Genomic DNA, 56,292 nt, shown 5'->3' on the forward strand with positions numbered 1-56,292 from the left:
AAAAGGCCGCGCTCAACCGCTTGCCTCTGCCTGACCTGCGGTTGCTCAGCGAACTCCAGTCCACGGAAGTCTCTTCGCTGTTCGACGCCCTCGTTGTAGGCGACGCTTCTTGGTCAGATGTGGATCAATGGGCGGCAAACCTCTATGGCTTGGGCGCGTCCGATCTTCAGGTCATCGCCGATACGCTCACCTATAATGCGCCATTCAGTTCTGCAAAAAAAGCAGCGCAAGCGCCCCCACAGGATTTGGAAGGCTTTTGCACACAGGTCGAGCGCGAACTTGCGCCATGGGCAAAGCGGTTTGACATAGTCGTCAAAGCAACACCCATGCAGACCCGCCCGCTTTCACCTTGGCGTGGCATAATCGTCGAGCGAAACGGCGGCGCTTCCGATGTCGACCTTCCAAAGCATTGGGACGGATTGATCCTTCTGGCCGATGCGAGCGCAGCTACCGAGATGGTGGTGCACACCGCTCCGGACACGCTGTTCGTCGCCCGGCTTGCCCAACAACGCTATTGGACTGCGACCCAGGCTCGACTTCTGGCCCAGCATATCGTCTGGAACGAACTTGAATTCATCACGGGAAAAGGCGCCGAATGAGCGGCCCGGCCTTAACGCGACGACCTGACCAAGTCGCCGAATTGACGCGCGGTCTGGACTTGCCGTTGCCGGCCATAGGCGGGCCCATAATGATAGTGCTCGCCGAAGCCATCGCTGCCGCATTTTCAGCGATCCGTATTGAATGGCCTCAAACGCTGGCTACCGGCACCGAGCCCGAGGTCACCGCACTCCTCGTCAGCCGGCTCAATGCGATGGCCGACGACAATGCCGAGGAGGCTGGACTTTGGCGCAGCTTGGTTCGGTGCGTCGGACGCAGCGACGAATGCATCAGTTACGACGGTGCGCATCTCGAAAAGCAGCCAGATCTTTCGATCTGGCTCACGGACCGATCGGCACGATTTCCCCTGATGGCGGAAGCCAAGCTGCTGGATACGTCGAGCGGCAAAACCGAGGCCTTATATTGTTCGCAAGGCGTACGCCGATTCCTGGTGGGTGAATATGGCTGGGGAGGACGCGAAGCGTTCATGCTGGGATATGTTCGCGATGGTTCAACCATCCCCACCAAGCTCGCACCGTATTTCGGACAGGCGAGCCATGCTGCGACCTACAGTGTCGAGGTCGGCCCGATCACCGTCGGCATAGGAGGCGATTCCAGCCGTTCGCAACATGGACGCAATTTCGCCTTTAGCCATTTGTCACCGCCGGATAACGCTCCTGGACCAATCGACCTCTGGCATGTCTGGCTCCAGGCAAATTGAACGCCGCAGAGATAGACGTCCGTCCGTCAGCGTATGCGGCGGGGCCATTTCAGAGTGCGGTCCAAAGCGAGCGATAAATCCGCTCCGCCATCGCAAGGTCCAGCACATGTTTGCCATGCGGCTGCGACGTGACGAACTGCCCAATTTCCGCGGGCGTGAACGAGAAATTCTCGGGTAATTTCAGGCGGCGCTTGGCGACGCCATCGGCTGAGTTGCATTGATCGCAAAGGACCGTCGGGTAGAAGCGCGCGGTGCCGACGCCGTCCCAGCTGCGCGCATGGTCATGATGCTCGTGCAGCGCAGCCATCCAGTCAAGGAACGGAGCGTCCGAACTGGGAAAACGCTTCGTCCAGCGCAGAATCTGGAATTTCGATCGACGGCAGCTCGGGCATATCCAGTCGGGGCCGACACGCGCCCAGAGCTGGTGGCAATGCGCGCCCTTGAAGGCCGCGAACTCCTCCGCGGTCGGGACCTTGGGCGTCTTTGCCTTCCTCACGCCCGCTCCCATCATTCGCTGCGTGAGTACGTCATGAGCGAAGATATAAACCCGTCGAGCGGACTCTCCTCCGCCGGATTCTCGCTACCCGGATCGAAATACGCCTTCAGAGCATAGCTGCTGATCTCGAACGCCAGCGACTCATCACCGAGCGTGTCGAAATATTTGAATGCCTCGCCCAACCGCTGATGCGCCGGCGGATGCGTGTCTTTCGACCGGCGCACCTCGTCGATCAGGCCGATCCAGACAAAGGCTACGCAGATCGCCGCCGCCCGGAAATCGCGATGCTTATCGCTGGGCGGGCTTTTCATTATCCAGGCAATCGCCCACTCGTCTGCCTCCCGCTCCTGATCGTGCGAACGGCCGCTATAGGCTTGATGATCCTTAACGAGATGGCCAATCTCATGCAGGACCACAAAGCTTACCGCCGCCAGGAACAGATTGTTTATCACACCGTCGAACGACGATCTCGAGGCACCGGGGTCCGGATCAGGAAGTGTTTCGTGCCACGGCGCGTCGGGATTCCGAATAATCTCAAGCGCCGCTTGTTTAAGATCCATTGCCATCCGCCCTGCTGGCAATGTCATCAGGTCGATCTGTTCGTAACCAGCATCCCTTGCCATCCGGGCAGTCGAGAACATCCACCATACCGATGCCGCAACCGCCCACAAGCTCAGGAGCGCCGCGTAGGTTCCTTCGATGGTCTTGGCGTTCGGCAGCGCCTCAAAATTCGCCGATCCACTCCCGAAATCGAGGGGCCAAGTTTCACCGCCCATCTCGTTGACAAGTTCGATGGCGCGTTCAGGCGCGATAAGGAAGGGGCTCTCACGGATTTGCGAGAGAAAGCCGGTCGTCAGCCTTTCGGAATCACTCTGGGTCACCGATCACCAATTCACAAAAGTGGGGGTCAGGAATCTTCAGTCAGGCGACATTCGGCGACCGCCTTCACCTCGAACTGCAGCAGTTCAATGCGCTCGACAAGCCATTCGAGTTACCGGGGCGAATGATCGCCACCGCCGCCTTGCCCTGACCTTCGAGATCGAGGCGCGAGAGGCCAAGTGCAAAAGCACCTGCCTCAGCCGCGGGCAGCCTCGGCCGCGATGTGGCCAGCGAAGGCGGAAACGAAGGACCTTATGCCAGTCAGTTCCGAGAGGTCCGCATAATCCCCGGTGTCGACAGCTTCGCGCGGCGACGAGAGCGCGCAGGTGGCGCCATAGAGGTTCTCGCGCACGAGCTTCTGACAGAGAATATCGTACCGCTCAAGATAGGATGCCCCCACAAATTCGGGGAACATCGGAAAATGAGCCTTAGCCTTACGACCCTTAGGAGGCCTGCGCGATCGATGGGCATCTTCGACCATGACGAGCCAGCCGATGAAAGGGCGCGGCGTATCCATGCCGAAAGCGCCTTCACGATAGGCGGTCCAGAAATCATGCGCCGTCCCGATCGCTTCCTCGGCGCGGTTGTTGGCATTGTTGCTGAATGACGGACCGACGTGGCTCTTCATTTCGATGGCGGCCACCAGACGCCCCTTGTTGATAACAAGGATATCCCACAATTTGGTCGGCCTAAAAAAGCCGGGAAGTGTCAGGACGCCTTTGGTGCGATGGATCTCAGCGTGAGCGAGGCCGTTGGCCTCGACGATATCGATCATCAACGCGACGAAGCCGTCCATGTTGGTGCCCGAGGTGACTGCCCCGCGTTCCCCGATGTCGGCCTTGCCGCTTTCGAGCTTCGCCTCCAGCGCCTTCTGCCGATTGCCCCAGAAGGCCATCGTCGCGTCGCGCGTCTTCTTTTCATAGTCGGCTAGATCAAGCGCCATTCCCGGATTTTCCCCCCAAGGCGGCCCGCTCTTCCGGGGTCAGCCGATATAATTCGAACGCGGCCTCGTTGCAGGCTTCCAGGTCCCTTGCCTCGGCTGCCTCGCTGAGCCTAGCTCTGAGATGGACAGGTACATCGGCCCATTTCGGAAGACGGATGCGACGCAAGTATTGCGCCTGGAAACGCAAAAAGCCGCCGCGCATTTTGGTCGAATAGGTTGCCACGAACAGTCGCGCAATGCCGGAGAGCAGTACGGCTTGCAGCGCGTGCATGTCCCAGCTTTCGGAGGTCATGTAGTAGAGGTTATGGTGCGGATAGAGCTTCCCGCCCTCGTAAACGATATTCGCCTCACCCTTGATATCGGGGATCAGCAGCTTCGGCCGCGTCGCAAGCTCCGGGTATATGCGATCGATGGTCCGGTACCAGTTGGCGGGCGCCTTCTGCGCAACGTGGCGCCGGTCGATCTGATCCCGTCGTTCTTCGAGATAGCTGCGGAGCATGGGAAAATCGGCAAGGTCGACGAGACGGCCATCGTCGCCGAACGGATTGACGACGCCAAGCCCGCGCCACTCGACGACGCCCGAATTGATATCGCGCGTCGTCGCGATCGGCAGTTTGCGGCTCGGTTCGACATCGAGCGCCTCATAGGGACCCATGAAGGCCTTGTCGGCACCTGTGGCGACGCCAATCCCGACCTTGCAGCCTGCCTCTTCGATCGCGGGAAAATCAGACTCGAGTCTACGGACAAGGGCGAGCTGATCGGAGGATTCGAGAAGCCAGGGATTGGAGCTGTCGGTGACCGCATGGATTTCGCGAACGCCGCTAGCGATGTCCGGCGTTTCGCTCGCTAAAAGTGCCTGTGCGAGCTTCCGCAGTTCATCGCCGTCGACCCCCGGACGATGCGCGATGCGGGTTGCGCTCGCCTTCTCGCGGGCGATGACGGTAATCGCGGGATAGGCGATGACGTCGGAATGAAAGGCCGGCGTATTGACCATGTCGACATATATTCTGAGATTGAAATCGCGCGCAACAAAGGCCCTTAGCGGACCGCCGTAACGATTCTTCATCCAGCGGTCGGAGCAGATAAAGCCGAGCCGTCCGCCGGGACCGAGCAGTTGCGCTGAGCGCTCTATGAAAGGCACATAGATATCGGCACGGTCGTAGATGGTGCGGTATCGACTGCGATATTCCGCCATCAGCACATCGGGGATCATTTCCTGGCGGATGTAGGGCGGATTGCCGATCACGACATCGAAATGCCCATCGAGGGGCGCCAACAGGAAATCGCCATCGATAAGCCAACGGGACGCAAGCGCGTCCGCGTCGACCCGATCTATTCCTTCCGCGATCAGGCGATCGATGACCTTGATGCGCGTTTCGGCATACGAGCCTTGGTGCAATTCGACCGCTCGAATAGCGCCCTCGAGCGAAGAAATGCTCCCATCCTCATTCGCCGCGCTCCAGGCGGAAAGCAGGCGATCGATGGCGGGCAGCAGGAAATCTCCGCCTCCGAACGACGGTTCGAGGAGGCGCCATTTATGAAGCGGACGATCGCCGGTGTATCCGACAAGGTCGAGTATGAAGTCGACCACCTCGCGCCGCGTGAAGATCGCGCCCCTTTCGTCGATGCCCGCCGCCGCCATTCCCTTAATCGCGTCGGTGACCAAACACATTTCCGCCCATAAGGAAGGCTGGCGCATTTCAGGTCCGCGGGCGGGCCGTTCATGCTCGGACACGGCAGCGCCGGTTTCAATAATCGGGAGGGAGGACATTAGAACAAAAGCAGACCACATCTGCCCGGCTCTTGTCAATGGCGACACGGCTCCATTTCAAAAGAAGTCCGCCCGCCTACCGGCCTTTTCCCTCATATTGCAGCGAGTGCTATCTCCGGGGCATAACCGCCCTTGAGAGCACTGAATGTCGCCGCAGCGACATCGGGCGCCGCGACCATGATCGCTTCGGGATTGCCAAGATGCACATATCGAATTGCGTCCGAACTCGCGATCAAATCGGCCAGTTGCCGATCCCATGCGGCCCGCTCCATCGCGCAAGCTGCGAACACGCGGTCTTGGAAGCGCTCGTACCAATCTGACCTCAATGGATTGATATCCTTGTTGGCCTCAATCTGCATCGCGTCGCCAACAGCATTGTCGAACTGACCGCTGGCTTCGAACCCGCGAATGATATCGGCGGTAATATCCATCCGCAGCACGCCCCCGACGATATGCGACCAGGGCACCGGCACCCCAGCTTTGCTCATGATACCGCCAAAATGAACCGCCCGATTGATGAGCCGCATGACGAAGCGTGCGGCTTGCGCACCTCGGATCGGGAGCGAGGTTCCTACCACTGCGAGTGCGCCGCAAGCGAGAAATCCATTGGCGACCGTCGCGTGCGATCGGTCGAAAGCATGGGTGTCACAGGCACTGAGGACGACAATCGGCGGCATCCGAACCTTGCCGCGAAGGCTCCAGACATCGAACCTCTTACCGCCAATGACCAGAGCACCGGGCGCGTCGCCATCGGGATGGTCGCCGTGGCTGTCGACGATCAGCATCGGCCCCCGAAAGCGATTGATTGCGCCCGCAAATTCCTCGGGATTTTTTGGAGACGCGAACTTGCCGATGATCGGCTTTTGCTGGCCGTCCATCGCGTTTAAGGCACCGAGGCGCAGGTGCGGGGCGATTGGATCGCCATCATCGAACATCGAAAGAACGAGATAATCGCGAAAGGAATCGGGTGAAATCGCAAGTGGGACAGGCGCGCGTATCTGGTCGAGGAACAGATTGCCGGGTGTCGTGTCGATCCGCGATACGTCGAAGCGTATGCCGAGCGGCAATCCGCCAATTGGTAGCCATTCGAGCGGCGCGTCAGCAACGATCTTAATGCCGCTGCGCGAACGGCCGATCAGTTCCAGGTGCTCGGGGAGTATGGCGTCGCGCAGCGCGTCCTGGACGATGTGAAACACACGCGATGATTTGACGGGGGGCGGGTTTTCATGGGCGCGCACAAAACGTGCGAGCTGGCCGACCACGCCAGCTGTGCGGTTCACGGCCGGAGGAAGCCGGATCGTCGCAGCAAGCGTTCCGGCCGCGCGGAGGCCGACAGCGAGAGTCGTCAGTTTCATTTCTGACCCGCGCAGACCGAAAATCGAAGCTATTGTGCTCCGCTGGCGCGCGACGGTTTTTTCATCTCCTTCCGGATCGAAGGGGATTTCCATTGTGTAGCCGCTCTGCCGATCAAGCGTTCGAAAGGCTCGCTTCAAAGGGGACGCGTCGGCGAAGCGCTCCATCTTCTTGGCCATCCCGCGATACATAGCGGGCGCAAGCAGGACGATATCGGGGCGGTTGCCGAGCGCTGCCAGGCCCGGCTCGCCCGGATCCTTGCCGTCTTCCGATTCGCCGGGCCAAAGCGCCATTACTGCCTCGGTCGATTGCGTTATCGCGTCGATATAATCCTGCGCAGGCGAAGCGATCAGCCGCCCCGCCTCCTCCTCGTTGGGGAGCTCTCCTGCGCCGATCAGCGTCATCTCGTTCGGCGCGGTGACATTGTGCCAATGAAAATGCAGGCTGGAAGGACGGCGATCGATTGGGCGCCACGCATTCAAGGCTGCGAGATGGGCGCTAAAGTTGAGCGATTTGTCCATCCGGCCGGCCTTTTGCGCGAGTTGGATGAGATGATGGCGCAAGACATCCTCTGTCAGGTCGGCAGGATGAAGCGCCCCGCCTTTCCTGTGCAGGCTGACGTGGATGGGCTTGAGCCTCAGATCTCGGCGCCAGGCGGACACGCGCTTTGCGGTGTCTTCGGTTGCCGAGAACAGGACCACGAACGGGAAGCTCGGACGGGGCTTGCGCTTGCCGAACAAGGTCGAGAGATTGATGGGCGTCCAGTTCCAGGCCCCCGCCCCGGCGCGGCGGCGAACGAGGCGTTCTTCCAGCTCAAGCGTCGGCTCGATGAGATCGCTGGGAAGCGCAGGAATGTATTGGAAATAGGGCAGATATTCGAGGAGCCCGGGCGCAAAGCCTTGGAAAGGCGTCACCTGCGTGGGCTTCCAATCGGGCAGCGCAAAAACATAGGAGATTTCGAAAGGTGCAAGCGTGGTGGGGTTTGTCATAATCGGCTCCTGCGCCGCGATAGGCGAATAGGCCATTATCGTCCAAGTCCGGCTTCCCCCGTATGATCAAAGCGCTACGCTCGCCTCATGACCGGACATGATTCGCGAACGGTGCCGCTTCCCGACGACGTCGCGCTGCGCCTGCCCAATACCGTCAATGGAAAGGCTTGGCTGTCGCAATTCAAGAACGAGGACCTTGAGCTTGCCACCCGCTTGCTCGGTGCGCTGACGCTGGTCTCGCATTCAGCCTTCGAGCGCGCCTTGTCCCGCCTTCTCCAGGACGAGGCGGCAAAGATCGAAGGTCCGGTCGCACTTTACGCCACGCGCGAGACCGAGCCGAGCGACGACTATTTTCAAATCCATGCGAACGCCAAGGATCCGTTTGCACCGCTCGATGCAGCGCCGCGGGGCGCGGACCTCGGCAGCGAGGTCCGGATCGGCAACATGATCCGCAATCTCGTCAAGGAACAGCCAGGAAAGTTCCTCAATCATCCGTCGCTCGAGACCTTGCGCAAAGAGCGCGCGAAAGCCATTTTCCTCGTCGACGATTTCATCGGGTCCGGAAAACGGACTAGCGAATTCATCACGTCGATGTGGCATTCGCCGAGCGTCATGTCGTGGCACAGTCGCCACCAGATACGGTTTTTTGCCATCGCCTACTCGGGAACGCGATCGGGTATCGAAAAGTTACGCCGTCTTAAATGCGCGCCGCGGATCCGGGTACACCGCGATTGCCCCACTTTCGACGACATGCCGTGGCGCCCGGAAACCCACGAAGCGGTTGTCGCACTTTGCCAGTATTATGGAGGACGCACCTCCCGGCCACGGACACGTCTCGGCTTCGGGGACACCATGGCTGCGCTCATATTCGAGCACGGCTGCCCCAATAATGCGCCGGCCATTCTGTGGGCGCCCCTTTCACGTAAACATGTCTGGCAGCCTCTTTTCCCGGATAGGGCGGTCCGAAACGAACAGGCATCCGCCTTCCCACCCGACATCCTGGCGCGCGATCCGGTGACATTGCTAGCAGATCTGGTCGACGAACCCGAAGAGGTGACGGCCGCAGTGTCGGGAGCGCCGCCGCTCGGAATGGCGACGACAGCCGTCCTCGCCCTTGTCGCTTCGGGCATTCGCAGCCGGGCCGCGCTGGGCTATGCGACGGGTTACGACCGGCGCGCTTGCACCGATCTAATCGATGGCTGCATCGCGCGCGGTTATCTGACGCCAACGCTCCGTATCACGGCAAAGGGACGCGCCGAACTTCGGGCTGCACCAGATCCGGGGCGTAGGAAATTATGGGTTCCCCCCATCGGAGAAGACACATATTATCCCCGTCAGTTGAGGAGGCCACCTTGAGGCTAGTGCGCGTCCGAAAGGACGTATAGACGCTGCTCAAACGGTATGCGTTGGGGCGCGGATTTCCGCTGCTCTCAGACAAAGCCCACGCGTGACAGGAGGTTGCATACGGCTTCCCTTCACGAGCGCGGGTCTCCTGGAAAGCCGCATGCATCCGCCTGCGGCGGATCTCGAAGTAGTCCTTTATGTGGTCTCCTCAACGCTATCGTAACAATGGATACGACCAGGGTTTCGACGCCGAGACCGTCGATCGCGCTGCAGCCGCAATCGACACCTTTCTCATCACGAATCCAAAACTTCCAGCACTCCTGACACTCGGGCATCTGGCCCGCCGCGTCGACATATCTTACCTCAGCCTCCGCCGAATGGTCATGGGGCCTCGCTGGGACAGATATACCTACTTTCGAATTCGCAAGCGTTCGGGTGGCCGCCGGCTGATCAGCGTTCCGGAGCATCGATTGATGGCGGTCCAGCGCTGGATCGCATCGCACATTCTCTCTCAGTTGCCGGTGCATCCAGCCAGTTTTGCCTTTGCCCCTAACTCCTCGATCTTCCGCTGTGCGGAGATGCATTGCGGTGCTCGTTGGCTGATCAAACTCGATATCTCCGGCTTTTTCGGTTCGATCAGCGAGATTCAGGTTTATCGGGTGTTCCTGAACGCCGGATATGCGCCCCTCGTCGCATTCGAGTTGGCCAGACTCTGCACGCACGCGCCGAGCCAAAGCGCACGTTACCAGCGAGTTGAGTGGCGCGCACACCGCTGCTGGAAATATACGATCGGCTTCTATCGCCAACAGGATTTGGGCTTTCTTCCGCAGGGAGCGCCAACCAGTCCGATGCTCTCCAATCTCGTGATGACCGGAATGGACAGGCTGCTCGCGGCGCTCGCCGTGAAGGAAGGCTTGACCTATACGCGATACAGCGACGACATCACCTTCTCGACGACCGGGAATTACGACCGCCAGCGTGCCGTCGAGGTGATCCAAATGACAACCAGGCTGCTTGGCCAGATCGGGCTTAAGGTGAACGATCGAAAGACGCGGATCGTGCCTCCGGGCGCGCGCAAAGTTGTACTCGGCCTTCTCGTTGACGGCCCCGAGCCCAACCTCAGTCGCGATTTCCGCGATCGGCTGCGCCAACATCTCCACTATATCGAGAAACTTGGACCCGAGGCCCATCAAGCCGCACGCGGGTTCGACACTATTTCAGGGCTCTATAGACATGTTCGCGGACTGATCGATTTCGCCAAGTCAGTGGACGCCGAATACGCGGCGGCGATGCGCGATCGATTTGATGCGATCAATTGGTCGCTCGATATGCCGAAAAACCAATGACGGGCACCGACCAGACAGCTGCCCATGCGGTGGCCTTGGAGCAGGCTCCTCTAAAACCGCGCATCGATGCATCGGCACGGCGGCTGCTGGAGTTCCTCGAACGCAACAAGGTAGTGCGGCATTTCGACTACCCGCACGGTTTTTCAGATCCGCACAATTGCTGCGAAAACGTCTCTCTGATCTTCACCTAATCTGATCAAGGAGGAATATAACTTACGCTGAGCAGCCGACCTGCGCGCAAAAGATAGGTACGAAGATAACGTCTCGCAAAAGGCACCAATTAATGGCCGGTTTCAGGCAGAACTCCAGCAAGTGCAGAACGCCCAGGATCAGGCGCGGAGCTGTCGCTATCCGCGTTGCAATCGAACGACCGCTTTCGGGCACCGCGCAATCAGGACCAGAACGGCCGACATCAGGCGCAAAGTTGCCGTGCCCGAACATTAGCAATTCCGGGCAATCCGCGAGCATGTTTGGCAACAGTCGGCGCGTTTGAAGGCATTTCCAACGAAGGCAGGGGCCGGTCTTCGAAGACCTTCAGAATGCTTCTAAAGCATTGAAATCATGGACCAGCGCTTCCTTGGATTCGGGCCGCGGCCCTTCAATTTCAGCGCGTAACAGCATTGTTTCACGAACGAGGTGCTTACGCGGCAAAATACCGGCGCGCGAACCCACCTCCGGAACCCAGCCAAGCAACTGAAATATAAGAAGAAATGGCGCACCCGAAGGGATTCGAACCCCTGGCCTCTGCCTTCGGAGGGCAGCGCTCTATCCAGCTGAGCTACGGGTGCCGGTAGAACAGGGCCTCTAGCAAGAGCTTGGCGCCCCAGCAATGGCCTATCGACCGCCGGCGGGGGATATGCAAAGCCCGCAGCGTGAAGGGGAGCGGTTGATGGCGTCCGAGCAAGGCTGGCCGATGGCCGCCGACCTGTATGGCGAGATGCAGCTGGAGGCTGCGCCGCCCGCGAAGCGGCGGCTGCGCGACTATCTGCCCGGCGTGCTCGTCACCATGACGGCAGCGCTCGCCGCCGCCTGGCTCGCCGACCATTATGCCGCGCCGCTGGTTCTGATGGGTCTGCTGATCGGTCTGTCGATGAGCTTTCTGTCGCAGGACAGGCGCACCCACGCCGGGCTCGACCTGATGTCGCAGACCGCGCTGCGTGTCGGCATCGTCCTGGTCGGCGTGCGGATCACCGCAGGACAGCTCGCCGAGCTGGGGCCGCTACCCTTCGCGCTGCTGATCGGTATAATGCTCGCGGTGATCGTCGTGACGGTCGCAAGCGCGCCGCTGTTCCGGCAGGAGCGTCACGCCGCGCTGCTCGCGGGCGGCGCGACCGCGATCTGTGGCGCGTCGGCGGCGCTCGCGCTCTATTCGCTGATCGGCGACAAGCGCGTCGATCAGGCGCGCTTCACGCTGACGCTGGTCGGAATCACCGTCGCGAGTGCGCTGGCGATGACGCTTTATCCCGTGCTCGCGACCGAACTCGCGCTCAACGACACGCAAGCGGGCTTTCTGATCGGCGCGTCGATTCATGACGTCGCGCAGGCGATCGGCGGCGGCTTTTCCTTTTCACCGCAGGCGGGCGAGGTGGCGACGATCGTCAAGCTGACGCGTGTCGCGCTGCTCGCGCCGATGTTGATGCTCGCCGGCCTGTGGCTGGCGCGCGCGGACGGCGAGACCGCCGGCAAACGGCGCATCCCGCTGCGGCTGCCATGGTTCATTCTCGGCTTTCTGGGCCTCGCCGCGATCAACTCGCTCGTCGCACTGCCCAAGCCCGCGGTCGATGCAGCAAATATGGGCGCGCAGGCGCTGTTGCTGCTTGCAATCGTCGCGACCGCGATGAAGGCGCGGCTGCACCTGCTGCTCGATCAGGGCTGGCGCAGCTTCGCGCCGATCATCGTCGCCACGCTGACCAGTTTCCTGCTGGCTCTCGCGGCCGCGAAGCTTTTGTGACGTCACGCCGCCACGGCGTCGATACAGCCGCTTGATTTATCAGTTTTTAGGGAGCGCCCAGCTGACGGTCAGCTGCGTCGCGCGACGCGGAATGTCGAGCTTCGCCTCGCTGAAATTGACCTTCTCGTTCGGCGGCAGCATCCGCACCGGCGGCTTGATCGTCCAGCTGTAGACGATCGTCCCCTGCGCATCGCGCAGCTCGGCAAGGATCGGCGGGACGCGCTGTTCGCGGTCGGTCGGATTGATGATGACGCCCGACGCCGCGAAATAGATCGTGCCGTCGGGCAGTTCGCGATGATCCTGGTTCGGCGGCAGTTCGATGACGAGGTCGGGTTCGTCGGCCATGCCCGGAATGCCGAGCCCCTGTGCCCAGCCCGGCAGGCCGAACCAGTAGAGCGCACCTGTCGCGCCGAGCATCAGCGCTGCGGCGGCGCCCGCAATCCATGTCCAGCGCTTCGCCGGATTGCGGCGCGGGCGGCGGAAGGGCAGCGGAGCGTCGGCTGCGGGTGGCAGCACCGGCTGCGGCTCGGGAACCGCGAAGGCCTCGGGCGGAGGCGGCGCGGCAGCGGCAACGGGCTCCTCGACCACGGGGGTCGCCGAAACGGGATCCGGCACAACCGGCGTTTCCTCTGGCGTTTCGGGAACAGGCGGCGGCGTTACCGTTACCGGTGCGACGGACGCGGGTTCCTGAAACCAGCTATGGCGACAACTGGCGCAGCGCACGGTGCGCCCGGTGGGTCCGATCGCCGTATCGGGCACGACATAACGCGTATGGCAGGACGGGCAGGCGAGGATCATGGCGCCCCTCTAAACACGCCGATTCGCGCGTTGCAAGCACCGTGTCACGCTTCGCGCTTTACGTCGGTGGACAGCCGTGTAACAGGCAGGGCCATGAGCGCCCTTGCTACCCTGCCCGGCGAACCGGAAATGGCGCGTGGCCGCGCCCGGATGACGGCATGACGTCGCCCGCTCGCCCCGGCGGCGCGATGGTCGAATTCAACGGCGTGGGTTTGCGCTATGGCCCCGATGCCGAGGTTTTGAGCGACATCAGCTTGAACCTTCAGCCCGGCAGCTTCTATTTTCTGACCGGCGCGTCGGGTGCGGGGAAAACCTCGCTGCTCAAGATGCTCTATCTCGCCCAGCGGCCGAGCCGCGGTCTCATTCGCCTGTTCGGTGAGGATCTGGTGAACATGCCGCGCCACCGCCTGCCGGGCTTTCGCCGCCGCATCGGCGTCGTCTTTCAGGATTTCCGCCTGATCCCTCACCTGTCGACGCGCGACAATATCGCGCTGCCGCTGCGCATCGCGGGGGTGAGCGAGGAAGATCTGGCGGGACCGGTCGGCGAAATGCTGAGCTGGATCGGGCTGGGCGAACGCGCCGACGCCTTTCCGCCGACGCTTTCGGGCGGCGAGCAGCAGCGCGTCGCGATCGCGCGCGCGGTGATCGCGCGGCCGCAGCTGCTGATCGCCGACGAACCTACGGGTAACGTCGATCCCGAGATGGCGATGCGCCTGCTCGGCCTGTTCGAGGCGCTGAACCGGCTTGGCACCACAGTCGTCGTTGCGACCCACGACATTCATCTGATCAGCCGGATCGAAAATGCACAGATGATGCGGCTCGAACGCGGACGGCTGTCCGATCCGACCGGCGCGCTGCGCTATCCGCCGAACCGGGCGTGAGGTCGGCATGATCATCCCGCGCGTCCCCGTCCAGCATCGCCGCCTGCTCCCCGACCGCCGCCTGTCGGGCCCGACCCCGTGGGTGATCGCGATCCTGATGCTGCTGACCCTGCTCGCCGCTGCTGCCGGCGTCGGCCTGGCGCGGTCGGCCAATGCGATCGGCGACGCGATCGCGGGGCGCGTCACGGTACAGATCGTCACCGCGAACCCCGTCACCCGTGCCGAACAGGCCGCCGCGTTGCGCCGCACCGCCGCCGCCCAGCCCTTCGTCCGGTCGGCGCGCGCGGTCGAACCCGCCGAGCTTCAGGCGATGCTCGGCCAATGGTTCGGCGGCGAAGATGGCAAGGGCGGGGGCGACGATCCGGTGCTGAAATCGCTGCCGCTGCCCGCGCTCGTCGATGTCGATTTCGTCGGCGGCGACCGTAGCGGTCACATGGCGCAGCTCCGCGCGATCGTCGCACGCGAGGCGCCGGGGGCGCGGATCATCCCGCACGCCGAATGGCTGGGACCGGTCGCGCGGCTGATCCGCTCGCTCGCATGGGTGGCGGGCGCACTCGTCGTCCTGATGACCGCGGCCAGCGCCGCCATCGTGATCATGACCGCACGCGCGGCGCTCGGAACCCATTATGCGACGATCGAGATGCTCCATATGATCGGCGCGACCGACCAGCAGATCGCGCGCCTGTTCCAGCGGCGGATCGCAATCGATACCGCCTACGGCATCACACTCGGCACCATCGTCGCGGGGGCCATCCTGCTGCTGATCGGCTGGCAATGGTCGGGGGTTACGGCGGGACTCGCTGCGACCGCCTCGCTCGGCGCGTGGGGATGGGTGCTCTTGCTGGCGCTTCCGCTATTGGCTATCGCGCTCGCAGCACTGACGGCGCGCCAGACCCTGCTCGCCGCGCTTCAGAAGATATTATGATCAAGCGGCTGATTTCCCTTCTTTTCCTTGCATGGATTCTGGGCTTTGCCTGGTTCGCGCTGCTGCTGCCGCTGCCCGCTGCGCCGCAGAAGACCGACGCAATCGTCGTGCTGACCGGTGGCCCGGGGCGGATCGACCGCGGGCTGGAGATGCTCGAAAAGGGCGAAGCGAAGCGCCTGCTGATCAGCGGCGTCGCGCGCGAGGTGAAGCCGAAGGAACTCGCCGCCGAATATAAGCGGCCGCAAAAGCTGTTCGACTGCTGCATCGCGCTGGGCTTCGAGGCCGAGGATACGCGCTCGAACGCGACCGAGGTCGCATCGTGGGTTGCGCGGCGCAACTACAAGAGCATCCGGCTGATCACCACCGACTGGCACATGCGCCGCGCCGAGTACGAACTTGGCCGCGCGCTCGGCGACAAGGTAACGATCCTGCCCGATGCGGTGCGCAGCCATCCGAGCTTCGCGACCCTGTTCCGCGAATATCATAAATATCTCGCGGGGCTGGCGGGCGGGCTGCTCGGTCTGTAAAGGCCGCTGCGTGCGCTACACCATCGCCCTCTTCCGCTCGATCCTGTTCTGGATCCTGTTCTTCATCATGAGCAGCATCAGCTCGATCGGCGCGGTAGTCTCGTTGCCGGTATCGCACCACGCAACGCGCTGGTTCGTACGGCTCTGGTCCATATTTCACCGCCTGATCTGCCGCTTCGTGCTGGGCCACCGGATCGTCGTCGAGGGCGAGATGCCCGATATTCCCGTCCTCTACGTCTTCAAGCATGAGGGCGCGTTCGAGACGATCGAACAGCCGATGCTGTTCAAATGGCCCGCGGTCTTTGCAAAAGAGCAGCTGTTTTCGATCCCCGTCTGGGGGCAGGCGGCGCGATTCTACGGGCTGATCCCGGTCGATCGCGACGGCGGCGGCAAGGCGATGCGTGCGATGCTGGGCGCCGCAAAGGGCGCGCTCGCGATCGGGCGACCGCTGGTGCTGTTCGCCGAGGGCACGCGCATCCCGCATGGCGAAGCGCCCCCGCTGCGCTCGGGCTTTGCCGGCATCTATCGGCTGCTCGGCGTGCCGGTGATTCCGGTCGCTGTGAACAGCGGTATCGCCTATCCGCCGCGCCGCTGGGTCAAATGGTCGGGTACCATCACCTACAAGATCGGCGAGACGATCCCCGCCGGTCTACCGCGCGAGGAAGCCGAAGAGCGCGTCTGGCGCGCGATCAATGCGCTGAACCCGCCCGAAGCGCTGCTGGCAGGCAAGGCTTCGGCCTAGGGCCTGACCCTAGTGCTTGCGCCCGAAGTCGGGCGCCGCATCATCCTGGCCCTGTTCGATGATCGAACGGCGGATCGCCCGCGTCCGCGTGAACCAGTCTTCCAGCTTGTCGCCGTCGCCGCGGCGGATCGCTTGCTGCAGCGACGTCAGATCCTCGTTAAAGCGCTGGAGCGTCGCGAGCACCGCATCCTTGTTGGCGAGGAAAACGTCGCGCCACATCACCGGATCGCTCGCGGCGATGCGGGTGAAGTCGCGGAAGCCGCCCGCCGAATATTTGATGACCTCGCTCTCGGTCACTTCCTCGAGCTCGCTCGCGGTGCCGACGATCGTATAGGCGATGAGGTGCGGCAGATGGCTTGTAACCGCCAGCACCATGTCATGGTGCGCCGCTTCCATCAGATCGACCTTCGCGCCGAGCGCCTGCCAGAAGCCGGCTACCGCCGCGACAGCGTCTTCAGGCGCGTCCGTCGGCGGGGTGATGATGCACCAACGCCCCTCGAACAGCGTCGCAAAGCCGGCCGCCGGGCCGCTGTTCTCGGTCCCTGCAACGGGATGCGCGGGGATGACGAGATGGTCGGGAAGCGCCCTGCCGAGCGCATCGGCAACGCCGCTCTTCGACGAGCCGACATCCGAAATGATCGCATCGGCGCGTAGGCCGGGCGCGATCGCAGCGGCGGCATTGGCCATCCGGCCGACGGGAACCGCCAGAATCACCAGATCGGCGTCGGCAACCGCATCGGCGGGCTGGTCGGCGACATGGTCGCAAAAGCCGAGCGCGCGTGCCTCTGCGCGGACATCGGCGCTGGCGTCATGGCCGGTCACCGCGACGCCCGGCAGCCTTGCCTTCACCGCCCGCGCGACCGACGAGCCGATCAGGCCGAGGCCGACGATCGTGACATGCCCGATCGCCATCAGCCGGCCAGCGCGGCGCGGATCGCCGCCGCCAGCCCGCGCGTCTCCTCTTCGGTGCCGATCGTCATGCGCAGCGCCTGCGGAATGCCCTGCCCCGGCAGCCAGCGGACGATATAGCCCGCATCCATCAGCCGGTTGTAGACGGTCTCGGCGCTTGTCTCGCCCTCGAACAGCACGAGCAGGAAGTTGCACGCCGACGGAATGACGCGGAGGCCATGGTTGCCGAGCCCTTCAAGCTCTTGCACCAGCCAGCCGCGCCACTTCGCATTATGCTCGCGGCTGCGGTTCACGAATTCTTCGTCGCCGAGCGCCGCGACCGCGGCCGCCTGTCCGGCGCGCGTGACGTTGAACGGCAGGCGAATGCGGTGCAGCGCCGCGATTACCTCGGCAGCGGCATAGCCCCAGCCGATACGCTCGGCGGCAAGGCCGTGGATCTTCGAGAAAGTGCGCGTGACGAATACATTGGGCTGGGCCTTCGCGAGTTCGAGCCCGCCGTCGTCCTCGGCCTCCGACAGATACTCGCTATACGCCTGATCAATCACGAACAGGACGTTCTTCGGCAACCCCGCATAGAGCCGCTGCACTTCGTCGCGCGTCGCGAGCGTGCCGGTCGGGTTGTTCGGATTGGCGAGATAGACGACGCGCGTCTTCTCCGTCACCGCCGCGAGCAATGCATCGACGTCGGTCGCATAATCGCGGTCGTCAGCCTCGACCGGTACCGCACCGACGCGGCGCGCCGCGATCTCGTAGACCGCGAAGCCATAGCGCACATAGAGAATCTCGTCGCCCGCGCCCGCGTACGTGCCCGCCGCGAGATGGAGCAGCTCGTCCGATCCGTTGCCGCAGATCACCCGCGCCGGATCGAGCCCGAATTTCGCCGCGATCGTCTCGCGAAGCTCGTTCGAGCCCGGATCGGGATAGCGCGACAGCGCGTCGGGCACCGCCTGCACCGCGGCAAAGGCGGCGCGCGCCTTTTCGCCTGTGCCAAGCGGATTTTCGTTCGCGCTCAATTTGATCAGCGGACGGCCGTCGGCGCCCGCCGACTTGCCGGGAACATAGGGAGCGATGCCGCTGATCCACGGCTTGGGCGTAAGGGTCGGGGTCGCGTCGGTCATGCCGCGCCGTTTAACGGCTGTACGCCCCGAGTCCAGCATCTAGTCCCGCACGTTGACACTGGTCCCGCACCCGCTTAGCCCCGCGCGAACCATGGCAAGCCTTCTCCACCAGATCCGGCATCACGGCGTGACGATCGGCACCGCGCTGCCGCTCGACAGCGGCCAGTCGCTGCCGTCGGTGACGATCGCCTATCAAAGCTATGGCGCGCTGAACGCCGACAAGTCGAACGCGGTACTGATCTGCCACGCGCTGACCGGCGACCAATATGTCGCCAGCGATCATCCCGCCACGGGAAAGCCCGGCTGGTGGGCCCGGATGGTCGGGTCCGGCAAGCCCGTCGACACCGACCGTTATTTCGTGATCTGCGCCAATGTGCTGGGAAGCTGCATGGGGACGAGCGGCCCCGCGACGCCCGATGCGGTGTCGGGCGCGCCGCTTGGCATGCAATTCCCCGTCATCACTGTCGCCGACATGGTGCGCGCACAGGCGATGCTGCTCGATCATCTCGGCATCGGCCGGCTTCATGCCGTCATCGGCGGATCGATGGGCGGGATGCAGACGCTTGCGTGGGCCTCCGCCTATCCCGAACGGCTTGCCTCGGCGATCGTCATTGCCAGCGCCGCGCGCCATTCGGCGCAGAATATCGCGTTTCACGAGGTCGGGCGGCAGGCGATCATGGCCGACCCCGACTGGCAGGACGGCCAATATTATGGCGGCGCCCGCGCCCCGACCAAGGGTCTCGCGGTCGCGCGCATGGCGGCACACATCACCTATTTGTCCGAGGCAGGGCTAACCGAGAAGTTCGGTCGCCGGCTGCAGGCGCGCGATATCAAGAGTTTTGGCTTCGATGCCGATTTTCAGGTCGAATCCTACCTCAGGCACCAGGGACTCGCCTTTACCGACCGGTTCGACGCCAACGCCTATCTCTATATCACCCGCGCGATGGACTATTTCGACCTCGCCGAACCGTATGAGGGCCGCCTCGCGGGGGCCTTCGCCAAGGCGAAGGATGTCCGCTTCACGCTCGTCAGCTTTGACACCGACTGGCTCTATCCGACCGCCGAATCGCGCCGCATCGTTCAGGCGCTGCAGAGCGTCGGCGCGGCAGCGAGCTTCGTCGAACTGTCGGCGCCCTTCGGCCACGACAGCTTTCTGCTCGACGTGCCCGCGCTCGACCGCCTCGTCGCGGGCGCGCTGAACACGGGGAGCTGACCAATGGCGCTACGCCCCGACCTCGCGATTATCGCCGGCGCGATCCCGCCGCGGGCGCGCGTCCTTGACGTCGGCTGCGGCGACGGCACGCTGATCGCGGCGCTGCGCGACCGGCATGTCGATGCGCGCGGGCTGGAAATCGACCCCGCCAACGTCACCGCCGCGATCGCGCGCGGCCAGTCGGTGGTGCAGGGCGACGCGAACCACGACCTCGCCGACTATCCCGATGACGCGTTCGACTATGCGATCCTGTCGCAGACATTGCAGACGACCGAGCGTCCCGACCGCATCGTCGACGAATTGCTTCGCATCGCACCTCGCGCGTTCGTCAGCTTCCCCAATTTCGCGCACTGGCGCATCCGCCTCGCGCTGCTGTGGGGCGGGCGCATGCCGGTCACGCGGCTGCTGCCGGTCGCGTGGTACGAAACCCCGAACATCCACCATGTCACGGTCAGCGATTTTCGCGATCTGGTGCGCGAGCGGACGATCAGGGTCGAGCAGGCCTGGTATCTGTCGGGCGACAAGCCGACGAGCGACGCCGCCGCGAGCTGGCGCGCCGAACACGCCATCTTCCTGATTTCACGCAATTAATCCTGCTTCTTAAGCCCGTTGGCGAGCAGGTCGTTCGCGATCCGCGCGATTTCGCCGATGTCGGCGTCGTCGTCCCACAGACCATAGCGCATCCCCAGAAAGACGTTCATCCCGCCGATCGCCCAGGCATGGATCTCGCCCACGTCGGCGCGGATCTCGCCGCGCGCCGCGCCCTTTTCGAGCCGCTGGCGCACGCGCGCAACGGTCGTTTCATAGTGGCGGCGATAGCTGGCGTAATCGACAAACTCGGCCTCGTCGATGATCCGGTAGATTTCCTTATGCTCGCGCACGAAGCCCAGATAGGATTCGAGTCCGATCCGTTCGGCGCTGATCTCGTCGGGTGCGGCCTGGACGAGCGGGGTGACATGGTCGCGTAGCTGCTCGCTCATATAGCGAACGAGCGCCTGGAAGATTTCGTCCTTCGAATCGAAATAGGTGTAGAAACTGCCGAGCGCGGTGCCGGCGCGGCGGGTGATCGCACTGATCGAGGCTTCGTGAAAACCGCGCTCGCCAAATTCGATCGCCGCCGCATCAAGCAACTTGCGGAGCGTCCGCCGCCCGCGCTCGGTGCGCGGGGTCTTGTCGGGATTGCCCGCTTCACCGGTTTCGATCGGCGTCGCGACGTGCGGCTGATCCATTTCGTCCGTCTCCCCGCTCCGGCCCCCGCTCATCATGGCATATCCGCGCCACTGGCAAGCAAAAAACGGCCGATGCATATTCCAAGTTGAAACTTGGTTCATGTTTCACTATTGGATGTCGCACGGCTTGGCAAGACCGGGCCCAATGATTTCATAAAAAGGGCGGCAAAGCGTCGCCCGCACATGGGAGATGATCATGCGTCCGTTCGCTCGCCGATTCCGTCATATTGCCTGCGCCACCAGCGCATTCGGCCTGCTGGCCGTCACTCCCGCCGCCTTTGCGCAGGACGCGGGCGCCAGCAGCGACGATGACGGCGAAGCCATCGTCGTCACCGCCCGCCGCACCGAGGAACGGCTGGAAACCGTCCCCGTCTCGGTTTCGGCCTTCTCCGAACGTTCGCTCGAACGGATCCAGGCGACCGACACCACCGGCCTGCAGGGCGCGGTTCCGAACCTCAACATCGTGCAGGGCCGCGGATCGTCGAACGCAACGAACATCTATATCCGCGGCATCGGCCAGCCCGACGCGCTGCAGACCTTCGACCCCGCGGTCGGCGTCTATGTCGACGATGTCTATTACAGCCGCATCCGCGGAACCCAGCTCGACCTTCTCGACCTGGAGCGCGTCGAGGTGCTGCGTGGGCCGCAGGGCACGCTCTATGGCAAGAACACGATCGGCGGCGCGCTCAAGGTTGTGACCCGCAAGCCCGGGCAGACCTTCCGCGGCGGCCTGTCGGCCGCCTATGGCAGCTACGATCAGTTCGAACTCAAGGCCTCGGCCTCGGGCCCCGTGTCCGATACGCTTGCGGCGGGTTTCGCGGCGATGTACGCGCGCCGCGACGGCTATATCGAGGATGCGGTGCTCGACCGCGATTACAACGACAAGAATACCGTCGCGGTGCGCGGCGCGGTGGCCTACACGCCCAGCACCGACTTCCGCCTCGACCTGTCGATCGACTATTCGCGCGACGATGCGTCGCTGACCGTCGGCCAGCCGCTCAACTCGCTTACCTATCTGATCGGCGGCGGCACCGCGCTGGCGCTGCCCGCCAACCCCAATCCGAATGATTATGACTTCAAGGGCCGCACGACGCCAAGTCTGCCCAATTCGACCAAATTGCGTCACTGGGGCACCAGCGCGATCGCGGCATGGAATGTCGCCGACGACCTCGAGTTGAAGTCGATCACCGCCTATCGCCGCCTCGTCACCAAGGATTATGTCGATATCGACGCGACTCAGCTCGAGATCGGCGACGTCTTCGTCGGCGTCTGGCAGAAGCAGTTCAGCCAGGAATTGCAGCTCAACTACACTGGCGAACGCTTCCAGGCGGTCGGCGGCCTCTATTATCTCAAGGAAAATATCGAATCGCATCAGGAGGCCTATGCCGACGACCTGATCGGGCCGCTGCTCGGCAATCCGACCTTCCTGCGCACGATCGACGACGATCTGACGACGAAGAGCTATGCCGCCTATGCCAATGCGAGCTTCTCGCTGACTGATGCGCTGCGCATCTCGGCAGGCATCCGCTACACCGACGAGAAGAAGGATTATTTCCGCACGACCTCGACCTTCTCGTCCAGCCCGCTGCTCACCAGCCTCGCGCCCTATGTGTTCGCGCGCAAGCAGAGCTGGGACGACTGGTCGCCGATGGCGTCGATCGACTATCGCTTCACCGACAATCTGATGTTCTATGCCCGCGCGGCGAAGGGCTTCAAGTCTGGCGGCTTCAACGGCCGTGCCAACAGCGTCGCCGAATCGACCGCCTATGCGCCTGAAAAGGTCTGGTCGTACGAGGCGGGCTTCAAGGGATCGGTCGACGATATCGCGCGCTTCAGCGTCGCGGTGTTCCACAATGACTACAAGGATTTCCAGGCGCGCGTCTCGGGCATCGACACCGACCCCGTCACCGGCCTGCCCGTCCCCGTGCTCAGCGTGCTCAACGCCGGCAAGCTGCAGATTCGCGGCGCCGAGCTGGAGCTGGCGCTGACCCCGGTCACCGGCCTGCTGCTCGATACGCAGATCGGCTATCTCGACGCCGAGTACAAGGAGTTCAGGGACGCGCGCTTCACCGCAACCGGCGGCAGCCGCGCCTTCCAGCGTCCGGCCTTCGCGCCCAAATGGACGATGCGTTTCGGCGCGCAGTACGAAGCCGATCTGGGCGGTTCGGGCTATCTGACGATCGGCGGACAGACGCGCTATCGCTCGACTACCGCGCTCGCGGTCGACAACACCTTCATCAATTCGCAGACCGAAATCGCGGGGCTGTTCCAGCCCGGATACTGGCTGCACGATGCCCGCATCGTCTGGGAAGATGCCGACCGCAAGTTCAGCGTCGGCCTCTATGGCCAGAATCTGTCGGACAAAAGCTACAAGACCGATGGCCAGGATTTCTCGAGCATCGGCAGCATCCGCACCGCTTATTATGGCGCGCCGCGCACCTTCACCGTACGCGCCGGCGTCAAATTCTGATCATCGGAAAATAAGGGGGGAAAGGGGCGTCCGTCGTGGCGCCCCTTTTTCTTTGAGTCTGGCGTTATGATGCGAGAGGCGGCGCGCCGGTGGCCGCGACCATGCGTTCGCCATCGATGACGATCGGGCTCGCGACGCCGTCGATCGACGCACCCTCGGGGCGAAAGCGCATGCCCCGCGCCTGAACCTGCGGATCGGCAAACACTTGTGCAAGGTCGTTGATCGGCCCCGCCGGCACGCCTTCGGCCTCCAGCGCGAGCGACAAAGGCTGCGCGTCCCACGCCGCGATCTTTGCTGCGAGCAACGGGATCAGTTCGGTCCGGTTCGCGAGCCGCGCCGCATTGTTCACGAAGCGCCGATCGTCGGCCCATTCGGGCACGCCCAATATGCCGCAAAGCTTGCGATACTGCCCGTCGTTGCCGACCGCGATCACCAGCTGGCCATCGGCAGTCGCGAACACCTGATAGGGCACGACGTTTACATGGGCATTGCCCATCCGCTTCGGCACGACCCCGCTCGCTAGATAATTGGCCGCCTGATTCGCGAGCACTGCGACCTGGCTGTCGAGCAGCGCCATATCGATATGCGCGCCCGCCCCTGTGACGTCACGACGTCGCAGCGCGGCGAGGATCGCCACGGTCGAATACATGCCGGTGAAGATATCGGCATAAGCGATTCCCGCCTTTTGCGGCGCGCCGTCGGGTTCGCCGGTCAGCGACATGAAGCCGCTCATCGCCTGGACGATATAGTCGTAGCCCGCGCGGTGGGCATAAGGTCCGGTCTGGCCGAAGCCGGTGATCGAACAGACGATAAGCTGCGGGAAATCGGCGCACAGCCGCGCCGGATCGAGCCCATATTTGACGAGGCCGCCGACCTTGTAATTCTCGATCACCACATCGGCGTCGGCGAGCAGCGCGCGCACCTCGGCCTGTCCCGCGTCGCTGGAGATATCGATCGCGACGCTGCGCTTGCCGCGGTTGCAGCTGTGATAATAGGCCGCGCCCAGATCCTCGCCATCCGGCCCGGTGACGAAAGGCGGCCCCCATTCGCGCGTGTCGTCGCCCGGCCCCGGCCGCTCGACCTTCACCACCTCGGCGCCGAGGTCGGCAAGCAATTGTCCGCACCACGGCCCCGCGAGGACACGAGCCAGTTCGACGACGCGCAGGCCTTCGAGGGGTTTCGGGTCCAGTGCCTTCACCTCAGAAAAAGGCAGGAATGCCGGTGATTGCGCGGCCGAGGATCAGCGCATGGACGTCGTGCGTGCCCTCATAGGTGTTCACAGTCTCGAGGTTCACCGCATGACGGATGACATGATAATCGGCCGAGATGCCGTTGCCGCCGTGCATGTCGCGGGCGACGCGCGCGATATCGAGCGCCTTGCCGCAATTGTTGCGCTTCAGCAGGCTGATCGCGTCGGGAATCAGGCGGCCGTCGTCGATCAGACGGCCGACGCGCAGCGCGGTCTGCAACCCCATCGAAATCTCGGTGAGCATGTTCGCAAGCTTCAATTGCACGATCTGATTCGCCGCGAGCGGGCGGCCGAACTGCTTGCGCTCGAGCGTGTAGTTGCGCGCCGCCTCGTAACAGAATTCGGCCGCGCCCATCGCGCCCCAGCCGATGCCGTAGCGCGCGCGATTGAGGCAGCCGAACGGACCCTTTAGACCCGACACATGCGGAAGCAGCGCATCCTCGCCGACCTCCACGCCGTCCATCACGATCTCGCCGGTGATCGACGCGCGCAAGGACACTTTGCCTTCGATCTTCGGCGCCGACAGGCCCTTCATGCCCTTTTCGAGGACGAAGCCGCGGATCGCGCCGTCGTGCGCGTCGGACTTCGCCCACACGACGAAGACGTCGGCGATCGGCGAATTGGTGATCCACATTTTCGCGCCCTTGAGGCGATAGCCGCCCTCGATCTTCTCGGCGCGCGTGCGCATGCTGCCGGGGTCGCTGCCCGCGTCGGGTTCGGTCAGACCGAAGCAGCCGACAAGTTCGCCCGACGTCAGCCCGGGCAGAAATTTCCGCTTCTGCTCCTCGCTGCCATAGGCATTGATCGGATGGATCACGAGCGAGCTCTGCACCGAACAGGCCGAACGATAGCCCGAATCGATGCGTTCGACTTCGCGCGCGATCAGCCCGTAGCTCACATAGTTTAGGCCCGCGCCGCCATATTCGGGATCGATCGTCGCACCGAGCAGACCAAGCTGGCCCATCTCGCGCATGATCTCCCGGTCGAACCGCTCGTCGAGAAAGGCCGAGGTCACCCGCGGCAGCAGTTCACCCTCGGCATAGGCGCGCGCGGCGCCCTGAATCATCCGTTCCTCTTCGCTGAGTTGGTCGGCGAGCTGGAGCGGATCGAACGGGTCCAGCGCTTCAACGCGCTGCGGATCGGCGAGGGCCATGGGTCGGGCTTTCTCTTGAATGCGCGTCGGTAAGGACGCGGGTCAGGGGTTGGTCGGGGCCGGGTTGCGGGCCATCGCGACGGCGGTGCTGTCGCGCGGTTCCAATATCGCCGCCGTCTCGATCAGGTCAAGCGCGCGGCGCGCGTCATTATAGCGGCGCGCGTCGATCAGCCATTCGTTCGCCGATGCCGCGCCGGGCATCGCCTGGACCTCGAGTATCGCCTTGTCGGCCATCCCGCCGGCCAGATAGCGACGCGCGCGCTCCAGACGTTCGGTCGCGCGCGGCGACTGCGTTCCTGCCGGTCGCACCACGAACAATTCGCCCAGTTCGCGGCGGATGCCGGTCCAGACGCTGCCCTTATCGCCGCTGCGTCCGACGAGTTCGGGCGCGATCGCGTCGAGTTCGGCGCGGAGCTGTTCGAGCGTCACAGGTTCACGCGAGGTTTCGATAATCGTCTTGACCGCATTGGGCTGGTCGTCGCCGAAGCGCAGGCGGAGCTGCGCCTCAAGATAGCCGAGCGACAGGCCGCGATCGAGTGCGCGGCGCACCGCGAAGGCAACGAGCAGGCCCTCGGCGCGCGAAGCGTTTCCCGATGCCGATTCGGCCTGCAACGTGATGCGCGACAGACGCTGTTCGAGTTCGGCGACCCGCGCGCCAAGCGCATCGGCGCTGTCGGCCGGCGCCGCAGCCAGGGACTGGCCAGCTCCCGGGACCGCGGGCGCTTCTCCGACGGCGGTGAGCGCACCGCCGGGTGCATCGGCCGCCACCGTGACTGTCGGCGGTGTATCCGAAGCCAGCCAACGGCTCATCGCCCAGCCGCCGCCAAGCACACCCAGAATCAGAAAGATCATCGCGGCGATGAAAAGCGCGCGTAGCGAAAGCCGTTTCACCGGGGCCGCACCCTCTTCGGGCGCGGGCCTGTCGATGTTGTCGATTGTCATGTGTCTCTTTCGAACGACCCTATTGGGCGCCCTTGTGGCACAAAGCATGCGCCTCTGCCAACATCGCGCCGTCGTCGGGGTGTTCCGAAACGGCCTTTTTCGACCAGCCTTCGCCCGCCGCCGCCGCGACCGCCGCGCTGATCGCGAGCAAGGTCAAATGCTTACGCCGGTCGCCCGCAAGCTCGGCGATTCGCTCCGCTCCGCGCGCCGAGTGCCCCATCACCACCGCCGGCGCCGCAATCAGCCCATCCCAGCCGGGCGGCGGCGGCACGACGTCGACGGCATAGACGGGTAATGCGGTGACCGCGATTCCCGCCGCCTCAAACACTGTCCGCTCGCGGCCGCAGAGCCAGAGGAGCCGCCCGATCGATGATGACGCCATGGCGCCGACCAGCGTCCGGGCATCGCTGTCGCCGACGGTCGCGACCGTCAGCCCGGCTTGCCGCGCGGCATCGGCGGTCGCTTCGCCGACCGCGTGTACATGCAGGTCCGCTAGTGCCGCGAGACCCGGCCCGCCGAGCCCCGCCGCCTGCGCGCTCGTCATCAGCAACGCATCGAACGCCGCGGGGTCGGGGACGTCCCAATCGAGTGGCCGCGCCGCGAACAGCGGCAGATGACGCGCGTCGAGTCCGGCCTGCCGCGCCCGCTCGACCGTCGTCGCCCCGCCGGGGTCGGCGCGCGTGACGAGGAGCGGCAGGCCCGCGCTCATACAGCGAAAAGTCGCCGTACCGCGTCGGGCGCGTCGCCGAGCAGGCGGTGCGCCAGCGCCTCGGCATCGCCCCCGCCGGCGATGATCGCGTGGCCGGCGACATGCTCGGCACCGTCGTCCGAATAGATTTCGGCATCGAGCCGCAAGCTGCCGTCATCGCGCCACGCCGCATGAGCCGCCACCGGCGAGCGGCAATCGCCGCCAAGCGCGGCCAGCAGTGCGCGCTCAGCCGCGACCGCGTGATGCGTCGGTCCATGATCGACCGCTTTCAGAAGGCCGAAGGTCGCCGCATCGTCGGCGCGGCATTCGATCCCGATCGCCCCCTGCGACGCCGCAGGGAGCAGCAGATCGGCCGCCTGCACGCTTCCGATGTCGTGCATGCCGAGCCGGTCGAGCCCGGCCGCCGCGAGCAAAGTCGCGTCGACCTCGCCGGCTGCGAGTTTCGCCAGCCGCGTCTGGACGTTGCCGCGCAGGAGCGTGGTGACCAGGTCGGGGCGGAGCCGGCGCACCTGCGCGGCGCGGCGCGGGCTACTCGTCCCCAGCCGCGCGCCGTGCGGCAGGTCCGCAATCGCGCCCGCATCGATTCCTTCGCGCGCCACCAGCCGGTCGCGCGGGTCGGCGCGTTCAAGCATCGCCCCCAGCACGAAGCGCGCATCGCGCAGCGTCTCGACATCCTTCAACGAATGGACCGCGATATCGATGTCGCCGGCGTCGAGCGCGGCGTCGAGTTCGCGCGTCCACAGCGCCTTGCCGCCAACCTCGGCGAGCGCGCGGTCCTGAATCTTGTCGCCGGTCGCCGTCATCGGCACGATTTCGAGCGCGGCGGGGTCGAGCGCATGCGCCTTCGTCAGCGCCACCGCCGCCATATGCGCCTGTGCGAGCGCGAGCGGGGAGGCGCGGGTACCGATGCGGAGCGGGGTCGCGGGCGTAGGAAGCGGGATCGAAGCCATATCTTCCGCTAGCGTCACTTGCTCTCCGGATAAAGGGGCGGGTAAAGGGCGCGCAACAATATGACTCTGATCCTTGGCCTCGAATCGAGCTGCGACGAAACCGCGGCAGCGCTCGTCGACAGCGACCGGCGCATATTGGCGCACCGCGTCGCGGGGCAGGAGGCCGAGCACAGGCCCTATGGCGGCGTCGTTCCCGAAATCGCCGCGCGCGCGCATGTCGACCGGCTTTCGCCGCTCGTCGAGGGTGTACTGGCCGATGCTGGCGTATCGCTGGCCGAGGTCGACGCGATCGCCGCGACGGCCGGACCGGGGCTGATCGGCGGGGTGATGGTCGGGCTCGTCACCGGCAAGGCGCTCGCGCATGCGGCGGGCAAGCCGCTGATCGCGGTCAATCACCTCGAGGGTCATGCGTTGAGCCCGCGGCTCACCGATCCCGATCTCCGCTTTCCCTATCTGCTGCTGCTCGTCTCGGGCGGCCATTGCCAGCTGCTGCTGGTGCGCGGCGTCGGCGATTATCGCCGCCTTGCCACCACGATCGACGACGCGGCGGGCGAGGCGTTCGACAAGACCGCGAAACTGCTCGGGCTCGGCTATCCCGGCGGCCCCGCAGTCGAAGCGACGGCAAGGGATGGCGACCCGCGGGCGGTGCCCTTCCCTCGCCCGCTGCTTGGCAGCGCCGAGCCGCATTTCTCCTTCGCGGGACTCAAGAGCGCCGTCGCCCGCGCGGTCGCGAGCGGCGCGCACAGCACCCCCGACCTCGCCGCCTCATTCCAGCAGGCGGTGGTCGACTGCCTCGTCGACCGCAGCCGCATCGCGCTCGCCGCCTGTCCCGAAGCGACCGCCTTTGTCGTCGCGGGCGGCGTTGCCGCGAACGGTGCGATCCGCACCGCGCTCACCGATCTGGCCACGCGGTTCGACAAGCCTTTCGTCGCGCCGCCGCTATGGCTCTGCACCGACAATGGCGCGATGATCGCCTGGGCCGGCGCCGAGCGCTTCGCGGCGGGCCTTACCGATCCACTCGACACCGCCGCGCGCCCGCGCTGGCCACTCGATCCCGATGCCGAAGCCGTTCGCGGAGCCGGAGTGAAAGCATGACGTCATATGCAAATTTCGGCGTGGTCGGCGGCGGCGCATGGGGCACGGCGCTCGCGCAGATGCTCGCTGCCGAAGGCGCACCGGTGCGCCTGTGGGCGCGCGAGAACGAGGTGGTTGCGGCGATCAATGCCGATCACCGCAACCCGCTCTTCCTGCCCGACGCCACATTGTCGCCGTCGCTGACCGCGACCGGCGCCCTGTCCGATCTGGCACCATGCGACGCGCTACTCGTCGTCGTTCCCGTCCCCTTCCTGCGCGCGGTCCTGACCGATCTGCCCGCGGGCAACGCCCCGCTCATCTTCTGCAGCAAGGGAATGGAAGCCGGGAGCTTCGCCTTCCCGATCGATATCGCAAAGGAAGTCGCGCCCGCGCGGCCGCTCGCGGTGCTTTCGGGCCCGACCTTCGCGCATGAAGTCGCTGCGGGCCTGCCCACCGCGATCACCCTCGCCGCCGCCGACACAGAAACCGCCGAAGCGATCGCCCGGTCGCTCGCGCGCCCGCATTTCCGTCCCTATGTCTCCACCGACATGATCGGCGCCGAGATCGGAGGCGCGGTGAAGAATATCCTCGCGATCGCGTGCGGCATCGTCGACGGCGCCGGGCTGGGGTTCAATGCCCGCGCGGCGCTCATCAGCCGCGGCTTCGCGGAAATGACGCGCTTCGGTCTGGCGCGCGGCGCGCAGGCAGAAACGCTCGCCGGGCTCGCAGGGCTCGGCGACCTCGTGCTGACCTGCACCTCGTCCAACTCGCGCAACTTCGCGCTCGGGCGGGGGCTGGGCCGCGGCGGCGATGCGGCGGCGCTGATGGCCGACCGCCGCACCGTCGCCGAAGGAGCTTTCAGCGCACCGGTGATCGCCGCCGCGGCGCGCGCCGACGGCATCGACATGCCGATCACCGACGCGGTGGCACGGCTCGTCTCGGGCGAGATTCGCGCGGGCGAGGCGATTCAGGCCCTGCTCAGCCGGCCGCTGCGATCCGAAGGTCTTTGAAGACCAATTCGGCCCCGACATGATGACCCATCTATCGCAATTGCCTGCCCCCTCGCTCCGCGCTAAATTGCGCGCCGGGGACATCAAGAAGGGGCGCAGGGCTTGAGCCAGACGGACAGCGCGGTCGCGCCCACCGCCCAGCCTGCAATGGCTGATGCGGATACCGCCGCGCTCGCCAAGGGCGGCCGCACCAATTTCTTCGGCTTCATCATGCGCCTCGTCGCGCGCCTGCCCTTCCTCTATTTCGCCGGCCGCTGGTACGGACCCGAGGCAGTCGGGCGCTTCGCTTTCGCGGTGCTCGTCATCGAACTGGTCGCACAGCTCGCGACATTGGGTCTGAAGCGTGGCCTCGCCGAACAGCTTAGCGCCGAAGGCGCCGACCATCGCCACGTCGTCTGGGACGGCATGTTCGTGGCCTTTCTCGCCTCGGCGCTCGGATCGGCAATCCTGTTGCTGTTGCCGCAGATCATGTTCCCTGCCGGCGATATCGACGGGACCGACCGCTGGATGGCGCTGCTGATCTTCGCGATCGCCGGTACCGATGTCGCGCTTGCCGCCTGCGCCTACCGCTTCGATATCGGCGCGACGGTGCGTGCGCGTGCCATTGTCGAACCGTGGGTGATCAGCGTCGCCGCCGCGGGCTTCTGGTTCGTGTCGCCGCGCGACGGGCTGATGCTCTCCTATGCCGCCGCGATGGTCGGCGCGTTCCTCACCGCGCTGATCCCGATGATCCGGCATTATGGCGGCCCCGGCGTCTGGCGGCCGGAGCCCGCGCATCTGATCATGGTCGCGAAGCGTAACGCCCCGCTCGCCGCAGCCGACGCAATCGAATGGGGCACGCGCCGGCTCGACCTGTTCATCCTCGGCCAGTTTACCTCGCCGGCGATCTACGGAATTTACTATATGGCGCAGCAGGTCGCCTCGCTACCGCAGAAGCTCAAGACTAGCTTCGAACCGATCCTTGGCCCGGTCATCACGCGCAACCTGGCCGAGAACAGGCTCGCCGCCGTCGCAGCCCAGGTGAGTCAGGTCGGATTCTGGATCATAGCGGCGCAGGCTGGCATCGCGCTAGCGCTCGGCATTCCCGGTGAAGCCGTCATGGGCCTTGTCGGCCCGCAGTTCGTGAGCGGGTCGGGCGCGCTTGCCTTTCTGCTCGCCGCCGAAGTCGTCGCCGCGACCGCCGTCGTGAGCGAGGCGGCGCTCGTCTATGTCGCGCGCCATCGCAACCTGCTCATCAGCCTCGCGACGCTCGCGTTGCAGGCGGTGCTCAGCGTCGCATTGATCCTGTTCGCAAAATCAATGGGGCTCGACCCCATCTATTATGCCGTCGCGGTCGCTCTCGCGCTGATGATCGCGCTCGGTTTCGCTTCGGTGGTAAAGGCGCGGCTGCTCGCGCATGTGCTCGGCGCGCCGGTAAACAGCCTGCGCTGGGCACTCGTCTGGGCGACGGCCGGCGCGGCGGTGCTGGGTTGGGGGGCGACGCAACTCCCCGAATGGGCCGAACTGTTGATCGGCGTCCCCGTCATCCTCGGCATCTACGCCTGGCTGATCTGGACGCGCGGTTTCGGCCCCGCCGACCGCGCCCTGTTCAGAAAAAATCCCGACGCGGCAGCGCCGGGAGCCTAACCTCTCAACCCAACCGCGCGGCGACTTTCGCCTTCAGATCGGTCTGCGCACGCGGTCCGACCTGCGCGATGATTTCGCACGCGCACACGGCGCCCATCGTCAGGCAGTCGGCGATCGCGCGGCCCTCTGCGAGGCCCGAAAGGAAGCCGGCGGCGAAGAGGTCGCCGGCGCCGGTGGTGTCGACGACGGTGTCGATCGGTTCGGCGCCCACTTCGGTGCGCACACCGTCGGCCACTGCGACCGCGCCATGCTCACTGCGCGTCGCAACGAGCAGCGGCACTTCGGCCGCGACCTTGGCGAGCGCGGCTTCGAAATCGCTTTCCTGCGCCAGTTCGAGCAGTTCGGCCTCGTTGGCGAACAGGATGTCGATCTCGCGCGCCGCCATCATGCGGCGGAAATCCTCGCCATGCCCGGCGACGACGAAGGTGTCGGACAGGGTGAAAGCAACGCGGCGGCCGGCAGCGCGGGCAAGGCCGATCGCCTCGGCCATTGCCGCCCGCGAAGCATCGGCATTCCAGAGATAGCCTTCGAGATAAAGGATATCGGCATCGGCGATCAGCGCCGCGTCGAGCGAGTCGTGGCCAAGGCTCTGCGACGCGCCGAGGAAGGTGTTCATTGTCCGCTGGCCATCGGGGGTAACAAGGATCAGGCAGCGTGCGGTCGGCGCGCCGCCATCCTGCGCCGGCGTATCGAACGCGACGCCGAGCGAGGTCAGGTCATGGGTAAAGACCTGGCCAAGCTGGTCCTTCGCGACCTGACCGATGAAGCCGCAGTTCCGGCCGAGCGCCGCCATGCCCGCGAGCGTGTTCGCCGCGCTGCCGCCCGACATTTCGACGGCCGGACCCATCGCCGCATAGAGGCGCGTCGCTTCCTCGGCGTCGATCAGCCGCATCGATCCCTTGACCAGCTTCTCGCTCTCGATGAGCGCGTCATCGGCGCGGGCCAGAACGTCGACGATGGCATTGCCGATCGCGACAACATCGAAACGGGCGGTGGAGGCCATGAAAATTCCTGTGCTGTATGGGAAAAGCTGCGCGCGCCTTTAGGGGGGACACGCCCGCAAGGCAAGCACGACGCTTGACGGACGGTGCATGACCGCGCCATCCCCGTGCCATGGCCCGCGCCGTTCACGCCCTGCTGCTCGCGCTCAAGGATCTACCGCATCCGCGCGTGCTGCGCGTGCTCGCCGCCAGCCTTGCGCTGACCCTGCTGATCTTTGCCGCCGCGGGTGCCGCGATCTTCTTCGCAGCGCGCTGGGGGCTGGACCATTGGCAGTGGCTCGGCGGCACCGAACGCGACATGGCGGGCGTGCTCGTCGCGCTGCTCCTCGTTGCGGGGAGCTGGCTGCTGTTCCGCGCCGTCGCGATCCTCGTCGTCGGGCTCTTCGCCGACGGCATCGTCGCCGATGTCGAGGGCCGCCATTATCCCGCGGCAGCGGCGCGCGCAGTGTCGGTGAGCTTTGCCAAAAGCCTGCGCCTCGGTCTTGCCTCGGTCGGCCGGCTCGTCGCGGTCAATCTGATCGCACTGCCCATCTATATTCCCCTGTTGTTCACCGCGATCGGCGCACCCCTGCTGGCCTTCGCGATCAACGCCGCGCTGCTCGGCCGCGATCTCGAGGCGATGGTGCTCGCGCGCCATCCAGACCGGCCACGGCTGACGCGCGGGGCGCGCTGGTCGCTCGGCGCGCTGTCTGCCGCAAGCTTCCTGGTTCCCGTCGCCAATCTGTTGGCCCCGATTGCCAGCGCAGCTATGGCCGTCCACCTGTTGCACCTGAGGGACGGGGACGAATGACGAATATTTCGAGGCTGATCGCCGTTGCGGCGCTTGCTGCGACGCTGGGCGGATGCGGCGCGGCGGCGGTGCCCCGTCCCGCTCCGCCCAGTGGCGTGCGTCCCGCACCGCCGCCTACCCCGCCGCGCATCACCCAGTCGAACAGCCTGGTCGGCCACAACGCAAACGCCGCGCTGCAGATGTTCGGCAAACCGCGGCTCGACGTACAGGAAGGCATGGGGCGCAAGCTGCAATTCGCCGGCACGCCGTGCATTCTCGACGTCTATTATTATGCGCCGAAGCAGGGCTCCGAACCCGTCGCCACGCATGTCGACGCGCGCACCCCCGAAGGGCGCGATGCCAATGTCGAAAGCTGCATCAACGCACTTGGCCGTCGCTGAGTCGCGACGACATCATGACGCCAGCTCGGCGAGCGCCCATGCCGCCGCGTCGGCGACCATCGGCGATTCATCCGCCGCCAGCTCGGTCAGGCGCGCGGTAAAGCGTGGATCGCCACTGTTTCCGGCCGCGATCGCGGCATTGCGGACCATACGGCCCCGCCCGATGCGCTTGATCGGCGAGCCCGCGAAGACCTGACGGAATCCGGCATCGTCGAGCGCCAGCAGGTCGGCGAGCGACGGCGCGACCAGCTCGGCGCGCGGCAGGAAAGCGCGGTGGCGCGCGGCGGTATCGGCAAACTTGTTCCACGGGCAAACCGCAAGGCAATCGTCGCAGCCATAGATGCGGTTGCCCATCGCACGCCGGAACTCGACCGGGATCGGGCCGTCATGCTCGATCGTGAGGTAGGATATGCAGCGCCGCGCGTCGAGGCGGTAGGGCTCGGGAAAGGCCGCGGTCGGACATGCATCCTGACATGCGGTGCAGCTGCCGCACCGGTCTCGCACCGGCACCGACGGCGCCAGATCGAGCGTCGTGTAGATCGCGCCGAGAAACAGCCAGCTGCCATGCTCGCGGCTGACCATGTTCGTATGCTTGCCCTGCCAGCCGAGCCCCGCGGCGGCGGCGAGCGGCTTTTCCATCACCGGCGCGGTGTCGACGAACACCTTGACCTCGGCGCCCGGCACCTCGGCCACCAGCCAGCGAGCCACCGCCTTCAGCGCCTTTTTGACGACGTCATGATAGTCGGCGCCCTGCGCATAGACCGAGATCCGCCCGCGCTCGGGCACCTCTGCCAGCGCCAGCGGATCCTGCTCGGGCGCATAGCTCATGCCGAGCGCGATCACCGATTTCACCTCGGGCCACAGACCCTGCGGTGAGCCACGCTGCTCCGCGCGGCTTTCCATCCAGATCATGTCGCCGTGACAGCCTTCGGCAAGCCACTGGTTCAGCCGCGCTGCGGTCTGGGGCGCGGCGTCGGCGCGCGCGATTCCGAACGCTGCAAAGCCGTGCTCGCGCGCGACCGCTTCCAGCATCTGCTCCAGGGCGGGCAAGGCTTCGGCAACCATTGGCGCTCTATACGGGAACAATATCTTCGTGCCATAGTCCGGCGACAGCATATTCAGGGACCAGAGCTTGACCGATTTCAGCGTCGAGGCGACCGGCCTCACCAAATATTTCGACGCGTTCAAGGCGGTCGACCATGTCAGCCTGCAGGTGCCCGCCGGAAGCATCTATGGCGTGCTTGGCCCCAATGGTGCGGGCAAGACGACCAGCCTGCGCATGACGTTGGGCATCATCGATCCCGACGAGGGGACGAGCCGGCTTCTCGGCGGACACAAGCCGCAGTCGGTGCGCCACCGCATCGGCTATCTCCCCGAAGAACGTGGGCTTTATCCGGGCATGAAGGCGCGCGAGGCGATCGCGTTCATGGGCGCGCTGCGCGGACTCGACTGGAGCGAGGGCCGCCGCCGCGCTGCGACCTTCATGACCGAACTCGGGCTCGAGCGCGTGATCGACGAAAGGATCCGCAAGATGTCGAAGGGCATGGCGCAGATGGTCCAGCTGATCGGATCGATCGTCCATGCCCCCGACCTGATCGTGCTCGACGAACCTTTCTCGGGCCTCGATCCGGTCAATCAGGAGCGGCTCGAGATGCTGGTGCGGCGCGAGCGCGACCGCGGCGCGACGATCCTTTTTTCGACGCATGTCATGGCGCATGCCGAACGGCTCTGCGACCGGCTCGCGATCATCGCGCGTTCGCAGCGGCGCTTCGAGGGCACGGTCGACGAGGCGCGCGCACTGCTGCCGATGCAGGTGCGCTATACGCCGCGCGGCGGCGGCGAGACCGTGGCGGCGTTGCTCCCACCCGGTGCGAAACGCAATGGCGACGCCTGGCATTTCGCGATCGAGGAAGCCGACGTCGAACCTTTGCTCGCGCGCATCACCGCAAGCGGGCATGGCGTCGCGGGCCTGTCGATCGCACGCCCGGCACTCCACGACGCTTTCGTCCATATCGTGCGTCAGGTCGACGCCGGCTTCGACGCCACGCCCGAAAGTGACGCAGTCGAGGAGGCCGCAGCATGAACGCCTTCATCAAGAATATGTTCGTCATCGCGCGCCGTGATTTCCTGGCGATCGTCGCAACCCCGACCTTTCTGCTGTTCCTGCTCGCCCCCCTATTCATGGTCGGCATGGGGCTGGTCGGCGGGGTTGGCGCGTCTCAGCTCGCCGATAGCGCGCGCGGTGCGGGTCGCATCGTCGCGATCGCCGCGCCGGCCGATATCGAGGCGCTGCGTGCGGCCGACGGGCGACTGCGAGAAGCGCTGCCGCGCGGCGAACGCCCCCCGATGCTCGAATTCCGCAGCGCCGACGGCCAAGCGCCTGATCCGCTGGCGATCACGCGCGAGAAGGGTGCCGACACTTATGCGGTGATGAGCGGCGACCTGACCGCGCCGCGCATCGTCGAGCGCGAAGCGGGCAGCCGGCCGGGGCGCTACCTCGCGCTGCTGGCCAGCGATGTCGTCCTGCACCGCGCAGCGGGTACGGTGCCGCCGGTCGCCGTGACCTATGAGGCGATCACCCATGGCGGAACGAGCATCGCGGCGCAGCAGTCGCTCGGCTTCGGTGCGGTCTTCCTGATCTTCCTGATGACGCTGCTCCTCGCGGGCCAGACGGTGAGTTCGCTCGCCGAGGAAAAGGGCAACAAGGTCATCGAGATTCTCGCCGCCGCGGTGCCGCTCGAAAGCGTCTTCCTCGGCAAGCTGCTCGGCATGCTTGGCGTCGCCGTGCTGTTCATCGCCTTCTGGAGTGTGGTCGCAGTTGCCGGCGGATTCGTCGCGCTGACCCAGATGGACCCGGCCGCGATCGCCGCTGCAGGCAAACCCGCCGCCGCGCTCACGGTCGCTCCCGCCAGCGGCTGGCCCTTCTTCTTCGCCATCTCGCTCTGCTATTTCGTCATGGCCTTCCTGTTGCTCGGCGCGGTCTTCCTCGGCGTCGGCGCGCAGGCCGGAACGGTGCGCGAAATCCAGATGCTCAGCCTGCCGATCACCATTTTCCAGGTCGGGATGTTCAGCCTGTCGGCCGCCGCCGCAAGCGCGCCCGGGTCGGGACTCGCGCAGTTCGCGCAGATCTTTCCTTTCTCGTCGCCCTTCGCGATGGCGGCGCGCGCCGCAACCGACGGCGCGCATGGCATCCACCTGCTCACGCTCGGCTGGCAGGCGATCTGGGTCGCGCTCACCGTCTATCTGTCGGTCCGCCTGTTTCGCGCCGGGGTGCTCAGCAGCGGCAGCGGCTGGAAATTCTGGAAAAAGGCTCGGACGGTTGCGGCTGCGGAGTCCGCTTCCCCTCATTGACAAAGCTGTAAATAGTGGCATTCTGCAACTGAATCGGCCGCGCCAGACGGCCGCGTAGAGGAGCAGCCCATGGCCACCCAGATTCTCGTCGAACCCGAAACTCCCAATCCGCTGGACGTCAGCCGCGCCGAGCTGTGGCGCGAGGATCGCTGGCAGGAACCGATGCGCCAGCTGCGCGCCGAATCGCCGATTCATTATGTCGAGGATTCGAAATTCGGCCCCTATTGGTCGGTGACGACCTACAAGCCGATCCAGCATATCGAGGCGCTGCCCAAGATTTTCTCCTCCAGCTGGGAATATGGCGGGATCACCGTCGCCGGCGACGGAATCGAGCATCTGCAGGAAGGCGATGTGCCGATGCCGATGTTCATCGCAATGGACCCGCCCCAGCACACGGCGCAGCGCCGCACCGTTGCCCCCGCCTTCGGCCCGTCGGAAATCGAGCGCATGCGCGCCGACACTGTCGCGCGCACCGCGGCGCTGATCGACACGCTGCCGATCGGCGAATCCTTTGACTGGGTCGAAAAACTGTCGATCGAGCTGACGACCGACATGCTCGCAATCCTGTTCGATTTCCCATGGGAAGATCGCCACAATCTGACGCGCTGGTCGGACGCACTCGGCGACATCGAAAGCTTCAGCACCGTCGAACAGCGCCACGCTCGCTTGGCCCAAGCCTTTGAAATGGGCGCCGCCTTCAAGCAATTGTGGGACAAGAAGGCGCAGAATCCCGGCAAGCACGACCTCATCTCGATCATGCTTCAGTCCGACGCGATGAAGCATATGAGCGAGAATGAGTTCATGGGGAACCTCATCCTGCTCATCGTCGGCGGCAACGATACGACGCGGAATTCGATGTCGGCCTATGCCTATGGTCTGCATTGTTTCCCCGAGGAACGCGCAAAGCTCGAGGCGAATCACGATCCCGAACTCGCGGTCAATGCGATGCACGAGATCATTCGCTGGCAGACCCCGCTTGCGCATATGCGCCGCACCGCGACCGAGGATACCGAATTGTTCGGGCACCAGATCAAGAAGCGCGACAAGCTGGCCCTGTGGTATGCTTCGGCGAACCGCGACGAGGAGATTTTTCCCGACGGCGACAGGATCATCGTCGACCGCGAAAATGCCCGTCGTCACCTCGCCTTCGGCTATGGCATCCACCGCTGTGTCGGCGCCCGGGTCGCCGAACTGCAGCTGACGACCTTGATCTCCGAAATGCAGAAGCGCCGCCTGCGCGTGAACGTCCTGTCGGAGCCCGAGCGCGTCAACGCCAGCTTCGTCCATGGCTATCGCCATATGCAGGTCGAGCTGGAGCGCTATTGACGCGCGGCTGTAACCGGGCGCAGGTTCGGCGCGTATAAGGGCATATGAGGAAGCCCGACATGATCGAACGCCGCTACATCGTCACCGGTCTCGCGCTCGGCGGGGCCATGATCGCCGCGCCGATGCTCTTCGCCAAGCCCGGCAAGCGCCCGCTCGCCGAGTCGGGATGGCGCCTGACCGATGCCGAGTGGCAAAAACGCCTGACGCCAATGCAATATCGCGTGCTCCGCGAGGCCGCGACCGAGCGCGCCTTCAGCAATCCGCTGAACAACGAGCATCGCGTCGGCACCTTCGCCTGCGCGGGCTGCGCACTGCCGCTCTATTCGAGCAAGACCAAATTCGACAGCGGCACCGGCTGGCCAAGCTTCTGGGCGCCGCTGAAAGGCGCGATCGCGACCTCGACCGACTATGAGATCGGCGTTGCGCGGACCGAAGTGCATTGCCGTCGCTGCGGCGGCCACCTCGGCCATGTCTTCAACGACGGCCCGAAACCGACGGGAAAGCGTTACTGCATGAACGGGGCGGCGTTGCGCTTCACGCCCGCGTGACCCGTCAGGTCGCTGGCTTCACGCGCCAGACCGCGAGCGCCGAGCCCGTTCCCAGCGGAACAGGTTCGAGCCAGTCGGGTGCCTTGCCCGCGTATAGCTGCGCCGCAAGGTTCTTCTTGTTCACGCGGCGATATGAGGTGAAATCATTCGCGGTCGGACAGAAGACAATCAGCGTCGCCTGTTGCTTGCGGACGAGCGCCTCGGCCTTTGCCGGATCGCCGATGAAGATGCGCAACGTGTCGGCCATCGCCTCCTTGTTGCGGTGATGCGGCGTCGCGACCATCGAATGGCGCGTCCAGAAGACGAGCGGCGCGCCAAGGTCGATCGGCGTCAGCAGCGTCGCCCGGGGCAAGCGGTCCAACGCAGCGATCGTCGCGGGATCGAGGCATGTGCGCTCGGGCGTCCCCTTAACCTCTTTCTGCTGATCCGCCTTCACCTCGGGCGAGACCAGTCCCGCGCCCGCCGCAACGGCCATTCCGGCCAGCATCGGCATGGTTAGCGCCGCCGCCGCCGACATCAGGACTCGCGGTAACAACGAGGCGATCGATCGCGAACGGAACCAGATACGGAGGCCGAGCCACGCACAACCGGGCAAGGCAAAGAGATGCGCGGTGCCGACGCTGCGGAGCACCAGCAGCGACAACGCAAAGGCGCCGAGCAGCGCGATGATCACCGTCGCCCAGTTCCGCCGGTCTTCGTCCGTCTTGCCGTCGCGCCACGCAAGACATGAGCCCGCGAGCCCGACCAGCGACGGAACAATCACGAAAATCTCCGTCGTCACCGATGACGACCACACCGGTTGGCCTTCCCGCACTCCGATGTACCAATATTTGACGACGATCGGGTCGAGCGTGGCAAAGGGCCCCGCCGCGCAGAGCGGCTCGACGCCGACCAGCATGGCACCCGCCAGCGCCCCGGCGGCGCCAAGCGCCGCGAAGCGAACCCAGCGGCGCGCGGGATCGATGCGCGTCACCAGGAAAACCGCCGTCGCAGCCGCGGCGAACGCCGCGATATAGGGCGCCGACAGCGAATCGCACCAGCGGCCGACGAGGCCCGCCGGACCCCGCGTCAGAAATTGAAAAAACAGCGCGCCGCCGGCGAGCCCGCCCATATAGCCATTCAGGCGTACCCGGTCGGCGACACTCGCGCCGAGCGCCCAGCGCAGCGCGGCGAGCGCGGCGAACAGCGCGACGACCGGAAGCCCCTCGATCGAAATGGCAAGCAGCGCCGCCGCCGAAAGACCCGCGATCAGTCCCGCCCGCCCGCTCGCGGGCCGCAGCGCCTGCCCCATCATCAGCATCGCAAGGAAGATCTGCCAACCATGATGATCGACGCGAAGCGGGCGCAGCTGAATGACGATGAACGCCGCCGATACCAGATAGAGAGGCGCGACATAGGCGATCCGCCGGTCGGACAGCGACCGATAGCCGAGCGCGCAGGCAACGCTGAGCGCGGCGCCGAGCATCAGCGGCCACAGCGTCATCACGACCTGTTCGGCGAGCGGCTGGCCGAAGATCGGCCGCAGCAGAAGGATACCGAGCGCAAGCGGTGCATCGACGATCCGCGACCAGTGCATCAGCACGCCGCCGCCCGCCGGATTGACCCGATATTGCATAAGATCCCACCAGCCCTGCCCGGCCAGCAGATCGCGAACCTGCGCCATCCGCATCGCGTCGTCGGTGTCGCTGAGTTCGACCGTCATGATCGCGTGCCAACGCACCGCAATCAGGATCGCGGCAAGCACGGTCCAGACGATCAGCGCTATCCGGAAGGGCGTGAGCCAGGCGCCGAAAGGGCCCGGCGCATCAGCCGGCACCGCGGTCGACGTATCAAGGCCGGGCGAAGCGGGCGTCGCCGCGTCGGTCATGCCGCGGCCGTGCGGAAAACGATATGGCGGCGCAGCAGATAGGTCGTCTGGAAGCTGACGATGATCGCCGCGAGCTTGGCGAGGCGCGGATCGAGACCCAGCGCGGTGCCGGTGCCGACGATCGCGGTCGTGATCGCAAGGCCGATCAGCGCCGACCCGACGAAGAGCAATTTCTGGCGATGCCGTTCATCGGTGCCGCGCGCCGCTGCACCGTCGGCAAAGACGAGGCGGCTCGACACGAGCCAGTGAACGAGAATCCCCGCGCAATAGCCGACCGCCGACGCCGCCATCGGCGGCAGCCCGGCGTCGAGCAGCAGCAGGAAAAGTCCCGCGTCGCTGCCAAGCGCAAGACCGCTGGCGAGCAGATAGTTCAGCCAGCGGATTTCGCCGCGACGAATCGTCGCGATCAGTCCGGCGATGCTTTGCGCCATGGTCCTATGCCCTCTGGCAGCGCTCAGGCCGCTTTGGAGACGCGCGCCGGAACGTCGCGGACCGACGCCAGCGCCGCCTGCTCGCCCTCGGTGCCGCTCTCGTGATATTCGGCGTCTTCGTTGACGCCCCAGATGTCATAGAGGCGCTCGCCGGCGACGATATTGCGCACCGTCAGCATCGCGGTCATCATCGCATGATCCTGATTGTTATAGCGGTGCATGCCGTTGCGCCCGACCATGTGCAGCGTCGGATATTTGGCTTCCAGCTCGGTACGCATCGTCGTGACATGCGCCGCATAGTCATCGTCGTAGACCGGATAGGCCTTTTCTTGGCGCACGACCGCGCCGCCGACGACATCGTCGGGGTTGCAGAGGCCGAGGGTCGCCATTTCCTTCGTGCCGAGCGCGATCAGATCGGCATCGCTCGACGACCAGAGCCCATCGCCTTCGAAACAGAAATATTCGAGCCCGACGCACGCGAGTTCGGGATCGGGCACCATTTCGGGCGACCAGCTGCGGAAATTCTGGACGCGGCCGACCTGCACCTTGCTGTCGTGAATATAGATCCAGTTGTCGGGGAACAGATCCTCCGAGCGGATCTTGAGCGCGACGGTCAGGAAGTCCCGGTAATTGAGCTTCGGCGCGGCGGTCAACGCGCACGCCGGAAGCGGATGGATCCGCGCCGCCAGCTCACGCATCGGCGCCGAGCTGATCACATGCGCGGCGTCGATCACGACGTCGCCGTCGGGACCATTGGCGGTCAGCCGCCAGCGGCCGCTGACCTGATCCTGCGTCAGCTGCTTGAAGCTGTGGCCCATCAGCACATGATTGCCGCCAGCCACGACCTTGTCGCGCGCCGCATCCCACATCATGCCGGGACCAAGCCGCGGATAGCGGAAGGTTTCGAGCAGGGTCTTGGTCGCCATGCCGTCGTTCGGGCGCTTGTTGAGCCCGAGGCTGCGCTTCAGCCCGTCGATCACGGCGCCGCCGAGCGAAAGCCCCTTGATGCGCTGCGCCGCCCAGTCGGCCGACATTTCGTCGCACGGCATCCCCCACACCTTCTCGGTATAGGTCTTGAAGAAGATCGAATAGAGTTTCTTGCCGAACTGGTTGATCGTCCAGTCCTCGAAACTGCGGACACTCTTGTTGGGGAACAGCTTCGCCTGCGCATAGCTGATCATGCACAGCGTCGAACGTATGATACCGAGGTTCCACAGCGCCTCGAACGCGCGCAGCGGATAGCTGTAGAATTTTCCTTCATAATAGATGCGGCTCATCCGCGGCCGCTCGATGAAATCGTCGGGCAGGATCTCGTTCCACAGATCGACGACCTCGCGGCTCTTCGAAAAGAAGCGATGCCCGCCGATGTCGAAACGGAAGCCCTCATGCTCGACCGTGCGGCTGATGCCGCCGACATAGACGGGGTCTTTTTCGATGACCGTCACCTTGAGGCCCTGCTTCGTCAGCAGGTAAGCGGCGGTCAGCCCCGCCGGGCCCGCCCCGATAATCGCCACATCGGCGCTGGTCGGACGGCTGGTCGGCACTTGGACGTCGGTCATAATTCCCCCACAGGAAAGTCTTGCTCGCCTGCCGCTCTGCCCAAACATGGCTAAGAACTGGTTAATACGCGGGGGAATCGCGGCGCCGGGGCGCCGAACGTCACAGGTCGCCGGGGTTTTTTCGGATCGTGCGCAACCAGCGCTGGCGAAGCGACGCGATCCGTTCGCCATGCCCTTCGTCGAGAAACGTCGCCGCGGCCACCCGGTCGGCACGGAAATGCCGGAAATCCTGCCGCAGCTCGCACCAGGCGGCGAGCGTCCGCCGGTCGTTGAAATAGCCGATGACGACCGGCCAGATGACCCGCTCGCTCGCTGCGCCGCTTTCGTCGCGATAGGACAGCCGGATCTTGCGCCCTTCGCGGATCCATCGGCGCGTGCGCGCGATGTCGATACCGTCGACGACCCGGGCACCGGGGCCCCCAGTCCCCGTCGTCGGCTCGGCGAGGATCGGCTGCAGTTCGGCGGGAAGCGCCGCGGCAATCTTCGCAATCAGGTCGCGCGCAGCATTCGCGAGCACCGGATCGCCGCGCCCCGCAACCCATTGCGCGCCGAGCACCGCTGCCTCGATCTCGTCGGCGGTCAGCATCAGCGGCGGCATGTCGTACCCCGCGCCAAGGACATAGCCGAACCCGGCCTCGCCCTGAATCGGCACCCGCTGGCCGATCAGATCGGCGACGTCGCGGTAGACGGTGCGCACCGAAACCTCGAGTTCCTCGGCCATTTCGCGCGCGGTCACGGCGCGCGACGAGCGACGCAGCAATTGGATGATCTGGAACAAGCGGTCGGCGCGGCGCACGAAAGAAGGCTCCTGCGAATCCTGCTGACAATATGCTGTCAGTAGCCCCCTTCTACACAGGCTCGTCGGCGGGCGGCAAGTTCGTCGCATCCGTTCCACGCAGGAGAATTTAGATGATTACGCTTTACCACGCACCGCAGAGCCGCTCGACGCGCATCATCGGCCTGCTCGAGGAACTCGGCGCACCCTACACCATTCGGCCGGTGTCGATCTTCCGGCCGATGACGGGCGAAGGCAAGGGCGATCCCGCCAATCCGCACCCCGACAAGCGCGTTCCCGCGATCGAGCATGAGGGTCAGATGCTCGCCGAATCGGTCGCGATCACCCTCTATCTGTGTGATCTTTTCGCCGACAAGGGCCTCGCACCGCAGCCCGGCGACGCACAGCGCGGCGCCTATCTGACCTGGATGGCCTGGTATGCCGCCGAGTTCGAGCCCGCGATGTTCGCGGCCTTCACCGGCGAACTCGACGCCTCGCCGCTCAAGCAGCGCTCCTATGATGCGGTGATCCACCGGATCGAGTCCGCGCTGGCAAAAGGCCCCTATATGCTCGGCGACACTTATTCCGCCGCCGATTTCCTGATTGCCAGCGCACTGGCCTTTGGCCGCCATGCCTTTCCCGCCAGCGAGGCGATCGACGCCTATATCGAACGCTGCACCCGGCCGGCGCTCGTACGCGGCCAATCGCTCGACGAGGCATCGGGTATCCAGCGCGCCGCAGCCTAATTTGCGATCCGATCCTCGCGCGGCGCGACGAGATGCCCTGTCGCGCCGCCGAGCCGAGCCGCATCGCGCCAAGCTGAACGGCGGGTTCAGCGGGGCGCCAGCTTTGCCCCCTAGGATGGCTTCGGGACCAAAACAATTGGACGAAAACCATGATCTGGATGAAGAAACTGGCGCTCACCGCGCTGATCGGCGCGAGCACGATAGCCGCGCTCCCCGCCGAAGCCGAGGCCCGCGATCGCCATCGCGGCTATAGCTATGGCCACCGCGACCATGACCGGTATCGCGATCACCGCCGTGATTATCGGCGCGACTACCGGCGCGACAATCGGCAGGCCTATTATCGCGATCGCTACCAATGCCGTCGCGGTAGCGGAACGACCGGACTGATCGTCGGCGGTGCCGCTGGGGCGCTTCTCGGCCGCGAGGTCGACCGTTATGGCGACCGCGTACCCGGAACGATCATCGGCGGCGCGGCCGGCGCATTGATCGGCCGCGAAATCGATCGCGGCGGGCGTCGCTGCTAAGCCAAGGGCTTCACGACGGGCCGTCAGCTTTGCCGGCTGGCGGCCCGCGTGCCTCATTGCCTTCCCCCGTCGCGGCGCCCGCCGCCAGCGCCCGCGAAACCGGCTTTAACGCCAAAGTGCCGAGCTTGACGCGTGGCATTGCCTTACCCGGCGATGCCGCCATCACGAACCCCGGATCGAGCCGAAGCGCCGCCGCGGACGCTGTGGTTAGGCGGACCGTGTATCGGCCGTAAGCCACTCTTTCGAAAAGAAAATATCCGTCGAACTCGGTCAGCGCGGTCGCGCGCACGCGGCTTTCGGTATCGACGAGTTCCAGCGTCAGCCCCTCCACCGGATTGCCGCCGTCGCGGATCATGACCCCCTCGATCTCGCCCGCGGCCGTCATCGGCAACGCGACACGCGTCGCGACTCCGGGGCGCGGCGTAACGACGACGCCCGGAAGCGAGGGCTGGACATAGGGATCGGGCAGACTGCCCGCGTCGATCCCGATCATCACCGGCCGGAAAGGTTCGAGCCCGTCGATCATCGCGCGCCCATCGCCATCGGTCGCGGCATCGATCAGCGCATTGCCCGCGGTCAGCGGCACGCCTTTCAGCGCTGCTTCGCCCGGCTGGCGGATGCCATCGCCGTTATCGTCCATGAAAACATCGGCCATCACCTGACCGCGGCCGCCGAGCTTTTCGCTCGACATCCGCCAGCCGCCCGATCCGCCATCGCTCTTCGCGGGCTTCGGCCCGAAGCTGAAGGCGAGCGACAGCGACGCCGCGACCGAGCCGTCCGTCGCCACTTCGCCGAAGCCTGTGAGCTGCAACCTGTTGAATCGGCGTGTATAACCAAGCCCGGCGCGACCGCGCTCCAGCCCCTTGTCATAGCCAAGCTCGGCGCGCCATTCGGCATCGCCCTTCCCCGCCCATTCGCCGATCACCGCAACGCGCGTGTCGGCTTCCTGCCCCGACAGGTTGAAGCGCGCCTCGCCGCGCAGGCGGACGCGCCCGATCCGGGCATTGGCGAGCAAGGTGGCGGTCAGATTGTCGGGCGGATCGGGGCCTACCGGCACCTTGGTGCGGCTCCAGTCGACCTGTCCGGTAAAGCTCAGCGCCCGGAAACTCAGCGAGGCGCGGCCCGAGGCCTGGAGGTTCGAGACGCCCGAGGCACGGTCGATCTGCGCGAGGTCGAAATGGAGCGGCACCACCGTCCGGCCAAGCTTGACCGCCTGATCGACCGACACCGAATAAAGCCCGTTGATCCCGCCGACGAAACGGTCGGAGACGAACCCGCCCCAGCCGCGCATCGCGTCGGCCCGGACATTGGTGTCGCCGAACGCGGCGAGCCAGCTTGCCCGCACCGCCGCCGCACCATCATCGGCATAGCTTCCCGCCACTTCGAGCAGCGACGGGCCGATCGAGCGCCGTACCGCCGCCTCGCCATAGTTGCGGCGGACATTCTCGATCATCAGGCTGTGGAAATAGGCGGCGATCGAGGTGCGCGTGTCGAGCCCGCGTTCGATTCCCGCGGTTCCGCGCCAGCCGCGCCGGAAAGCCCCGCCGCGCCGCCCGAACTCGAGCAGATCGGCGTCCTCCTGCGCGAAACCGGCCCAATACCAGGTCTGCTGTGGCGGAATCGAATCGATTCCGACCTGCAACTGCCGGATTTCGCGGCGAATCTGACCCTGCGGGCCGTACATCACGATCTCGAAGCGGTTCGATCCATATTGCAGCGGCACGTCGAGAAATTCGTAGCGGCCGTCGCTGTTCGGTGCGGTGAAGGCCAGCAACTGCCCGTTGCGATAGAGCTCGGCATCCCAGCCCGCCGGCAGATCGCCGCGAAAACTCGTCCGGTCGAAGCTGTCGGGCCGTTCGACCGGGCGATTGGTGACCACCGCGCCGCGCCCCGGCACCGATTGCGCCACGAGCCCCGTCGCAAGCAGGCTGACATCGCCGACCGCATAATGCGTCGCGCGCAGCGGGCCGAGCAGCCGCCCCTCGGGATCGGTGCGATAGAGACGCATGCGCAGGCTCTCGGGCTCGCCCTTGTCGTCGGACGACAGCCGGGCGTCGAAACTCTGCCCGACCACCTCGCCCGCGGCGAAAATCTCGTAGCGCGCCTGCGTGTAGGAGCCGCCCTTCCGGTCCGCGACGATTCCCGCCGAGGCGACGACATCGACCGACGGCGTCGCCCATGTCTGATACGGCCGCGTCGCATGCGGCAGGCTGGCGAGGTCGAACGAGGCCTGCGGCCGCAGCCCGGCGGCACGCGCGCGGCGTTCGGCGGCGAGCTGGAACGGCAGCTTTTCCTTGGTGTCGATCCGCAGCACCGCGTTCGACAGATCGGCGGCGACCGGAATGCCAAGCCATTTGTTCAGGCTGTCGAGATCGACGCACCAGCCCGCGGGCGTGTCACGGATCGCAGTCGCGCCGATACGGAAGCTCTGGCTTCCGGTACGCACCTCGCCCGCCTCGCGGTCGATCAGAAAGGCCCGACGCTCATCGAACACCCAGCCGGTTGCGCGGCGCAACTTCTTGTCGACGCGCACCATCAGATCGAGTGCAAGCACCATGTCATTGAGGTCGACGCACAGACCCTGCGGCGTCTGATAGCCGCGCACGCCGTCGCCGAGCCGGTATTGGCCCGAGCGGAGGTCGAACAGCCAGCGATCCTCTTCATTGGGCGTCCAGCTATCGGGGGTGGAAGAAACCGGCGACTTTTCAACGGCCTGTGCGCCAGCCGGGGCAGTCCCGACCAGCGCCAGCCCGGCCGCCAAAGCCGGAATCCATCGAAGAAGCGCCGCGCGGAGCATCGTCCGCCCGTGGTTGCCCCGCCGCCCTGCCGGCTACTTCACCACCCGGTCGGCCCGATCGATCGTGCCGCCGCCAACCTCGCGGTCCTCGGTATAGCGAATCTGTACCGGACCCTTCAGTTTTGCGGCAAGTTCGGGCGGCACGCGGAGCGATACCTTGCGTGTCCCGACCTCGGGGTAGACCGCAATGCCGCGCGCGAGCAGCAAAGGCTCGGCGACGCCCGGACGCGTAACCTCGATGTCGCCATAGACCGAGCGTTCGCCGTTGCGCGCCAGGTCGAATTCGAACGCGGGACCGTCCTTCGTCTCGCCGACCCACGCGTTGCCGATCTTCGCGGTCGCGCCGAGATCGCCGACGCGGACGATGATCGGAATCGTGATGCCATAGATCGGCGTCAATGCGATCGACACGCCGGTCGGCGCGGGTTTCGCGGGATCTAGCGCGATCGCCGGCGCCGCGTCGGGCACCGCGCGGAACAGCATATGCGCCCGATATTCGCCGGGCGCGAGCCCTTCGGGAATGCGGACGCCGACGCGGATCACCTGCGGCTGGTTCGGCGGCAGGGTCACGCGGCGCGGACTGAAGGCGATCATGTCGAGCGCCGCGCGTTCGGCGGGCGTCGCATTCGCCTCGTCGATTTCGTCGAGTCCGCCCTCGGGCGTCATCCGCTTGACCTCGAGGCTGATACGATAGGTCGCCGGCGCACTGCCGATATTGTTGAGCACCACCTCGGTGCCGCGCGATCCGTCGAGAATGACGCGCGTCGGCGCGACGAGCAGGTCGCCCGCAGCGAATGCGGGCGTCGCGGCGACGCCGAGCGCAGCCGCCGAGAACAGGCAAAAGCCCTTGAAAAAGCGCAACATAGACACGATCCCCACAATCGTTACGGGACGACGGCTGTCGCCCCATTTGGTTGGTCGCGTCCCTGTTGCGCCATCATGGTTGATATTTTGCTAACCATGGGGTCGATGTGGCAGCCCGGCGCCGCCCACGCAAAAAGGGCTCCGGAGGCTGGTACTCCGGAGCCCTCTATGTGGCCGGCGTGCCCGAAAGCACGTCGCCCCCCACCCAAATTCTGGATTACTGGTAGTTGGCGGTGACGGTGAACGTCCCCGAATAGTTGCCCGCCGCCTGGCTTGCACCGACGTTCAGCGTACCGCCGACCGAGAAGGTGTTGCCGGTCGCGGCGAGCGTCATGTTCGCAGCCGAATAGGTCAGCGACGCCGTCATGTTATTGCTGCCCGAGGTCAGCGTCACCGTCGCCGGACCGCTGATGCCAACGGCCGCGCCGGTCGTGCCGCCGAGGTTGAAGCCGGCTGCCGACGTCGTGCCGATGCAGGTCAGGCCGCTGCCGCAGGTCGCGGCGCCGGCCGTCGAAACCGCGACGGTCGAAGCGGCGGTGCCGCTGACGATCGTGCCGAAGTCGAGGTCGCTGGTGTTGGTGAGCGTCAGCGGGGCGAGAATCTTCGCCTTCGCCGTTGCCGTGGCCGTCGCAGCGTTCGCCGCCGAGGCGTTCATCGCGAGGGCAGCAATCGCGGCGCCGACGATGGCGCGCTTCATTCCAGTGGTGCGCATATGATTTGGTCCCTTGAACAAGTCGAAACTCGAATGGAAATCCCACCCCATTCGCCGACCCCTTTAGCGGCCGACCCGTTCAGCTTTTGCCCAACAAGCATGGTTAACAGCGCATATACGTTTGGCCCGCATTGCTGGGTGCAAGCGAGCGAAAACATGGCCTTAGGCCGCGGTTTGGCTAGTCGTGGGGACCGCCTGTGGGCCTGTTAACGGCCCGCACCGGGACAAATTAAGCGATCGCGCGAAAAAGATTCGCACGGTGCAACGTCCGTCATTTCGAATCGGATCAGATCGATTCGCCGCTGAGCCGCTGGCAAATCATGTCGAGCTGGTCGAGCGAGGCGAATTTCAGCGTCAGCGCACCCTTGCCGCCCCCGGCATATTGAATGGCGACGCCGATGCCGAGCAACTCGGACAAATGGCGTTCGACCGCGACGATATCGGGATCTCGACCGCCATCGATGCTCTTGTACTCGAGCGGTGCCTTGCGGCCGCCACCCCTGCCCTCGCGCACGAGCGCCTCGACCGCGCGGACCGACAGGCCTTCCTTGACGACCTTGCGCGCGATCTCTTCGGCGCCGCCGGCACCGATCAGCGCGCGCGCATGCCCCATCGACAGCGATCCGTCGCTGACGAAGTCCTGCACACTTTGCGGCAGGTCGAGCAGGCGCATCAGATTCGCCACATGGCTGCGTGATTTGCCGACGAGCTTCGCCAGCGCTTCCTGGCTATGCCCGAAATCGTCGATCAGCCTGCGATACGCCCCCGCCTCTTCGATCGCGTTCAGATCCTGGCGCTGGATATTCTCGACGAGCGCAATCTCGTAGGTTGCGGCATCGTCGAGATCGCGGACGAGTGCGGGAATCTGGTGCAGCCCGGCGCGCTGCGCTGCGCGCCAGCGTCGTTCGCCTGCAACGAGCTGATATCCGTTTCCGTCGGGCGCGCGGCGGATGATGATCGGCTGCAGCAGTCCGCGCGCGCCGATCGAATCGGCGAGTTCGGCGATCGCGGCCTCGTCGAAATGGCGCCGCGGCTGATTCGGCAGCGGGTGGATCGACCCGACCGAAACATGCTGGACCGCATCGCCCGACACCGGCGCCGCCTTGGCTGCCGCGCCGGGCGTTGCCAGAACAGGTGCCTCGACCGCGGCATCACCGAACAGCGCGTTCAGCCCGCGACCCAGTCCTGAAGGCCGTTTCCGTGGCGTGGGCGCACCAGTTTCTTTTCCGTTATCAGACATTTATGCCGCCTTGCGGATGTCGGGGAGCCGGTCGATCAGCTCGCGTGCAAGCGCGATATAGGCCGCCGATCCGGCGCAGCGATGGTCATAGATCAGCGCCGGCAACCCATGGCTCGGCGCTTCGGACAGGCGGACATTGCGCGGGATCACCGTCTCGAAAACCACCGGCCCCAACACTTCGCGGACATCGTCGGATACCTGATCGGTGAGTCGGTTGCGCCGGTCGAACATCGTCAACGCGACGCCGAGGATCGACAATTTCTGGTTGAAGCGTCCACGCACGCGCTCGACCGTGGTAAGCAGCTGGCTGAGCCCTTCGAGCGCGAAAAATTCGCATTGCAGTGGTACGATCAGCGATTCGGCCGCGATCAACGCGTTAAGCGTCAGCATCCCCAGCGATGGCGGGCAGTCGATCAGGCAGATATCCCACTGCCCCGCCTCGGCACTCGTCAGTGCTTGCTCAAGGCGATGGAGGCGGTCGGCAAATTCGATCAGTTCGATCTCGGCGCCTGACAGGTCGACCGTTGCAGGAACGATGTCGAGGCGCGGTACTGCGGTTTGCACCGCGCATTCGGCAAGCTGCGCGTCGCCGCGGAGCAATTCATAGCTCGAAAATTCGCGCTGCGACTGCGCAATGCCCAGCCCGGTCGAAGCATTGCCCTGCGGATCGAGGTCGATAATCAGCGTCCGCCAGCCCGTTGCCGCCAGCGCGGTCGCCAGATTGATCGCGGTCGTCGTCTTGCCGACCCCGCCCTTCTGGTTCGCCACGGCGATACGGATCATCGCTTTCCTCGCTGTTTTGCGCCGATCTGGCCTTCGCCGACCAAAATCTGGCTTTCGGCGTCGGTGCGGCTCTGTTCCACGTGAAACATTCTCTGCCATGCCTGCGGCAGCAACGCCAGTTCCTTAACCGCATTTCGACCCTTTGGCAGCAGCCAGCGCGTCGATTCGGTGGAAAAACGGGTGGATAAGGCAATCAGCTTGTCGAGCGGCGCAAAGGCGCGGGCGCTGATGATCGAAGCCGCTCGCGTTTCGACGCGCTCGAGCGGCATTTCGGCAACATCGACATGTTTGAGGCCGAGATCGGCAGCCACGGTCCGCAAAAACTCGCACCGCAACTTTCGCGATTCTACCAACAGCATCGGGCGATCGCGCAGGATTGCAATCACCAACCCCGGCAGCCCTGCCCCGCTTCCCAAATCGACCCAGAGCCCGTCATCATCGGTATCCAGCGAAAGCAGCTGCGCGCTGTCGGCTATGTGGCGCACCCAGAGCGTCGGGATCGTTGAGGCGGCGATCAAATTCTGCTGGTCATTCTCGACAACCAGCATCGCGGCGAAGCGATCGAGTTGTTCCCATTGCAGCGGCGTCGGAGCGAAGGTCTTTTCGATCCAGGCTCTTGCACCATCCTCGCTGGTGAGGAGTTCAACAGTCACAAATAATCCCTCGCTCCATTGTTTCCGGGAAAGGCGGATATGCCATCAGGCCGCGCGCCGTTTGCTGTGCACGAGGATCGCCGTCAGTGCGGCCGGCGTAACACCATCGATCCGCGCCGCCTGCCCCAGCGTTTCGGGCTGTGCCTTGCTCAACCGCTCGACCATCTCGCGCGACAGCCCCCCTATCGCGGCATAGTCGAGCGCGGGGTCAAGGCCGATCGCCTCGTTCGCAGCAAGCGAGCGCAGCTCGGCTTCCTGCCTCGCAATATAGGGCGCGTAATGCGCGTCCTCGGCAAGCTCGGCGAGAACAGCATCGTCGATGGTGTCGAGTTCAGGTGCAAGCCGCTTCAGCGTCGATATCGTCACATCGGGGTAGCGGAGCAGTTCGACGCGCTTGCGCATCACGCCGTCGCCGGGAATCGCCATCGCGATTGCAGCATAATCGGCACTCGCGACCGGCGCATCGAGCAGCGCCGCAGCCGTCGTCCGGGCAGCTTGTCGCGCCTCGAATAGCGCCGCGGTTGCGGGCCGCACCAGTCCCAGCGATATCCCCTTCGGCGTCAGCCGCGTCGCCGCATTGTCGGCGCGCAGTCGTAGTCGATATTCGGCGCGCGCCGTGAGCATGCGATAGGGCTCGGTCACGCCCTGCAGCACCAGATCGTCGACCATCACCCCGATATAGGATTCGGCGCGGTCGAGGATCATCGGCTCGCGACCCTGGGCGCGCAGCGCCGCATTGGCCCCCGCGATCAAGCCCTGCGCCGCAGCCTCCTCATAACCGGTGGTACCGTTGATCTGACCGGCGCAATAGAGTCCCGCGATAGCCCGCACCTGCAACGTCCGGTCGAGTGCGCGCGGGTCGATATGATCATATTCGACGGCGTAACCCGGCACGATCATCTCGACCTGCTCGAGGCCTTCCATCGTCCGCAGCATCGCGAGCTGTACGTCGGCGGGGAGCGAGGTCGAAATACCGTTCGGATAGACGAGCGTCGAATCGAGGCCCTCGGGTTCCAGAAACACCTGATGTCCGTCACGATCGGCAAAGCGGTGGATCTTGTCCTCGATCGACGGACAATAGCGCGGCCCCGCCGCGCCGATCGCGCCGGTGAACAATGGCGACCGGTCGAGATTGGCCGCTATGATCGCGTGGCTATCGACGTTGGTCCGCGTGATCGCACAGAAAATCTGCGGGACAGTGCGCCCCGTGTTCCACGTGGAACAGGTCCACATGCCGCCATCGACGCTGTCCGACGGCTGCTCTTCGAGGCGGGACCAGTCGATCGTCCGCCCGTCGAGTCGCGGTGGCGTCCCCGTCTTCAGCCGCGCCATCGGGAGGTCGGCGGCGCGAAGCTGTTCCGCGAGCCGGTGGGCGCCGGCCTCGCCGATTCGTCCGCCCTCCATTCGCTCCTCGCCACGGAACAACCTGCCGCCCAGGAACGTCCCCGTCGCGAGCACGACCGCACCGGCGGTCAGCGCCGTTCCGTCGGCAAGGTCGAGTCCCGCGACGTGCGCACCGTCCTCCGACAGGCGCAGCGCCGCCGCTTCGCCTGCGATCACGGCAATGTCCGGTTCGGCGGCGAGCAAAGCCTGAATCGCATCGCGATAGAGTTTGCGGTCGGCCTGGATACGCGGCCCTTGCACCGCCGCGCCCTTCGATGCGTTGAGCATCCGGTAATGGATCGCCGCGCTGTCGGCCGCGCGTGCCATCCAGCCGTCGAGTGCGTCGACTTCGCGCATCAGATGACCCTTGCCGAGCCCTCCGATCGCCGGGTTGCACGACATCGTTCCGATCAACGCCGGGTCGAAACTGACGAGCGCGATGCGCGCGCCCAGCCGCGCCGCGGCGGCGGCGGCCTCGGTTCCGGCATGCCCACCGCCGACGACGATGACATCGAAAATTTCTGAATCCTGCATGATTGCGGCGCCTTTAGCGCAATGCGCGCAGCGAATCCACCGGCATGCGACCGGTGCGATGTTTCACGTGGAACATCATTTCCCGATGCAGAAACGCCCGAACAGCGCGTCGAGCATATCCTCGACGCCCGCGCGCCCGGTGATGCGGTCGAGCGCCGTTGCGGCGAGCCGGAGACGCTCGGCGATCAGGATCAGATCCTCGGCTTCGCGGGTGCCCGTTTCGATCGCAAGCCATTGTTTTGCCTCGGCCAAGGCCGCGCGCTGCCGCTCGCGCAATGCCGCTTCGCCCTCGCGCGGCAGCAAGGTCCGCGCCATCTCGACGATCATCCGGTGGAGCTGGTCCATCCCCTCGCCCGTCGCCGCCGACAGCGTCAGGTCGCACCGCGCCGCCTCGACTTCGGCGGCGGCTTCGCCCCGCCACCTGTCCGCCTGTGCCGCGATCAGGATCGCGCGCGGATGGTCGGGTGCCTCCGCGGGGGGTCCCAGCCACAACAGGATATCGGCCGCTTCGACCGCCGCCCTCGCCCGATCGATCCCGATCGCCTCGATCGCATCGGCACCTTCGGCACGAATGCCCGCCGTGTCCGAAAAGCGCATTGCAATCCCGTCGAGTGCGAGCGGCGTCTCGATCACATCGCGCGTTGTCCCTTCGACAGGCGAGACGATCGCCAGCTCCCGCTGCGCCAAAGCATTGATCAGAGTCGATTTTCCGGCATTGGGCGGCCCGGCGATCACCACCGACAGCCCTTCGGCGATCACCTCCGCCGCCGGCCGCGCCAGCCAGTCATCAAGCTCGGCGCCCAACGCGGCCATCCCCGCCATCAGACGCTGCGCGGCGCCCTCATAAACGTCGACATCATCCTCGTCGGCGAAGTTCAGTTCGGCCTCGGCGCCCGCCATCAGCCCGAGCAGTCGCTCTTGCCATCCCGCGACCGCGCGCGACACATGGCCGCTCGCCATACCGAGCGCCTGCACGCGCTGGCTTTCGGTCTCGGCGGCGAGCAGGTCGGCGAGCCCTTCGGCCTCGGCGAGATCGATCCGTCCATTTTCGAACGCGCGCCGCGTGAACTCGCCGGGTTCGGCCCGGCGCAATCCGGGCATGGTTGCGAGCGCCGCCTCGACCGCAGCGACCACCGCGCGGCCACCGTGAAGATGTAGCTCGCCCAGATCCTCCCCCGTCGCAGTCGCGGGGCCAGAAAACCAGAGGATCAACGCGCGATCCAGCGGCGCACCGGCCGCATCTTTCAGCAGCGCGAGCGAGGCCTGCCGCGGCGCGGGCAGCCGCCCCGCCAAGGCTTCCAACGCGCTACCCGCCTGCGGCCCGCTGATCCGTACGACGCCGATCGCTGCCGGCGGCATCCCGCTCGACAGCGCAAAAATCGTATTCCTCACAATATCTTGGTTCAGCTCTTGCGCCCCTTGGCGGCCTTGTCATCATCACCCGACTTCGCGCCTCCGCCCATCAGCCCGCCACCGAACTGGCCGAGTAGCGACTGGACGAGTTCCAGCCCGCTGCCGCCCATCGGCACCCAGGTCTTGACCATCTGCTGCACCATGTCGGGAGTGATGCCCTTTGCCATCAATTCCTTGACGCGGCTGAGATAAATGTCGTGCAGCGGCTCGAGGTCGGGGAGCCCGAACAACCGCCGCGCTTCCTCCGGGGTGCAATCGATCTCGATATTGAATTTCATGGGTTCGCCTTTCGCCCCTTTCGGCGCTTGAGCCGCGCCATAACGGCGGCTAGCTTCGCGCTTTCACAACCAAGAAGCAAGAGACAGGAGAGCCTCCCCCATGCCCGCCACGAACACGACGATCCCCGCCCTCGACGGGACGAACGACATTCCGGCCTATGTCGCGCGCCCCGACGCCGATTCGTCGCGCGCGATCATCGTCATTCCGGAAATTTTCGGCGTGAATGCCGGCATCCGCAAGAAATGCGACGACTGGGCGGCCGAAGGCTATCTCGCGATCGCGCCCGACATCTTCTGGCGCTTTGCCCCCGGGGTCGAGCTCAACCCCGATGTAGAGGCCGAACTGCAGGAAGCCTTTGGTTATTTCGGGCAATATGATGCCGACGACGGCGTGAAAGACATCGAGGCCGCGATCCGCTGGC

General features: G+C 65.2%; 54 protein-coding genes and 1 tRNA gene (2 of these 55 only partly in view). 25 read left to right on the forward strand and 30 right to left on the reverse strand.

Translation table 11 applies throughout. The features are described from left to right. Both ACQY80_RS07110 and ACQY80_RS07115 read left to right on the forward strand, forming a co-directional pair. Positions 1 to 599, forward strand: the 3' portion of a protein-coding gene (locus tag ACQY80_RS07110; RefSeq protein WP_428685030.1) for an HsdM family class I SAM-dependent methyltransferase. Its footprint begins 2,407 nt before the window's first position; 599 of the gene's 3,006 nt are visible here — the last part of the coding sequence; its start codon lies off the left edge, out of view; the stop codon is at positions 597 to 599. A gap of 89 nt (positions 600 to 688) precedes the next feature. After that, on the forward strand, positions 689 to 1,318 hold the full coding sequence (locus tag ACQY80_RS07115) for a hypothetical protein (RefSeq protein WP_428685032.1): 630 nt from the start codon (positions 689 to 691) through the stop codon (positions 1,316 to 1,318). Positions 1,319 to 1,367: 49 nt separating this feature from the next. Here the strand turns inward: ACQY80_RS07115 and ACQY80_RS07120 are convergent, their stop codons facing one another. From ACQY80_RS07120 to ACQY80_RS07140, 5 genes are all read right to left on the reverse strand, one after another. Then, positions 1,368 to 1,814, reverse strand: a complete 447-nt coding sequence (locus ACQY80_RS07120; RefSeq protein ID WP_428685034.1) for a hypothetical protein — start codon at positions 1,812 to 1,814, stop codon at positions 1,368 to 1,370. Positions 1,815 to 1,825: 11 nt separating this feature from the next. After that, positions 1,826 to 2,695, reverse strand: a complete 870-nt coding sequence (locus ACQY80_RS07125) for a phage exclusion protein Lit family protein (protein WP_428685036.1) — start codon at positions 2,693 to 2,695, stop codon at positions 1,826 to 1,828. A gap of 194 nt (positions 2,696 to 2,889) precedes the next feature. After that, positions 2,890 to 3,588, reverse strand: a complete 699-nt coding sequence (locus ACQY80_RS07130; RefSeq protein WP_428685038.1) for a PaeR7I family type II restriction endonuclease — start codon at positions 3,586 to 3,588, stop codon at positions 2,890 to 2,892. 37 nt (positions 3,589 to 3,625) lie between these two features. Continuing rightward, positions 3,626 to 5,428: an Eco57I restriction-modification methylase domain-containing protein gene (locus tag ACQY80_RS07135; RefSeq protein WP_428685040.1), complete on the reverse strand. Its 1,803-nt coding sequence runs from the start codon at positions 5,426 to 5,428 to the stop codon at positions 3,626 to 3,628. Between the two features lie 71 nt (positions 5,429 to 5,499). After that, positions 5,500 to 7,749, reverse strand: coding sequence for a hypothetical protein (locus ACQY80_RS07140; RefSeq protein WP_428685042.1), 2,250 nt, complete (start codon positions 7,747 to 7,749; stop codon positions 5,500 to 5,502). A gap of 111 nt (positions 7,750 to 7,860) precedes the next feature. Here ACQY80_RS07140 and ACQY80_RS07145 point away from each other — a divergent pair, with 111 nt between their 5' ends. The 3 genes from ACQY80_RS07145 (at position 7,861) to ACQY80_RS07155 (ending at position 10,630) form a co-directional block, all read left to right on the forward strand. After that, complete coding sequence (locus tag ACQY80_RS07145) at positions 7,861 to 9,105, forward strand: phosphoribosyltransferase-like protein (RefSeq protein ID WP_428685044.1); 1,245 nt, start codon at positions 7,861 to 7,863, stop codon at positions 9,103 to 9,105. Positions 9,106 to 9,290: 185 nt separating this feature from the next. Then, positions 9,291 to 10,439: a reverse transcriptase family protein gene (locus tag ACQY80_RS07150; RefSeq protein WP_428685046.1), complete on the forward strand. Its 1,149-nt coding sequence runs from the start codon at positions 9,291 to 9,293 to the stop codon at positions 10,437 to 10,439. Next, positions 10,436 to 10,630 carry a hypothetical protein gene (locus tag ACQY80_RS07155; RefSeq protein ID WP_428685048.1) on the forward strand — a complete coding sequence of 65 codons (195 nt, stop codon included), beginning with the start codon at positions 10,436 to 10,438 and terminating at the stop codon, positions 10,628 to 10,630. Before ACQY80_RS07150 ends, ACQY80_RS07155 begins: the two co-directional genes overlap by 4 nt. A 520-nt stretch (positions 10,631 to 11,150) precedes the next feature. On the opposite strand, the gene ACQY80_RS07160 is transcribed toward ACQY80_RS07155, so the two are convergent. Further along, positions 11,151 to 11,227: transfer RNA gene (locus tag ACQY80_RS07160), tRNA-Arg, on the reverse strand. A gap of 101 nt (positions 11,228 to 11,328) precedes the next feature. Here ACQY80_RS07160 and ACQY80_RS07165 point away from each other — a divergent pair. Beyond that, on the forward strand, positions 11,329 to 12,390 hold the full coding sequence (locus tag ACQY80_RS07165; protein ID WP_428685050.1) for a YeiH family protein: 1,062 nt from the start codon (positions 11,329 to 11,331) through the stop codon (positions 12,388 to 12,390). A gap of 39 nt (positions 12,391 to 12,429) precedes the next feature. On the opposite strand, the gene ACQY80_RS07170 is transcribed toward ACQY80_RS07165, so the two are convergent. Further along, positions 12,430 to 13,188, reverse strand: a complete 759-nt coding sequence (locus tag ACQY80_RS07170; RefSeq protein WP_428685052.1) for a zinc-ribbon domain-containing protein — start codon at positions 13,186 to 13,188, stop codon at positions 12,430 to 12,432. Between the two features lie 158 nt (positions 13,189 to 13,346). On the opposite strand from ACQY80_RS07170, the gene ftsE reads away from it, so the two are divergent. The 4 genes from ftsE to ACQY80_RS07190 are packed head-to-tail and all read left to right on the forward strand — an operon-like array spanning position 13,347 to position 16,263. Continuing rightward, entirely contained in the window at positions 13,347 to 14,069 is a 723-nt protein-coding gene (ftsE, locus tag ACQY80_RS07175; protein ID WP_428685054.1) for a cell division ATP-binding protein FtsE, read from the forward strand. Positions 14,070 to 14,076: 7 nt separating this feature from the next. Beyond that, positions 14,077 to 14,994, forward strand: a complete 918-nt coding sequence (locus tag ACQY80_RS07180) for a cell division protein FtsX (RefSeq protein ID WP_428685056.1) — start codon at positions 14,077 to 14,079, stop codon at positions 14,992 to 14,994. Then, on the forward strand, positions 14,991 to 15,521 hold the full coding sequence (locus ACQY80_RS07185) for a YdcF family protein (RefSeq protein WP_428685058.1): 531 nt from the start codon (positions 14,991 to 14,993) through the stop codon (positions 15,519 to 15,521). The genes ACQY80_RS07180 and ACQY80_RS07185 overlap by 4 nt, the downstream gene beginning before the upstream one ends. A gap of 10 nt (positions 15,522 to 15,531) precedes the next feature. Then, a complete protein-coding gene (locus tag ACQY80_RS07190; RefSeq protein WP_428685060.1) occupies positions 15,532 to 16,263 on the forward strand; it encodes a lysophospholipid acyltransferase family protein in 732 nt (243 codons plus the stop codon). A 9-nt stretch (positions 16,264 to 16,272) separates the two neighbouring features. Here the strand turns inward: ACQY80_RS07190 and ACQY80_RS07195 are convergent, their stop codons facing one another. Next, positions 16,273 to 17,178: a prephenate/arogenate dehydrogenase family protein gene (locus tag ACQY80_RS07195; protein WP_428685778.1), complete on the reverse strand. Its 906-nt coding sequence runs from the start codon at positions 17,176 to 17,178 to the stop codon at positions 16,273 to 16,275. Then, a complete protein-coding gene (gene hisC / locus ACQY80_RS07200; RefSeq protein ID WP_428685062.1) occupies positions 17,175 to 18,290 on the reverse strand; it encodes a histidinol-phosphate transaminase in 1,116 nt (371 codons plus the stop codon). Before hisC ends, ACQY80_RS07195 begins: the two co-directional genes overlap by 4 nt. Before the next feature lie 91 nt (positions 18,291 to 18,381). On the opposite strand from hisC, the gene metX reads away from it, so the two are divergent. Then, positions 18,382 to 19,503, forward strand: coding sequence for a homoserine O-acetyltransferase MetX (gene metX, locus ACQY80_RS07205; RefSeq protein ID WP_428685064.1), 1,122 nt, complete (start codon positions 18,382 to 18,384; stop codon positions 19,501 to 19,503). Positions 19,504 to 19,506: 3 nt separating this feature from the next. After that, positions 19,507 to 20,094 (forward strand): methionine biosynthesis protein MetW, encoded by a 588-nt coding sequence (gene metW, locus ACQY80_RS07210; RefSeq protein WP_428685066.1) that lies wholly within the window; start codon positions 19,507 to 19,509, stop codon positions 20,092 to 20,094. Here the strand turns inward: metW and ACQY80_RS07215 are convergent. Beyond that, positions 20,091 to 20,732 (reverse strand): TetR/AcrR family transcriptional regulator, encoded by a 642-nt coding sequence (locus ACQY80_RS07215; RefSeq protein ID WP_428685068.1) that lies wholly within the window; start codon positions 20,730 to 20,732, stop codon positions 20,091 to 20,093. The genes metW and ACQY80_RS07215 overlap by 4 nt on opposite strands. 196 nt (positions 20,733 to 20,928) lie before the next feature. On the opposite strand from ACQY80_RS07215, the gene ACQY80_RS07220 reads away from it, so the two are divergent. Next, entirely contained in the window at positions 20,929 to 23,202 is a 2,274-nt protein-coding gene (locus ACQY80_RS07220) for a TonB-dependent receptor (protein WP_428685070.1), read from the forward strand. A 64-nt stretch (positions 23,203 to 23,266) separates the two neighbouring features. Here ACQY80_RS07220 and ACQY80_RS07225 read toward each other — a convergent pair whose 3' ends face one another. The 5 genes from ACQY80_RS07225 to hemC are packed head-to-tail and all read right to left on the reverse strand — an operon-like array spanning position 23,267 to position 28,205. After that, positions 23,267 to 24,400 (reverse strand): CaiB/BaiF CoA transferase family protein, encoded by a 1,134-nt coding sequence (locus tag ACQY80_RS07225; protein ID WP_428685072.1) that lies wholly within the window; start codon positions 24,398 to 24,400, stop codon positions 23,267 to 23,269. A 1-nt stretch (position 24,401) separates the two neighbouring features. Further along, entirely contained in the window at positions 24,402 to 25,604 is a 1,203-nt protein-coding gene (locus ACQY80_RS07230) for an acyl-CoA dehydrogenase (protein ID WP_428685074.1), read from the reverse strand. 42 nt (positions 25,605 to 25,646) lie between these two features. Then, positions 25,647 to 26,546, reverse strand: coding sequence for a hypothetical protein (locus tag ACQY80_RS07235; RefSeq protein WP_428685076.1), 900 nt, complete (start codon positions 26,544 to 26,546; stop codon positions 25,647 to 25,649). 19 nt (positions 26,547 to 26,565) lie between these two features. After that, positions 26,566 to 27,255: a uroporphyrinogen-III synthase gene (locus ACQY80_RS07240; protein ID WP_428685078.1), complete on the reverse strand. Its 690-nt coding sequence runs from the start codon at positions 27,253 to 27,255 to the stop codon at positions 26,566 to 26,568. Beyond that, complete coding sequence (gene hemC, locus ACQY80_RS07245) at positions 27,252 to 28,205, reverse strand: hydroxymethylbilane synthase (RefSeq protein ID WP_428685080.1); 954 nt, start codon at positions 28,203 to 28,205, stop codon at positions 27,252 to 27,254. The genes ACQY80_RS07240 and hemC overlap by 4 nt, the downstream gene beginning before the upstream one ends. 60 nt (positions 28,206 to 28,265) lie before the next feature. Here hemC and tsaD point away from each other — a divergent pair, with 60 nt between their 5' ends. The 3 genes from tsaD (at position 28,266) to ACQY80_RS07260 (ending at position 31,915) form a co-directional block, all read left to right on the forward strand. Then, a complete protein-coding gene (tsaD, locus tag ACQY80_RS07250) occupies positions 28,266 to 29,300 on the forward strand; it encodes a tRNA (adenosine(37)-N6)-threonylcarbamoyltransferase complex transferase subunit TsaD (protein ID WP_428685082.1) in 1,035 nt (344 codons plus the stop codon). Next, positions 29,297 to 30,289 (forward strand): NAD(P)H-dependent glycerol-3-phosphate dehydrogenase, encoded by a 993-nt coding sequence (locus ACQY80_RS07255; protein WP_428685084.1) that lies wholly within the window; start codon positions 29,297 to 29,299, stop codon positions 30,287 to 30,289. Before tsaD ends, ACQY80_RS07255 begins: the two co-directional genes overlap by 4 nt. Before the next feature lie 147 nt (positions 30,290 to 30,436). Then, a complete protein-coding gene (locus ACQY80_RS07260; protein ID WP_428685780.1) occupies positions 30,437 to 31,915 on the forward strand; it encodes a lipopolysaccharide biosynthesis protein in 1,479 nt (492 codons plus the stop codon). A 4-nt stretch (positions 31,916 to 31,919) separates the two neighbouring features. On the opposite strand, the gene ACQY80_RS07265 is transcribed toward ACQY80_RS07260, so the two are convergent. Then, complete coding sequence (locus ACQY80_RS07265) at positions 31,920 to 32,918, reverse strand: adenosine kinase (RefSeq protein ID WP_428685086.1); 999 nt, start codon at positions 32,916 to 32,918, stop codon at positions 31,920 to 31,922. Positions 32,919 to 33,028: 110 nt separating this feature from the next. Here ACQY80_RS07265 and ACQY80_RS07270 point away from each other — a divergent pair, with 110 nt between their 5' ends. Then, entirely contained in the window at positions 33,029 to 33,706 is a 678-nt protein-coding gene (locus ACQY80_RS07270; protein ID WP_428685088.1) for an EI24 domain-containing protein, read from the forward strand. Beyond that, the gene (locus ACQY80_RS07275) at positions 33,703 to 34,086 is read left to right on the forward strand and encodes a hypothetical protein (RefSeq protein ID WP_428685090.1); all 384 of its coding nucleotides are present in this window, start codon (positions 33,703 to 33,705) and stop codon (positions 34,084 to 34,086) included. Before ACQY80_RS07270 ends, ACQY80_RS07275 begins: the two co-directional genes overlap by 4 nt. A gap of 12 nt (positions 34,087 to 34,098) precedes the next feature. Here the strand turns inward: ACQY80_RS07275 and queG are convergent, their stop codons facing one another. Then, positions 34,099 to 35,151, reverse strand: a complete 1,053-nt coding sequence (queG, locus tag ACQY80_RS07280) for a tRNA epoxyqueuosine(34) reductase QueG (protein WP_428685092.1) — start codon at positions 35,149 to 35,151, stop codon at positions 34,099 to 34,101. A gap of 67 nt (positions 35,152 to 35,218) precedes the next feature. Here queG and ACQY80_RS07285 point away from each other — a divergent pair, with 67 nt between their 5' ends. The 4 genes from ACQY80_RS07285 (at position 35,219) to msrB (ending at position 39,311) form a co-directional block, all read left to right on the forward strand. Beyond that, positions 35,219 to 36,169 (forward strand): ABC transporter ATP-binding protein, encoded by a 951-nt coding sequence (locus tag ACQY80_RS07285; protein WP_428685094.1) that lies wholly within the window; start codon positions 35,219 to 35,221, stop codon positions 36,167 to 36,169. Beyond that, positions 36,166 to 37,437: an ABC transporter permease gene (locus ACQY80_RS07290; RefSeq protein ID WP_428685096.1), complete on the forward strand. Its 1,272-nt coding sequence runs from the start codon at positions 36,166 to 36,168 to the stop codon at positions 37,435 to 37,437. The genes ACQY80_RS07285 and ACQY80_RS07290 overlap by 4 nt, the downstream gene beginning before the upstream one ends. A gap of 69 nt (positions 37,438 to 37,506) precedes the next feature. After that, the gene (locus tag ACQY80_RS07295) at positions 37,507 to 38,763 is read left to right on the forward strand and encodes a cytochrome P450 (protein WP_428685098.1); all 1,257 of its coding nucleotides are present in this window, start codon (positions 37,507 to 37,509) and stop codon (positions 38,761 to 38,763) included. 59 nt (positions 38,764 to 38,822) lie between these two features. After that, a complete protein-coding gene (gene msrB, locus ACQY80_RS07300; RefSeq protein ID WP_428685100.1) occupies positions 38,823 to 39,311 on the forward strand; it encodes a peptide-methionine (R)-S-oxide reductase MsrB in 489 nt (162 codons plus the stop codon). Between the two features lie 4 nt (positions 39,312 to 39,315). On the opposite strand, the gene ACQY80_RS07305 is transcribed toward msrB, so the two are convergent. From ACQY80_RS07305 to ACQY80_RS07320, 4 genes are all read right to left on the reverse strand, one after another. Continuing rightward, positions 39,316 to 41,178, reverse strand: a complete 1,863-nt coding sequence (locus tag ACQY80_RS07305; RefSeq protein WP_428685102.1) for a hypothetical protein — start codon at positions 41,176 to 41,178, stop codon at positions 39,316 to 39,318. Beyond that, positions 41,175 to 41,609: a GtrA family protein gene (locus ACQY80_RS07310; RefSeq protein WP_428685104.1), complete on the reverse strand. Its 435-nt coding sequence runs from the start codon at positions 41,607 to 41,609 to the stop codon at positions 41,175 to 41,177. The genes ACQY80_RS07305 and ACQY80_RS07310 overlap by 4 nt, the downstream gene beginning before the upstream one ends. Positions 41,610 to 41,632: 23 nt before the next feature. Further along, positions 41,633 to 43,168 (reverse strand): NAD(P)/FAD-dependent oxidoreductase, encoded by a 1,536-nt coding sequence (locus ACQY80_RS07315; RefSeq protein ID WP_428685106.1) that lies wholly within the window; start codon positions 43,166 to 43,168, stop codon positions 41,633 to 41,635. Positions 43,169 to 43,268: 100 nt separating this feature from the next. Further along, entirely contained in the window at positions 43,269 to 43,964 is a 696-nt protein-coding gene (locus ACQY80_RS07320) for a helix-turn-helix transcriptional regulator (protein WP_428685108.1), read from the reverse strand. 113 nt (positions 43,965 to 44,077) lie between these two features. Here ACQY80_RS07320 and ACQY80_RS07325 point away from each other — a divergent pair, with 113 nt between their 5' ends. Further along, positions 44,078 to 44,689: a glutathione S-transferase family protein gene (locus ACQY80_RS07325; RefSeq protein ID WP_428685110.1), complete on the forward strand. Its 612-nt coding sequence runs from the start codon at positions 44,078 to 44,080 to the stop codon at positions 44,687 to 44,689. Positions 44,690 to 44,838: 149 nt separating this feature from the next. After that, positions 44,839 to 45,213 carry a glycine zipper 2TM domain-containing protein gene (locus tag ACQY80_RS07330; RefSeq protein ID WP_428685112.1) on the forward strand — a complete coding sequence of 125 codons (375 nt, stop codon included), beginning with the start codon at positions 44,839 to 44,841 and terminating at the stop codon, positions 45,211 to 45,213. 10 nt (positions 45,214 to 45,223) lie between these two features. Here the strand turns inward: ACQY80_RS07330 and ACQY80_RS07335 are convergent, their stop codons facing one another. The 9 genes from ACQY80_RS07335 to ACQY80_RS07375 all read right to left on the reverse strand — a co-directional run bounded on the left by ACQY80_RS07335 (position 45,224) and on the right by ACQY80_RS07375 (position 55,870). Beyond that, entirely contained in the window at positions 45,224 to 47,974 is a 2,751-nt protein-coding gene (locus tag ACQY80_RS07335; protein WP_428685114.1) for an MSCRAMM family protein, read from the reverse strand. A 69-nt stretch (positions 47,975 to 48,043) separates the two neighbouring features. Then, the gene (locus tag ACQY80_RS07340; protein WP_428685116.1) at positions 48,044 to 48,874 is read right to left on the reverse strand and encodes a fimbrial biogenesis chaperone; all 831 of its coding nucleotides are present in this window, start codon (positions 48,872 to 48,874) and stop codon (positions 48,044 to 48,046) included. Positions 48,875 to 49,091: 217 nt separating this feature from the next. Continuing rightward, on the reverse strand, positions 49,092 to 49,586 hold the full coding sequence (locus ACQY80_RS07345) for a DUF4402 domain-containing protein (RefSeq protein WP_428685118.1): 495 nt from the start codon (positions 49,584 to 49,586) through the stop codon (positions 49,092 to 49,094). Between the two features lie 286 nt (positions 49,587 to 49,872). Continuing rightward, positions 49,873 to 50,826 (reverse strand): ParB/RepB/Spo0J family partition protein, encoded by a 954-nt coding sequence (locus tag ACQY80_RS07350; RefSeq protein WP_428685120.1) that lies wholly within the window; start codon positions 50,824 to 50,826, stop codon positions 49,873 to 49,875. Next, a complete protein-coding gene (locus ACQY80_RS07355; protein WP_428685122.1) occupies positions 50,827 to 51,609 on the reverse strand; it encodes a ParA family protein in 783 nt (260 codons plus the stop codon). Beyond that, positions 51,606 to 52,262 carry a 16S rRNA (guanine(527)-N(7))-methyltransferase RsmG gene (gene rsmG, locus ACQY80_RS07360; RefSeq protein WP_428685124.1) on the reverse strand — a complete coding sequence of 219 codons (657 nt, stop codon included), beginning with the start codon at positions 52,260 to 52,262 and terminating at the stop codon, positions 51,606 to 51,608. The genes ACQY80_RS07355 and rsmG overlap by 4 nt, the downstream gene beginning before the upstream one ends. A gap of 45 nt (positions 52,263 to 52,307) precedes the next feature. Continuing rightward, positions 52,308 to 54,179 carry a tRNA uridine-5-carboxymethylaminomethyl(34) synthesis enzyme MnmG gene (gene mnmG / locus ACQY80_RS07365; RefSeq protein WP_428685126.1) on the reverse strand — a complete coding sequence of 624 codons (1,872 nt, stop codon included), beginning with the start codon at positions 54,177 to 54,179 and terminating at the stop codon, positions 52,308 to 52,310. A 75-nt stretch (positions 54,180 to 54,254) separates the two neighbouring features. After that, the gene (gene mnmE / locus ACQY80_RS07370) at positions 54,255 to 55,571 is read right to left on the reverse strand and encodes a tRNA uridine-5-carboxymethylaminomethyl(34) synthesis GTPase MnmE (RefSeq protein WP_428685128.1); all 1,317 of its coding nucleotides are present in this window, start codon (positions 55,569 to 55,571) and stop codon (positions 54,255 to 54,257) included. An 11-nt stretch (positions 55,572 to 55,582) separates the two neighbouring features. Beyond that, positions 55,583 to 55,870 carry a DUF6489 family protein gene (locus tag ACQY80_RS07375; protein WP_428685130.1) on the reverse strand — a complete coding sequence of 96 codons (288 nt, stop codon included), beginning with the start codon at positions 55,868 to 55,870 and terminating at the stop codon, positions 55,583 to 55,585. Positions 55,871 to 55,970: 100 nt separating this feature from the next. Between ACQY80_RS07375 and ACQY80_RS07380 the strand changes: the two genes are divergently transcribed. Next, positions 55,971 to 56,292, forward strand: the start of a protein-coding gene (locus ACQY80_RS07380; protein ID WP_428685132.1) for a dienelactone hydrolase family protein. 377 nt of this gene lie beyond the right edge of the window; the window shows 322 of its 699 coding nt (coding positions 1-322); the start codon lies at positions 55,971 to 55,973; the stop codon falls past the right edge of the window.

The sequence above is a fragment of the Sphingopyxis sp. genome (assembly GCF_965279755.1).
Lineage (GTDB): Bacteria > Pseudomonadota > Alphaproteobacteria > Sphingomonadales > Sphingomonadaceae > Sphingopyxis.

Coding starts and splice junctions, on each gene's coding strand:
- ACQY80_RS07115 (WP_428685032.1), top strand. CDS start 689: ATGATAGTGCTCGCCGAAGCCATCGCTGCCGCATTTTCAGCGATCCGT.
- ACQY80_RS07130 (WP_428685038.1), bottom strand. CDS start 3,588: ATGGCCTTCTGGGGCAATCGGCAGAAGGCGCTGGAGGCGAAGCTCGAA.
- ACQY80_RS07135 (WP_428685040.1), bottom strand. CDS start 5,428: ATGTGGTCTGCTTTTGTTCTAATGTCCTCCCTCCCGATTATTGAAACC.
- ACQY80_RS07140 (WP_428685042.1), bottom strand. CDS start 7,749: ATGACAAACCCCACCACGCTTGCACCTTTCGAAATCTCCTATGTTTTT.
- ACQY80_RS07150 (WP_428685046.1), top strand. CDS start 9,291: ATGTGGTCTCCTCAACGCTATCGTAACAATGGATACGACCAGGGTTTC.
- ACQY80_RS07155 (WP_428685048.1), top strand. CDS start 10,436: ATGACGGGCACCGACCAGACAGCTGCCCATGCGGTGGCCTTGGAGCAG.
- ACQY80_RS07165 (WP_428685050.1), top strand. CDS start 11,329: ATGGCGTCCGAGCAAGGCTGGCCGATGGCCGCCGACCTGTATGGCGAG.
- ACQY80_RS07170 (WP_428685052.1), bottom strand. CDS start 13,188: ATGATCCTCGCCTGCCCGTCCTGCCATACGCGTTATGTCGTGCCCGAT.
- ftsE (WP_428685054.1), top strand. CDS start 13,347: ATGACGTCGCCCGCTCGCCCCGGCGGCGCGATGGTCGAATTCAACGGC.
- ACQY80_RS07180 (WP_428685056.1), top strand. CDS start 14,077: ATGATCATCCCGCGCGTCCCCGTCCAGCATCGCCGCCTGCTCCCCGAC.
- ACQY80_RS07185 (WP_428685058.1), top strand. CDS start 14,991: ATGATCAAGCGGCTGATTTCCCTTCTTTTCCTTGCATGGATTCTGGGC.
- hisC (WP_428685062.1), bottom strand. CDS start 18,290: ATGACCGACGCGACCCCGACCCTTACGCCCAAGCCGTGGATCAGCGGC.
- metX (WP_428685064.1), top strand. CDS start 18,382: ATGGCAAGCCTTCTCCACCAGATCCGGCATCACGGCGTGACGATCGGC.
- metW (WP_428685066.1), top strand. CDS start 19,507: ATGGCGCTACGCCCCGACCTCGCGATTATCGCCGGCGCGATCCCGCCG.
- ACQY80_RS07215 (WP_428685068.1), bottom strand. CDS start 20,732: ATGGATCAGCCGCACGTCGCGACGCCGATCGAAACCGGTGAAGCGGGC.
- ACQY80_RS07220 (WP_428685070.1), top strand. CDS start 20,929: ATGCGTCCGTTCGCTCGCCGATTCCGTCATATTGCCTGCGCCACCAGC.
- ACQY80_RS07230 (WP_428685074.1), bottom strand. CDS start 25,604: ATGGCCCTCGCCGATCCGCAGCGCGTTGAAGCGCTGGACCCGTTCGAT.
- ACQY80_RS07235 (WP_428685076.1), bottom strand. CDS start 26,546: ATGACAATCGACAACATCGACAGGCCCGCGCCCGAAGAGGGTGCGGCC.
- ACQY80_RS07240 (WP_428685078.1), bottom strand. CDS start 27,255: ATGAGCGCGGGCCTGCCGCTCCTCGTCACGCGCGCCGACCCCGGCGGG.
- hemC (WP_428685080.1), bottom strand. CDS start 28,205: ATGGCTTCGATCCCGCTTCCTACGCCCGCGACCCCGCTCCGCATCGGT.
- tsaD (WP_428685082.1), top strand. CDS start 28,266: ATGACTCTGATCCTTGGCCTCGAATCGAGCTGCGACGAAACCGCGGCA.
- ACQY80_RS07255 (WP_428685084.1), top strand. CDS start 29,297: ATGACGTCATATGCAAATTTCGGCGTGGTCGGCGGCGGCGCATGGGGC.
- ACQY80_RS07260 (WP_428685780.1), top strand. CDS start 30,437: ATGGCTGATGCGGATACCGCCGCGCTCGCCAAGGGCGGCCGCACCAAT.
- ACQY80_RS07265 (WP_428685086.1), bottom strand. CDS start 32,918: ATGGCCTCCACCGCCCGTTTCGATGTTGTCGCGATCGGCAATGCCATC.
- ACQY80_RS07270 (WP_428685088.1), top strand. CDS start 33,029: ATGGCCCGCGCCGTTCACGCCCTGCTGCTCGCGCTCAAGGATCTACCG.
- ACQY80_RS07275 (WP_428685090.1), top strand. CDS start 33,703: ATGACGAATATTTCGAGGCTGATCGCCGTTGCGGCGCTTGCTGCGACG.
- queG (WP_428685092.1), bottom strand. CDS start 35,151: ATGGTTGCCGAAGCCTTGCCCGCCCTGGAGCAGATGCTGGAAGCGGTC.
- ACQY80_RS07290 (WP_428685096.1), top strand. CDS start 36,166: ATGAACGCCTTCATCAAGAATATGTTCGTCATCGCGCGCCGTGATTTC.
- ACQY80_RS07295 (WP_428685098.1), top strand. CDS start 37,507: ATGGCCACCCAGATTCTCGTCGAACCCGAAACTCCCAATCCGCTGGAC.
- msrB (WP_428685100.1), top strand. CDS start 38,823: ATGATCGAACGCCGCTACATCGTCACCGGTCTCGCGCTCGGCGGGGCC.
- ACQY80_RS07305 (WP_428685102.1), bottom strand. CDS start 41,178: ATGACCGACGCGGCGACGCCCGCTTCGCCCGGCCTTGATACGTCGACC.
- ACQY80_RS07310 (WP_428685104.1), bottom strand. CDS start 41,609: ATGGCGCAAAGCATCGCCGGACTGATCGCGACGATTCGTCGCGGCGAA.
- ACQY80_RS07315 (WP_428685106.1), bottom strand. CDS start 43,168: ATGACCGACGTCCAAGTGCCGACCAGCCGTCCGACCAGCGCCGATGTG.
- ACQY80_RS07325 (WP_428685110.1), top strand. CDS start 44,078: ATGATTACGCTTTACCACGCACCGCAGAGCCGCTCGACGCGCATCATC.
- ACQY80_RS07330 (WP_428685112.1), top strand. CDS start 44,839: ATGATCTGGATGAAGAAACTGGCGCTCACCGCGCTGATCGGCGCGAGC.
- ACQY80_RS07340 (WP_428685116.1), bottom strand. CDS start 48,874: ATGTTGCGCTTTTTCAAGGGCTTTTGCCTGTTCTCGGCGGCTGCGCTC.
- ACQY80_RS07345 (WP_428685118.1), bottom strand. CDS start 49,586: ATGCGCACCACTGGAATGAAGCGCGCCATCGTCGGCGCCGCGATTGCT.
- ACQY80_RS07350 (WP_428685120.1), bottom strand. CDS start 50,826: ATGTCTGATAACGGAAAAGAAACTGGTGCGCCCACGCCACGGAAACGG.
- ACQY80_RS07355 (WP_428685122.1), bottom strand. CDS start 51,609: ATGATCCGTATCGCCGTGGCGAACCAGAAGGGCGGGGTCGGCAAGACG.
- mnmG (WP_428685126.1), bottom strand. CDS start 54,179: ATGCAGGATTCAGAAATTTTCGATGTCATCGTCGTCGGCGGTGGGCAT.
- ACQY80_RS07375 (WP_428685130.1), bottom strand. CDS start 55,870: ATGAAATTCAATATCGAGATCGATTGCACCCCGGAGGAAGCGCGGCGG.